At 63.7% G+C, this 56,676-nt stretch carries 55 protein-coding genes (1 of these 55 cut by a window edge); 28 read left to right on the plus strand and 27 right to left on the minus strand.

Annotated elements, in window-relative coordinates; genetic code table 11:
* Positions 1 to 288, minus strand: the start of a protein-coding gene (locus JQ611_RS15435; RefSeq protein ID WP_249133207.1) for a Crp/Fnr family transcriptional regulator. 435 nt of this gene lie to the left of the window's left edge; 288 of the gene's 723 nt are visible here — the first part of the coding sequence; it begins with the start codon at positions 286 to 288; its stop codon lies beyond the left edge, outside the window.
* 344 nt (positions 289 to 632) lie between these two features.
* Here JQ611_RS15435 and JQ611_RS15440 point away from each other — a divergent pair, with 344 nt between their 5' ends.
* Positions 633 to 1,457: a DUF72 domain-containing protein gene (locus JQ611_RS15440; protein WP_212265912.1), complete on the plus strand. Its 825-nt coding sequence runs from the start codon at positions 633 to 635 to the stop codon at positions 1,455 to 1,457.
* 70 nt (positions 1,458 to 1,527) lie between these two features.
* Here the strand turns inward: JQ611_RS15440 and JQ611_RS15445 are convergent, their stop codons facing one another.
* Positions 1,528 to 2,502: a tripartite tricarboxylate transporter substrate binding protein gene (locus tag JQ611_RS15445; RefSeq protein WP_212465903.1), complete on the minus strand. Its 975-nt coding sequence runs from the start codon at positions 2,500 to 2,502 to the stop codon at positions 1,528 to 1,530.
* Between the two features lie 179 nt (positions 2,503 to 2,681).
* Here JQ611_RS15445 and JQ611_RS15450 point away from each other — a divergent pair, with 179 nt between their 5' ends.
* A complete protein-coding gene (locus JQ611_RS15450) occupies positions 2,682 to 3,143 on the plus strand; it encodes a DUF488 family protein (protein WP_212386960.1) in 462 nt (153 codons plus the stop codon).
* A 119-nt stretch (positions 3,144 to 3,262) separates the two neighbouring features.
* On the opposite strand, the gene JQ611_RS15455 is transcribed toward JQ611_RS15450, so the two are convergent.
* The 6 genes from JQ611_RS15455 to JQ611_RS15480 form a co-directional block, all read right to left on the minus strand.
* Positions 3,263 to 4,177 carry a PhzF family phenazine biosynthesis protein gene (locus tag JQ611_RS15455; RefSeq protein WP_212465904.1) on the minus strand — a complete coding sequence of 305 codons (915 nt, stop codon included), beginning with the start codon at positions 4,175 to 4,177 and terminating at the stop codon, positions 3,263 to 3,265.
* A gap of 10 nt (positions 4,178 to 4,187) precedes the next feature.
* Positions 4,188 to 5,498, minus strand: a complete 1,311-nt coding sequence (locus JQ611_RS15460) for an adenylate/guanylate cyclase domain-containing protein (RefSeq protein WP_212465905.1) — start codon at positions 5,496 to 5,498, stop codon at positions 4,188 to 4,190.
* Between the two features lie 118 nt (positions 5,499 to 5,616).
* A complete protein-coding gene (locus JQ611_RS15465; protein WP_212036947.1) occupies positions 5,617 to 6,783 on the minus strand; it encodes an ABC transporter permease in 1,167 nt (388 codons plus the stop codon).
* On the minus strand, positions 6,780 to 7,724 hold the full coding sequence (locus JQ611_RS15470; RefSeq protein WP_212386972.1) for an ABC transporter ATP-binding protein: 945 nt from the start codon (positions 7,722 to 7,724) through the stop codon (positions 6,780 to 6,782). Before JQ611_RS15470 ends, JQ611_RS15465 begins: the two co-directional genes overlap by 4 nt.
* Entirely contained in the window at positions 7,721 to 8,521 is an 801-nt protein-coding gene (locus JQ611_RS15475; RefSeq protein ID WP_212465906.1) for an HlyD family secretion protein, read from the minus strand. Before JQ611_RS15475 ends, JQ611_RS15470 begins: the two co-directional genes overlap by 4 nt.
* Positions 8,518 to 9,252: a TetR/AcrR family transcriptional regulator gene (locus JQ611_RS15480; protein WP_212465907.1), complete on the minus strand. Its 735-nt coding sequence runs from the start codon at positions 9,250 to 9,252 to the stop codon at positions 8,518 to 8,520. The genes JQ611_RS15475 and JQ611_RS15480 overlap by 4 nt, the downstream gene beginning before the upstream one ends.
* 398 nt (positions 9,253 to 9,650) lie before the next feature.
* On the opposite strand from JQ611_RS15480, the gene JQ611_RS15485 reads away from it, so the two are divergent.
* Positions 9,651 to 10,640 carry a tripartite tricarboxylate transporter substrate binding protein gene (locus tag JQ611_RS15485; protein ID WP_212465908.1) on the plus strand — a complete coding sequence of 330 codons (990 nt, stop codon included), beginning with the start codon at positions 9,651 to 9,653 and terminating at the stop codon, positions 10,638 to 10,640.
* Between the two features lie 120 nt (positions 10,641 to 10,760).
* A complete protein-coding gene (locus JQ611_RS15490) occupies positions 10,761 to 10,961 on the plus strand; it encodes a hypothetical protein (protein WP_212265921.1) in 201 nt (66 codons plus the stop codon).
* 36 nt (positions 10,962 to 10,997) lie between these two features.
* Here JQ611_RS15490 and JQ611_RS15495 read toward each other — a convergent pair whose 3' ends face one another.
* The 10 genes from JQ611_RS15495 to JQ611_RS15540 form a co-directional block, all read right to left on the minus strand.
* A complete protein-coding gene (locus tag JQ611_RS15495) occupies positions 10,998 to 11,408 on the minus strand; it encodes a DUF2000 family protein (RefSeq protein ID WP_212265922.1) in 411 nt (136 codons plus the stop codon).
* Positions 11,409 to 11,510: 102 nt separating this feature from the next.
* Positions 11,511 to 11,900 (minus strand): DUF4189 domain-containing protein, encoded by a 390-nt coding sequence (locus JQ611_RS15500; RefSeq protein WP_409411277.1) that lies wholly within the window; start codon positions 11,898 to 11,900, stop codon positions 11,511 to 11,513.
* A 210-nt stretch (positions 11,901 to 12,110) separates the two neighbouring features.
* Positions 12,111 to 13,715 (minus strand): NTP transferase domain-containing protein, encoded by a 1,605-nt coding sequence (locus JQ611_RS15505; protein WP_212465909.1) that lies wholly within the window; start codon positions 13,713 to 13,715, stop codon positions 12,111 to 12,113.
* Positions 13,712 to 14,416, minus strand: a complete 705-nt coding sequence (locus tag JQ611_RS15510; RefSeq protein WP_212465910.1) for an XdhC family protein — start codon at positions 14,414 to 14,416, stop codon at positions 13,712 to 13,714. Before JQ611_RS15510 ends, JQ611_RS15505 begins: the two co-directional genes overlap by 4 nt.
* Positions 14,413 to 14,742, minus strand: a complete 330-nt coding sequence (locus JQ611_RS15515) for an XdhC family protein (RefSeq protein ID WP_192734111.1) — start codon at positions 14,740 to 14,742, stop codon at positions 14,413 to 14,415. The genes JQ611_RS15510 and JQ611_RS15515 overlap by 4 nt, the downstream gene beginning before the upstream one ends.
* Positions 14,743 to 14,755: 13 nt before the next feature.
* Entirely contained in the window at positions 14,756 to 15,958 is a 1,203-nt protein-coding gene (locus JQ611_RS15520) for a VWA domain-containing protein (RefSeq protein WP_212465911.1), read from the minus strand.
* Positions 15,959 to 16,163: 205 nt separating this feature from the next.
* Complete coding sequence (locus JQ611_RS15525; RefSeq protein WP_192734113.1) at positions 16,164 to 17,069, minus strand: MoxR family ATPase; 906 nt, start codon at positions 17,067 to 17,069, stop codon at positions 16,164 to 16,166.
* 37 nt (positions 17,070 to 17,106) lie between these two features.
* A complete protein-coding gene (locus JQ611_RS15530; RefSeq protein ID WP_211996304.1) occupies positions 17,107 to 17,910 on the minus strand; it encodes a xanthine dehydrogenase family protein subunit M in 804 nt (267 codons plus the stop codon).
* A gap of 65 nt (positions 17,911 to 17,975) precedes the next feature.
* The gene (locus tag JQ611_RS15535; protein ID WP_212036960.1) at positions 17,976 to 18,461 is read right to left on the minus strand and encodes a (2Fe-2S)-binding protein; all 486 of its coding nucleotides are present in this window, start codon (positions 18,459 to 18,461) and stop codon (positions 17,976 to 17,978) included.
* A gap of 221 nt (positions 18,462 to 18,682) precedes the next feature.
* Positions 18,683 to 19,129 (minus strand): carbon monoxide dehydrogenase subunit G, encoded by a 447-nt coding sequence (locus JQ611_RS15540; RefSeq protein WP_212265928.1) that lies wholly within the window; start codon positions 19,127 to 19,129, stop codon positions 18,683 to 18,685.
* Between the two features lie 256 nt (positions 19,130 to 19,385).
* Here JQ611_RS15540 and JQ611_RS15545 point away from each other — a divergent pair, with 256 nt between their 5' ends.
* The 3 genes from JQ611_RS15545 to JQ611_RS15555 all read left to right on the plus strand — a co-directional run bounded on the left by JQ611_RS15545 (position 19,386) and on the right by JQ611_RS15555 (position 22,068).
* Positions 19,386 to 20,738: a 3-carboxy-cis,cis-muconate cycloisomerase gene (locus JQ611_RS15545; RefSeq protein WP_212465912.1), complete on the plus strand. Its 1,353-nt coding sequence runs from the start codon at positions 19,386 to 19,388 to the stop codon at positions 20,736 to 20,738.
* A 17-nt stretch (positions 20,739 to 20,755) separates the two neighbouring features.
* Positions 20,756 to 21,538, plus strand: a complete 783-nt coding sequence (gene pcaD, locus JQ611_RS15550) for a 3-oxoadipate enol-lactonase (RefSeq protein ID WP_212265930.1) — start codon at positions 20,756 to 20,758, stop codon at positions 21,536 to 21,538.
* A gap of 137 nt (positions 21,539 to 21,675) precedes the next feature.
* A complete protein-coding gene (locus tag JQ611_RS15555; protein ID WP_212387002.1) occupies positions 21,676 to 22,068 on the plus strand; it encodes a carboxymuconolactone decarboxylase family protein in 393 nt (130 codons plus the stop codon).
* On the opposite strand, the gene JQ611_RS15560 is transcribed toward JQ611_RS15555, so the two are convergent.
* Together JQ611_RS15560 and JQ611_RS15565 are read right to left on the minus strand one after the other, a co-directional pair.
* On the minus strand, positions 22,048 to 22,557 hold the full coding sequence (locus JQ611_RS15560; RefSeq protein ID WP_212465913.1) for a hypothetical protein: 510 nt from the start codon (positions 22,555 to 22,557) through the stop codon (positions 22,048 to 22,050). The two genes, JQ611_RS15555 and JQ611_RS15560, sit on opposite strands and share 21 nt — an antisense overlap.
* 199 nt (positions 22,558 to 22,756) lie before the next feature.
* Positions 22,757 to 22,915, minus strand: coding sequence for a hypothetical protein (locus JQ611_RS15565; RefSeq protein ID WP_212465914.1), 159 nt, complete (start codon positions 22,913 to 22,915; stop codon positions 22,757 to 22,759).
* 285 nt (positions 22,916 to 23,200) lie between these two features.
* Here JQ611_RS15565 and JQ611_RS15570 point away from each other — a divergent pair, with 285 nt between their 5' ends.
* The 7 genes from JQ611_RS15570 to JQ611_RS15600 all read left to right on the plus strand — a co-directional run bounded on the left by JQ611_RS15570 (position 23,201) and on the right by JQ611_RS15600 (position 36,447).
* The gene (locus tag JQ611_RS15570) at positions 23,201 to 24,118 is read left to right on the plus strand and encodes an ABC transporter permease subunit (protein WP_212265933.1); all 918 of its coding nucleotides are present in this window, start codon (positions 23,201 to 23,203) and stop codon (positions 24,116 to 24,118) included.
* A 32-nt stretch (positions 24,119 to 24,150) separates the two neighbouring features.
* A complete protein-coding gene (gene livM, locus JQ611_RS15575; protein ID WP_212265966.1) occupies positions 24,151 to 25,452 on the plus strand; it encodes a high-affinity branched-chain amino acid ABC transporter permease LivM in 1,302 nt (433 codons plus the stop codon).
* Positions 25,449 to 26,294, plus strand: a complete 846-nt coding sequence (locus JQ611_RS15580; RefSeq protein ID WP_212465915.1) for an ABC transporter ATP-binding protein — start codon at positions 25,449 to 25,451, stop codon at positions 26,292 to 26,294. The genes livM and JQ611_RS15580 overlap by 4 nt, the downstream gene beginning before the upstream one ends.
* A complete protein-coding gene (locus tag JQ611_RS15585) occupies positions 26,291 to 27,040 on the plus strand; it encodes an ABC transporter ATP-binding protein (protein ID WP_212265935.1) in 750 nt (249 codons plus the stop codon). Before JQ611_RS15580 ends, JQ611_RS15585 begins: the two co-directional genes overlap by 4 nt.
* Positions 27,041 to 27,216: 176 nt before the next feature.
* Positions 27,217 to 28,335: a branched-chain amino acid ABC transporter substrate-binding protein gene (locus JQ611_RS15590; RefSeq protein ID WP_212265936.1), complete on the plus strand. Its 1,119-nt coding sequence runs from the start codon at positions 27,217 to 27,219 to the stop codon at positions 28,333 to 28,335.
* Positions 28,336 to 28,642: 307 nt separating this feature from the next.
* On the plus strand, positions 28,643 to 34,930 hold the full coding sequence (locus JQ611_RS15595) for a HAMP domain-containing protein (RefSeq protein ID WP_212465916.1): 6,288 nt from the start codon (positions 28,643 to 28,645) through the stop codon (positions 34,928 to 34,930).
* A 14-nt stretch (positions 34,931 to 34,944) separates the two neighbouring features.
* The gene (locus tag JQ611_RS15600; protein WP_212265938.1) at positions 34,945 to 36,447 is read left to right on the plus strand and encodes an HWE histidine kinase domain-containing protein; all 1,503 of its coding nucleotides are present in this window, start codon (positions 34,945 to 34,947) and stop codon (positions 36,445 to 36,447) included.
* 15 nt (positions 36,448 to 36,462) lie between these two features.
* Here the strand turns inward: JQ611_RS15600 and JQ611_RS15605 are convergent, their stop codons facing one another.
* Positions 36,463 to 36,864 carry a response regulator gene (locus tag JQ611_RS15605; RefSeq protein ID WP_212265939.1) on the minus strand — a complete coding sequence of 134 codons (402 nt, stop codon included), beginning with the start codon at positions 36,862 to 36,864 and terminating at the stop codon, positions 36,463 to 36,465.
* Positions 36,865 to 37,226: 362 nt separating this feature from the next.
* On the opposite strand from JQ611_RS15605, the gene JQ611_RS15610 reads away from it, so the two are divergent.
* Both JQ611_RS15610 and JQ611_RS15615 read left to right on the plus strand, forming a co-directional pair.
* Entirely contained in the window at positions 37,227 to 40,007 is a 2,781-nt protein-coding gene (locus JQ611_RS15610; RefSeq protein ID WP_212465917.1) for a PAS domain S-box protein, read from the plus strand.
* 83 nt (positions 40,008 to 40,090) lie between these two features.
* Complete coding sequence (locus JQ611_RS15615) at positions 40,091 to 41,086, plus strand: P1 family peptidase (RefSeq protein WP_212265941.1); 996 nt, start codon at positions 40,091 to 40,093, stop codon at positions 41,084 to 41,086.
* Positions 41,087 to 41,120: 34 nt separating this feature from the next.
* Here JQ611_RS15615 and JQ611_RS15620 read toward each other — a convergent pair whose 3' ends face one another.
* Positions 41,121 to 41,873 carry an EF-hand domain-containing protein gene (locus tag JQ611_RS15620; RefSeq protein ID WP_212387024.1) on the minus strand — a complete coding sequence of 251 codons (753 nt, stop codon included), beginning with the start codon at positions 41,871 to 41,873 and terminating at the stop codon, positions 41,121 to 41,123.
* Positions 41,874 to 42,136: 263 nt separating this feature from the next.
* Here JQ611_RS15620 and rpe point away from each other — a divergent pair, with 263 nt between their 5' ends.
* Entirely contained in the window at positions 42,137 to 42,838 is a 702-nt protein-coding gene (gene rpe, locus JQ611_RS15625) for a ribulose-phosphate 3-epimerase (protein ID WP_212415888.1), read from the plus strand.
* A gap of 234 nt (positions 42,839 to 43,072) precedes the next feature.
* Positions 43,073 to 44,839, plus strand: a complete 1,767-nt coding sequence (locus JQ611_RS15630) for a peptidase domain-containing ABC transporter (RefSeq protein ID WP_212465918.1) — start codon at positions 43,073 to 43,075, stop codon at positions 44,837 to 44,839.
* Between the two features lie 86 nt (positions 44,840 to 44,925).
* On the opposite strand, the gene JQ611_RS15635 is transcribed toward JQ611_RS15630, so the two are convergent.
* The gene (locus JQ611_RS15635) at positions 44,926 to 45,219 is read right to left on the minus strand and encodes an antibiotic biosynthesis monooxygenase (RefSeq protein ID WP_192734137.1); all 294 of its coding nucleotides are present in this window, start codon (positions 45,217 to 45,219) and stop codon (positions 44,926 to 44,928) included.
* 123 nt (positions 45,220 to 45,342) lie between these two features.
* On the opposite strand from JQ611_RS15635, the gene JQ611_RS15640 reads away from it, so the two are divergent.
* The 6 genes from JQ611_RS15640 (at position 45,343) to JQ611_RS15660 (ending at position 47,978) form a co-directional block, all read left to right on the plus strand.
* On the plus strand, positions 45,343 to 45,936 hold the full coding sequence (locus JQ611_RS15640; protein WP_212465919.1) for a hypothetical protein: 594 nt from the start codon (positions 45,343 to 45,345) through the stop codon (positions 45,934 to 45,936).
* An 81-nt stretch (positions 45,937 to 46,017) separates the two neighbouring features.
* On the plus strand, positions 46,018 to 46,608 hold the full coding sequence (locus JQ611_RS15645; RefSeq protein ID WP_249133197.1) for a hypothetical protein: 591 nt from the start codon (positions 46,018 to 46,020) through the stop codon (positions 46,606 to 46,608).
* A 116-nt stretch (positions 46,609 to 46,724) separates the two neighbouring features.
* The gene (locus JQ611_RS15650; protein WP_212465920.1) at positions 46,725 to 47,177 is read left to right on the plus strand and encodes a hypothetical protein; all 453 of its coding nucleotides are present in this window, start codon (positions 46,725 to 46,727) and stop codon (positions 47,175 to 47,177) included.
* A 197-nt stretch (positions 47,178 to 47,374) separates the two neighbouring features.
* Entirely contained in the window at positions 47,375 to 47,506 is a 132-nt protein-coding gene (locus JQ611_RS42465) for a hypothetical protein (protein ID WP_283813439.1), read from the plus strand.
* A gap of 3 nt (positions 47,507 to 47,509) precedes the next feature.
* A complete protein-coding gene (locus JQ611_RS15655) occupies positions 47,510 to 47,695 on the plus strand; it encodes a hypothetical protein (RefSeq protein WP_212465921.1) in 186 nt (61 codons plus the stop codon).
* A 106-nt stretch (positions 47,696 to 47,801) separates the two neighbouring features.
* Positions 47,802 to 47,978, plus strand: coding sequence for a hypothetical protein (locus JQ611_RS15660; protein WP_212465940.1), 177 nt, complete (start codon positions 47,802 to 47,804; stop codon positions 47,976 to 47,978).
* On the opposite strand, the gene JQ611_RS15665 is transcribed toward JQ611_RS15660, so the two are convergent.
* The 3 genes from JQ611_RS15665 to JQ611_RS15675 all read right to left on the minus strand — a co-directional run bounded on the left by JQ611_RS15665 (position 47,975) and on the right by JQ611_RS15675 (position 50,900).
* Positions 47,975 to 49,426, minus strand: coding sequence for a bifunctional serine/threonine-protein kinase/universal stress protein (locus tag JQ611_RS15665; protein WP_212465922.1), 1,452 nt, complete (start codon positions 49,424 to 49,426; stop codon positions 47,975 to 47,977). The genes JQ611_RS15660 and JQ611_RS15665 overlap by 4 nt on opposite strands.
* Before the next feature lie 3 nt (positions 49,427 to 49,429).
* Positions 49,430 to 50,182, minus strand: a complete 753-nt coding sequence (locus JQ611_RS15670) for a metallophosphoesterase (protein WP_212265969.1) — start codon at positions 50,180 to 50,182, stop codon at positions 49,430 to 49,432.
* Between the two features lie 121 nt (positions 50,183 to 50,303).
* The gene (locus tag JQ611_RS15675) at positions 50,304 to 50,900 is read right to left on the minus strand and encodes a TetR family transcriptional regulator (protein ID WP_212265949.1); all 597 of its coding nucleotides are present in this window, start codon (positions 50,898 to 50,900) and stop codon (positions 50,304 to 50,306) included.
* Positions 50,901 to 51,405: 505 nt separating this feature from the next.
* On the opposite strand from JQ611_RS15675, the gene purB reads away from it, so the two are divergent.
* From purB to murI, 4 genes are all read left to right on the plus strand, one after another.
* Positions 51,406 to 52,713 (plus strand): adenylosuccinate lyase, encoded by a 1,308-nt coding sequence (gene purB / locus JQ611_RS15680; protein ID WP_212465923.1) that lies wholly within the window; start codon positions 51,406 to 51,408, stop codon positions 52,711 to 52,713.
* A gap of 91 nt (positions 52,714 to 52,804) precedes the next feature.
* Positions 52,805 to 53,977, plus strand: coding sequence for a M20 aminoacylase family protein (locus JQ611_RS15685; RefSeq protein WP_212265951.1), 1,173 nt, complete (start codon positions 52,805 to 52,807; stop codon positions 53,975 to 53,977).
* A 126-nt stretch (positions 53,978 to 54,103) separates the two neighbouring features.
* On the plus strand, positions 54,104 to 54,643 hold the full coding sequence (locus JQ611_RS15690; protein ID WP_212265952.1) for an MOSC domain-containing protein: 540 nt from the start codon (positions 54,104 to 54,106) through the stop codon (positions 54,641 to 54,643).
* A 156-nt stretch (positions 54,644 to 54,799) separates the two neighbouring features.
* The gene (gene murI, locus JQ611_RS15695) at positions 54,800 to 55,588 is read left to right on the plus strand and encodes a glutamate racemase (protein WP_212465924.1); all 789 of its coding nucleotides are present in this window, start codon (positions 54,800 to 54,802) and stop codon (positions 55,586 to 55,588) included.
* Positions 55,589 to 55,714: 126 nt separating this feature from the next.
* Here murI and JQ611_RS15700 read toward each other — a convergent pair whose 3' ends face one another.
* Entirely contained in the window at positions 55,715 to 56,365 is a 651-nt protein-coding gene (locus JQ611_RS15700; protein WP_212465925.1) for a glutathione S-transferase family protein, read from the minus strand.
* Positions 56,366 to 56,676: the final 311 nt, after the last annotated feature.

Here is a 56,676-nt window from a genome sequence, read left to right on the forward strand (position 1 = left end):
CGACCAGATGTGCAGGCCTTGCTTGAAGACCTCGGGGCCGCCGACGAAATTGCCGGAGTGCCAATAGGCGAGCGTGATCTCGCGGCCCGATGGGGCGATGTAGAACACCTTGATGCGGCCGCTCTCGATCAGGAAGATGCCGTCTTGCGGACTACCCTGGCTGAACAGCTGGGCGCCGCGGTAGAGCACTTTGCGTTTTCCGGAGCCCAACACCTGCGCGATTTCAGACTCGGTGAGGCCATGGAACAGCGACGGCGGCCCGCTCCGTTGCGTTCCACCATCGGTCATCAGCAAGGCCCCGAACTGGGCTTGCCCGCCGCCCTTGGTCTCTCGTTGCGATGGTTGATGTTTGCTTGTCATGTATCCGCTCGTAGCCAACTCCGAACCTGCGTCGATATGAACGGAAAAGTTCCTGGGCCTACGGCCTGCTACGTTGCAAAGGTTTGCAATTGGCGCGCCAAGTTCTGCGTGTATTGTCGGTCGAACCGGCGTCTGTGTCCATATATCGCGCCGCAGCGCCCGGCTTCTATCCCGCACTTCCGACGCATCTTTGCCTGCGGCAATCTGGCCAATTAGGTCCGATCTGGATTAAGATCGGTCCGCAATCATCCCTCCTTCGTAACGAGCCCCCGGTGAGCAAACCTGCAAAATCGTCCGCAAAAACCAGCGGCAACATTTTCATCGGCATCGGCGGCTGGACCTTCGAGCCGTGGCGCGGTGTATTTTACCCAGAGAAGCTGACGCAGGCGAAGGAGTTGTCCTACGCCGCGTCGAAGCTGACCTCGATCGAGATCAACGGCACCTATTACGGCTCGCAGAAGCCGGAGAGTTTTCGCAAATGGGCGCGTGAAGTGCCCGACGGTTTCGTGTTCTCGTTGAAGGGACCGCGCTTCGCCACCAACAGGCGCGTACTGGCGGAAGCCGGCGACTCCGTGAAGCGGTTCTATGATTCAGGCGTGCTGGAACTCGGCGACCGGCTAGGCCCCGTGCTGTGGCAATTCGCGCCGACCAAGAAATTCGACGAAGCCGACTTCGGCAAGTTCCTCGAACTGCTGCCGCGCAAACTCGAGGGCCGCGCGCTGCGTCACGTGGTCGAGGTCCGCCACGACAGTTTTTGCGTGCCCGATTTCATCGCGCTGCTGCGAAAGTTCGAAACGCCCGTCGTGTTCGCCGAGCACGGCAAATATCCGGCGATTGCCGATATCGCGAGCGACTTCGTCTATGCGCGGCTGCAGAAGGGCAATGACGAGCTCAAGACCTGCTACCCGCCAAAACAGCTCGACGCCTGGGCGAAGCGGTTTCAGGCCTGGGCTTCGGGAAGCGAGCCCGACGACCTGCCGCGCGTCGATGCGGCCAAGCCGAAGAAGGCGCCGCGCGACGTCTTCGCTTACGTGATCCACGAGGGCAAGGTACGCGCGCCCGCGGGCGCAATGGAATTGATCGAGCGGGTGAAATAGGCATAGCGTTTTCGAGCGAAGTGGATTGCCGGTTCGCGTAAAGAAAACGCGTCAAGAGAATACCTCCTCGTCAGTCGAGCTTGATGCCGGCCTCGCGGATCAGCTTGGTCCAGGTCTCGTATTCAGACGCGACAAAGGCATTGAGCTTGTCGTCCGGCAGGTCCCAGACTTCGCCGCCGCTCTTCTCGAAGCGCTCCTTGAGGTCGGGCAACGAGCCGCGGATATCGCGGCGCAGTTTTGCGATCACTTCCGGCGGAGTCTTGGCGGGCGCAAAGATTCCAAGCCAGGAATCGACATCGAGCCCGGGAACGCCGGCTTCCGACATCGTCGGCACGTCGGGCGCCAGCGGGCTGCGTTTGGACGCCAGCACGGCGATGCCCTTTGCCTGCCCGGACTGCACGTGAGGTAGGCCCGCCGCCATCGAGTCAAAGAACAGATCGATGCGGCCCGCCAGCAGATCGGTGAACGCCGGCGGCGAGCCCTTGTAGGGCACTTCCAGCAGCTTCACGCCCGCAGCTTTCATGAAGGCCGCGGCTACCAGTTGCTGGCCGGTGCCGACGCCGGCGGTCGCCACCGAGATCGAGCCCGGGCTGGCTTTCGCCGCGGCGACGATATCCGCCAGCTTGGGCTGCGGCAGATCCTTGCGGCCGACCATCACATAGCCGAACTTGTAGACCAGCGCGACCGGCACAAAATCCTTCAGCGGGTCGTAGCCGAGCTTGGAATACAGCGCCGAATTGAAGGCCATGTTGGAGAGACCGCCGACCACCAGCGTATAGCCGTCCGGTTCGCTCTGGCTCGCGGCCTGCGTCCCCACGACGGTGCCGGCGCCGGGCTTGTTCTCGACCACGAAGCCCTGCCCCATACGCTTGGAAAGCACGTCGGCAAGCTGCCGCCCGACCAGATCGTAGCTGCCGCCGGGACCGATCGGGACGATGATTTTAACGGGCCGGTCGGGATAGGTGCCCTGCGCCCGCGCCGCGCCGCCGCAAACCAGCAGCGCTACTGCGACCATCCACGTCAGCGAGCGGCAAAATCCATGCATCGTATTTCCCCCGATATAACCGGCCATCGACAGGCGCTGTTTTCGCGACTATGCGACATGGCGCACCCGGCGGCAACGCATCTGGCGGCCGGGCAGCTGCGGCATAACCTCCGCGGTTATGGAAATCCGTTGCGGGGTGACCTAGCCTGACGTCGGGACAACGGCGCCGGGACACCGACATGGCACGCAGGAATCGCCTCTTCACCATCGGTTATGAGCAGACGCCGGCCAAGGCCGTGCTCGATGAACTGGAAAGCGCCGGCGTAAAGCTGCTGGTCGACGTGCGCGCGGTGGCCGCGTCACGGCGGCCGGGCTTTTCCAAGAACCAGCTCGCGGCCGGCCTTGACGAGCGCGGCATTTCCTATCTGCATCTGAAGGGGCTGGGTACGCCGAAGACCGGCCGCGAGGCGGCGCGCAGCGGCAAGTTCGATCTGCTGCACAAGATCTATTCGGCGCATCTGAAGACAACGCAGGCCAAGGAAGAACTGGACGAATTGTCGGCGCTGGTGAAGAAATCCGGTCCGGTCTGCATTCTCTGCTACGAGCGCGACCATCAGCAGTGCCACCGGCAATGGATCGCCGAAATCATCGAAGACCGCGATGGCGTGAAGGTGGAGAATCTGGCGGCGCGGCAGGTGTGACTCGTCATTCCGGGGCGCGCGGAGCGCGAGCCCGGAATCTCGAGATTCCCCGATGCGCAATTGCGCATCTGTGGTCTGGTGCTAACGCACCATCCCGGAATGACGAACGAAATGGTTTCTCACCCCTCGCCGGCCAGCCGGAACGCGCCCTCCATCATCTGCACGCTGGCGCCGCCGACATGGATGGAGGCGACCGCGCCGTCTTGCTTGCGGACGCGCGTCAGCAACAGGCTCGGCCGCCCCATGTCGACGCCCTGGCCGATCCGCAATTTCAGTTCGCCATCCTTCAACGGATCGAGATCGGCGAGCAACGCCGCGCAAGCGGCGGTGGCACTGCCGGTGGCGGGATCTTCGGAAAGCCCGCTGGCGCCGGGATGAAACATCCGCGCCTGCAACTCGCAGGGTTTTTCGCCTGCCGGCACGTCGCGCGTATAGAAATAGACCGCATCGCTGCCATCGCACGGGAAGGTTTTTGCGAATCCCTCCGCATTCGGCCTCGCCCGGCGCAGCGCCTCGCGTGAGGTGAGTTCGACGGCGAGGAACGCCAGCCCGACCGAGACGATCTGCGGCGGATGCCGATCAACCTTCACGTCGCTCGCCGACAGCGATAGGCAGGAAGCCGCCTGTTCGGCGCCAAGATGCGACATCCGCTTCAGCGGCTGCGGCGCCGTGAATTCGGTGCTGACGACCCTGCCCTGTTCGGTCGCAATTTCGACCGGGACGAGGCCCGCGCCCTCCTCGAACAGCAGTCGCGCCGGCGGTTTTGCGGCCTGCGTCGCCAGCACGTAGGCGGTGCCGACATTGGGATGGCCGGCAAACGGAAGCTCGCGGTTCACGGTGAAGATACGAACCTGCGCGTCATTGGCGCGGTCGGCCGGCGGCAGCACGAAGGTGGTCTCGGAATAATTGAACTCGGTGGCGATCGCCTGCATCTGCGCCGTCGAAAGCCCGCCGGCATCAAGCACCACGGCAAGCGGATTGCCGCCGAAGGCGCGATCGGTGAACACGTCGACGGTGATGTAACGCCGTTGCATTGCCATTCTCCTATCCCAACTGCCACACGGTCATTGGCCGCTCATAGCCCCTGACCGGAACCTCACCTAGCGCGACCGCATCGCGACATTCCTCTCCGAGCGCGTCGTGAACCGCTTCGGAGATCAGGAACTGCGAATTGAAATCCTTATTGAGCGCCTCGAGCCGGCTGGCGAAATTCACGGTGTCACCGATCACGGTGTATTCCTTGCGCCGCGGCGAGCCGATATTGCCGGCGACGACCTCGCCGACGTGAATGCCGATGCCGATGCGCAGCGGCCAGCTGGACGCCTGGTTGGCGCGCTCGTTCGCCTCGAGCATTTCGCGCGCAGCGGCCACCGCGCGGTGCGCGGCGTTACCTGCGTCGAACGGGGCGCCGAACAGCGCCAGGAAGCCGTCGCCCAGAAACTTGTTCACGATCCCGCCGTGGCGGTCGAGGATGTCGACCAGCACGGCGAATGCACCATCGAGGCGGTCCACCACTTCCTGCGGGGTGCGGGTGCTGGCGCCCGCGGTAAAACTGCGAAAATCGACGAACATGACGGCGACACGCCGGATTTCGCTGCCGGTCGCCGCCCCCTCGGCCATCAGACGCTCGACCACCTGCGGCGAGACGTGCTGGCCGAACAGGTTGGTGATGCGGTCACGCGCGGTCGCGGCGAGAATGCTGGCTTCGAACTGCCGGCGCAATTGAACGCCGACCGCGCCCGCCAGCATCCCGCAAATCAGGATTATGACGCTGCGCACCGAGTGATAATACAGGTCCGGCGGCGGATCGGCGCTGCCGGCGCGACGATAGAGCATTGCCATGGCGAGCAGCTGGGCCGCGGCAACGAATCCGGTGAAGGTCGAGAGCCAGAAATCCAGCCGCAGCGTCGATAAAATGACGAAGATGAAATAGGTCAGCGGCACCGCGAAGCCGAGGGCGTCCACCGGGCCCATGCTGTCGATATGCATCGCCAAAGCGAGCGTCGGCATCGAGGTTTCGACCAGCGCGCCGATATAGCGCCGGTACACCGGCAAATCATAGCCCTTGCCAAGGTGCCGGGTGATGACAAAGTGGACCCAGAGCTCAAACAGAACGAACGGGACCAGGACGATGTAGAGCTCGCTCGGATCGAAGCGGCCGTGCCAGAGCTTCTGGATCGCATTGGGATCGAGCACATGGACGATGAGGATCAGTGACCCGATCAGGACGGTGGTCCCGATCAGCGCCTTGATCCGGATCAGCTCGGTCCGCAGGATTTGCTGCGTCAGCGCGTGCTGAAAATCAGCGGATACCACCACAGGCTTCTCACTTCTATTGCCCCATAGCCCCAGCATCCGACCATTCCCCACCCTGTCATTCCGGGGCGATGCGCAGCATCGAACCCGGAATCCTTGGATTCCGGGTTCGCCTCTTCGAGGCGCCCCGGAATGACGTCGCGTATCATATTCTGCATCAATCGAGCGTGCGACGGAAGCGGGTCACGGCGATCGTCATCGCCAAAAGCATCAGTGCAATGAGAGCAATGGTGTCGTACTGCAAATTCTGGATGGTCGCGCCCTTCAGCATGATGGCGCGGACGATGCGAACGAAATGCGTCAGCGGCAGGCACTCGCCGATATATTGCGCCCATCGCGGCATGCCGGCGAACGGAAACATGAAGCCGGACAAGAGAATGCTGGGCAGGAAGAACATCATCGACAGCTGCATCGCCTGCAACTGGTTCTGCACGATGGTCGAGAAGGTGTAGCCGATCGCAAGATTGGTGGTGATGAACAGCGTCGTCAGCAGCGCCAGCGTGGCCAGGCTGCCGAGAATGGGCACGCCAAACAACAACACGCCGATGCCGATGATCAGCGTTGCCTGAACGAAGCCGACGATCACGTAAGGTATGATCTTGCCGAACATCACCTCGACCGGCTTGATCGGCATCGACAGCAGGCTTTCCATGGTGCCGCGCTCGATCTCACGCGTCACCGACAGCGCCGTGAAGATCAGCATGGTCATGGTCAGGATGGTGCCGACCAGGCCCGGCACGATGTTGAGCCGCGAGGACGCCGCCGGATTGTAGCGCGAATGGGCGCGGATCTCGAACGGCGTCGATGGCGGATCGCCCGCCTGCAGATCGTGCGCCAATGCGGTCTGCACGATGCCGTTGAGCGTGCCCAGCGCCGAGCCCGCCGCCACCGGATCGGTCGCATCGGCGGCGACCAGCAGCGCCGGATGATCGCCGCGCCGCACCGCGCGCTCAAAGCCGCGCGGGATTTCGACGCCGAACAGCACCTTGCCGGATTGCAGGAGATCGTCGAACTCGGCGACGCTGTGGACTTCATGAGTAAAGCGGAAATAGGCGGTGTTCTCCATCGCCTTGAGAATCGAGCGCGCCAGGTCGCTGTCTTCCTGCAGCAACACCGCGGTCGGCAAATGGCGCGGCGTGGTGTTGATCGCAAAGCCGAACAGCACGAGCTGCATCACCGGCAGCATCACGATCATCGCGAACGAGACCCGGTCGCGGCGGAGCTGGATGAATTCCTTCACCAGCATCGCATAGCTGCGCCACCAGAAGCCGAATGACGGCTCCCGGACATTGCGGCGCCCGCTGCTCGTGTCGGTCGTACTCATTGGAAATTGTCCTTTGAGCGGCTCATCAGATCGATGAACACGTCTTCCAGCGACGGATCTCCATGCTGCCAGTTCCACCCCCTGTTATCCCTGTAGGGCGCGACGCTGGATTCGAGTGCGGCCTTGTCGCGGCCGGAGACGTGCAGGCTGGTGCCGAACGGCGCCACCATGTCGACGCCGGGCTTGCCGGACAGTTCAGCGGCAAGACCATTGAGATCGTCGCCCGTGACCGTCCAGGTCGACAACGCCGATTGCGCGATCACCTCATCGACCGTGCCATGCGCCAGCAGATTGCCGTAGGCGATATAGGCGATCTCGTGACAGCGCTCCGCCTCGTCCATGTAATGGGTGGAAACCAGCACGGTCAGGCCGTCGGCTGCGAGCGCATGGATCTCGTTCCAGAAATCGCGTCGCGCCTTGGGGTCGACGCCGGCGGTCGGCTCGTCCAGCAGCAGCAATTGCGGGTTGGGCAGCGTGCAGGCGCCGAGCGCCAGCCGCTGCTTCCAGCCGCCGGAAAGCTCGCCCGCGAGTTGTTCCTCGCGGCCGTTGAGACCGATGCGCTGGATCATGTCGCGCGCCGCTTGCCGCGCGTTGGGCAGGCCGTAAAGCCGCGCCACGAACTCCAGGTTTTCGCGCACCGAGAGGTCCTGGTACAGGCTGAAGCGCTGCGTCATGTAGCCGACCTGGCGCTTGATCTTGTCTGCCTCGCGGCGGATGTCGTAGCCGAGGCAGGTGCCCTCGCCGGAATCCGGCGTCAGCAGGCCGCAGAGCATGCGGATGGTCGTGGTCTTGCCGGAGCCGTTGGGACCGAGGAAGCCGTAGATCGAGCCGCGCTTGACCTGCATCGAGAGGTTTTGCACGACCGCCCGGCCGCCAAACGATTTCGACAGACCCTCGACATTGATCGCAATATCAGGCGCGGTTGACGGTGCTGTGTTCATCGCTTGTCCGCCACCGGTATCGGCGCATTGACGAACACGCTGATCGGCTGGCCGACGCGCAGACTGGCCGGCTTGTTCGGTCGCGCCTGGATCAAATAGACGAGCTTGTTGCGCTCATCGAGGCTGTAGATGACCGGCGGGGTATATTCCGCCGTCGTCGCGATGAAGTAGATTTTTGCGGTAAGATCGCCCGCGCAATTGTCGCAGGTCACCTTGACCTCGTCGCCGATCGCGAGCTTCGGCAATTGCGTCTCCGGCACGAAGAAGCGCAGCTTCATGTTGCCGGGCGGCATGATCGACAACACCGGCCGCTGCGCCGGCACCATCTCGCCTTCGCGGAAATAGATCTGCTGGACGGTGCCGGCGACCGGCGCGAAACCGTTGCGCCGGGCCAGCCGCGTCTGCGAAGTGTTGACGCGCGCCTCCGCCACCCGCAGCGCCGAGACCGCGGAGTCGAGATTGGCCTGGGTGCCCGAACCGGTCTTGGACAAAGACGCCGCACGGTCATAGGTCTGCTGGGCATTGGCCAGCGTCGCATTGTGCTGGTTGAGATCGGCCTTCTGCAGTTCGTCATCGACCGAATAGATCTGCATGCCGGGCTTCACTTCGTCGCCCTCCCGCACGCTGAGCTTGGTCACGCGCCCGGATTCGTCGGGGCTGACGAAGATCATGTCGGCTTCGACCCAGCCCTGAAAGCCGGGATCCTTGCGCTCCTTGCAGCCGGCCAGCACGGCGGCCAGCGCGAGCGCGGCAAAAATGGCCGTCGCTTTCGAAAAGGTCTTCCGCGACGAAGTCATGTCGTCCTCCGCTCGCCAAAAATCAGATCGAGATGAACGCGAAACATCTCGTTCGCATCGAGTGGCGCGTGTTTGCTGAACAGGCTTTGCCAGATGATCGCGACGATGGCGGGCGCCACGAGAATCTGCGGAAAGCGCGCCAGATTCTTCTGCTGGATTTCGCCGCGGATGACGCCGAGTTCGATCAGCGCGCGCATGCCGGCGATCCCCTTCGAGACCACTTCGCGGTAGTAGAAATCGGCGATATCGGGAAATCGCGGCCCTTCGGCAACGATCAGGCGCACGATGTCGCCACGCCGCGTGGTCACCACGTCATGGATGAAGGCCCGGGCAAAGTTCTCCACCATGTCCCGGATCGAGGCGCCAGCCGGCGGCGGCCCTGCTGCGGCAAGACGGTTGACCAGCGGAACGATCGCGGTCCGAATCAATTCCTCGAACAGCGCTTCCTTGTCCTTGAAGTGCAGATAGATCGTGCCCTTGGCGACGCCTGCCCGCTTGGCGACGTCGTCGAGCCTTGTGGCCGCAAAGCCGCGCGCGATGAATTCATCCATCGCGGCCTCGATAATGGCCCCGCGCCGCTCCGCGGCGCGTTCGGCCCGGTTCGAAGCGGGCTTTGCGGGCTCAACCTTCGCCGAGACCACTTTCGGGCTCTTGGCGGCGGCAGCCCTGCTCACAACGCGGCTTTTGACCGGTTTGGACGGGCGTCGGGTGCTGGGGCGTGTTCTGCTCATAATCCTTATATGACTGACCGGTCAGTCATTGTCAATATCGGACTGAAGCTGCCGTTTTCACGTCGCCGTGACTGCCGGGATAGTCTCAACCCGTCATTGCGAGCGCAGCGAAGCAATCCATCTCGCCACGCGCTCGCGCGACCCAAACACGGGCTCGCCTTCCGCGGCCCGACACGCCCCGAGTCCTTGAACAGATTGCCCTCGATTAGAACGCAGAGATGCCGGATGCGCGCTGCATCCGTGGTCTAATGTGCAAATCGAACAAAGAAGCACACGCGAGCATGCATATTCACCGGGGACACTCCGGTATTCGCTGCGCTGCGCCAATCTGTCCCGCCTTTCACGCATGGCGGAAGCCGGACGATGCGATACCCTCCCCGCCAATTCAGGGAGGAATCATGTCAACGAAATTCAATCGCCGTCACTTCATCGCTGCCGGTACCGCCGCTGTTGCGTCGCCATTCCTGTTGCGCGGGGCATCGGCGCAGGGCGCGTGGCCGTCGCGGCAAATCCGGATGGTCTGCAGCTACCCGGCGGGCGGCCAGACCGACCTCCTGGCGCGCGGCTTCGGCGATTACATCTCCAGGCAGGTGGGGAAGACCGTCGTCATCGAAAACAAGGCGGGCGCCTCCGGTTCGATCGGCGCTCAGGAAGTCGCCCGCGCGGAGCCGGATGGCCACACCATCCTGTGCTCGATCTCGACGACCTTTGTGATGAACCGGGTCATGATGAAGAACCCCGGCTACGACATGGACAAGGACCTGGCGCTCGTCAGCATCATCCCGGGCTCCGGGCTGCTGATGGTCGCAAGCACGAAATCCGGCATCAAGTCATTCGACGACTTCGTCGCTTTCGCGCGCAAGAGCGGCAAGATGAACTTCGGCACCTACAGCGCCGGCTCCTCCCCGCACATCACCATCAATGAACTCAACAAGCAGTATGGTCTCAACATCGAGCCGATCCACTACCGCGGTGAAGCGCCGATGTGGACGGGCATCGCGGATGGCACCCTCGACGTCGCGATGGGCAGCTACACGGCCGCGCAATCCGTCCTGCAAAGCAACGCCGGCGTCGTGTTCGCGGTGCATTCCAAGAAGGTCGATGCGATCCCGCACATCAAGACCCTGCCTGAACTCGGCGCGACCTCGAAATTCTTCACCGTGAGCGGCTTTTCGGGCTGGGCGGTGCCGAAGGCGACGCCGCAGCCGATCGTCGACCGGTTGTCCGAACTCTGCGTGGCGGCGAACAACGATCCGAAAGTGAAGGAAATTCTCGCGACTTTCGTGCTCGAACCGGCGATCGGATTCAAGGAAAGCAATGCCTTGTATCAGCGCGAATTGCCGGTCTGGCTGGAGGCCGGACAGGCGCTCGGCTTGCCCCCCGCCTGAATTGGCCGGACCCATCTTGCCGGAACTAGCGTGACATCCGGCACAGATGGTCGGCCTTGATTGGCGTACCCTGGCGGCCTGCGGTGAGAATGAATCTCACCGAAGGTCGCAGGGTGAAACATGACCACATCGAACCGTGAAATTCGTGAACTGAGCATCGAAGATCTCGATCACGCCGCAGGCGGAATGCTGTCGCTGGGTCTGATCCGCGCGTACTTCTCGACCCGGGCCTCCAACGTTTTTCTTGGTCCAGTGATTGGCACTTCGATCGGCTCGTCGATCGGCGGCTGGCCGGCGAGCGGCGACGGCGATTCCGCCTGACGGCAAAGCGCCAACCTGCAGGCAGGAACACGTTTCCTAGCTGTGAAACTTCAACCCGTCGATGATCTTGTCGATCACTTTGCGCTCGGCGCGCATGGCGAGCCCCACGAGATTGAGTTCGGCGCGGATCACCGCCCTCACCACCTCTCGGTTGGCGGCGTCATGCGTGGTCTTGAACATGTCCTCGGTATAGACCGCAGGCGTCACGTCCCGCGCCAGCGCGCGTTCGAGCGCGCGCGACAGCGCGGCGCGATCGGCACCGTAGATCAGGATCGGCTGGCCGATCAGCGACAGATATTTGGTGCCGGAGCCGTCGCCATAGGGCTCGCCTATGCATTCAGGAAACGAAGCGGCAATGCCGCCGGCCAGGAACGAAGCCACGTTGAGCTTCTGCCACGGTTCAAGATCGGTCCGGATCACGACCGCGATTTTAGTGTCGAATTGCATGGGGTTTTTCCGCTGTCATTCCGGGGCGCCGCGCAGCGGCGAACCCGGAAGCTCGAGATTCCGGGTTCGCGTCTACGACGCGCCCCGGAATGACGCAAGAGGTCACCCCTTGGCGTCGCAGGCCCAGGCGCGGATCACGCATTCCTTGCCGCCGAATTCGTAGCACTTCTTGGTCGCGGCGTTGAGCGAGCTCGATATCTTCGGCTTCACCGCATAGCCATGGGCGCCACAGGGCTTGGCCATGTCGATCGCGAACGCGGCGCAGGCGCGCTTCATGGTCACGGCGGTGCAGTCGCCCTTGCATTGCTTCAGGGCGGCGGCGCGCGCGGTCGCTTCGGCGGGATAGTCATAGGCCTGGCCATAGGCGCCGCATTTGCCGACCGCCAACGCGCCGGCCGCCCAGCTTTCGGTGACGAAGCGCGACGCGCCGATCACCAAAGTGAGCGCGAGAATGAACAGCGCGCGGCGTTGCGCGGCAGCGGTCGAAACGATCAAGATCCCCATCCCCCAAGACAGCGGGCGGAATCTAGCCCTGGGGAGTTGAGACTTGGTGAATGGAAGGTTGAAAAAGGGTGTTATCGAACCAGTAACGCGCTTAGTTCGTAGGGTGGGCAAAGGCGCAATTGCGCCGTGCCCACCATCTCTCCGAAACCGTCGTCGTGAAGGTGGGCACGCTTCGCTTTGCCCACCCTACGAAGCCGCCTACCCCCGCCGTGCCGCTTCCAGCGCCTGTGGCGTGTCGATATCGAGAAACGCGCTTTCGCCCTCGACCGGGACTTCGGCCACGGCTTCGGCATGCTTGGCGATGAGGTGGCGGGCGCCGACGTCGCCATCCAGCGTCATCAATTCGCGGAAGAAGCGCCGCGACCACAGCACCGGATTGCCGCGCCGCCCGTCGCTGACTGGGACCGCGATCAGATGGCCACGATCGGGCTCGAACGCCTCGATCAGCCGGTCGATCAATTTGGCATCGATCAGCGGCATGTCGCCGAGGCACACCAGCGCACCATCGGCATTCGCGGGCACCGCCCCGATGCCGGCCTTGACGGAGCTTGCGAGCCCGCCGGCGAAATCCGGGTTGCGGACAAATTTCACTCTCAAGCCGGCCAATGCCTGCTCGACCAGGTCGGCCTGATGGCCGGTGACGACGATCACCTCCATCGCCTTCGAGGCCAGCGCGTGCTCGGTCACGGTCCGCACCAGCTTGTTGCCGTCGAGCTCGGCGAGCAGCTTGTTCGGACCGCCCATCCGGGTCGAACGGCCAGCCGCGAGCACGATGGCCGCGACGTTGCGGCTGGCTTCGATGTCGGCAACGGTGCGCGGCTGTGGCCTCGTCACTATTTCCATCAGCAGACCGCCGACGCCCATGCCGGTGAGTTCGGCGCGCGTCACCTTCAGGCCTGCGAGCAGGCGCATCAGCACCCAGTCAAAGCCGTTTTCGACCGGCGAACGCGCGCAGCCCGGCGCACCCAATACAGGTACGCCGCCGGCGCTGCCGATCAGCAGCAGATTGCCAGGATCAACCGGCATGCCGAAATGTTCGATCGCGCCGCCGATTTCAGTGATCGCGGCCGGGATCACGTCGCGGCGATCGGCGATCGCGGATGCGCCGAACACGATCACGAGCTCCGCGCCGAGGCCGAGCAATTCCTTGATCGAGGCGGCGAGCACGGTCTCGTCGTGCGGCACGCGGCGCTCGGCGATGATGGTCGCACCCGCCGGCGCCAGGCGCTCGGCGGTGACGCGCAGGGTTTTCTCGATGACCTTCGGCGCCAGGCCCGGCAGCAGGGTCGAGACCACGCCGACGCGCTTGATGGTATAGGGAGCAATCCGCAGCGCGCCCTTGCCCGCAACGGCAACGGCGGCGTCGCGCAGTTTCGCTTCGACGCCGAACGGAATGAGCTTGACGGTCGCGATCATCTCGCCTTCGACCACCGGCTTGAAGGCGGCCAGGGTCGCAAAGGTAATGGCTTCATCGACGCCGTTGATGCGATCAACCGCGGCGCGGTCGACCACCAGCACGCCGGCCTGCGCGGCGAACAGATTGGAACGGCCGGTAAAGGCGCGCTCGACATTGACGCCGTCGCCCGCCACCGCCTGCGCGATGCTGGCGGCCGCGACGTCTTCGGAGACATCGCCGTCTTCCAGGCGCACCACGACGATTTCCTTGACGCCGGCCTTGGTCAGCGCCTCGACCTCACCAGGACCAATGGACGTGCCCTTCTTGAGCACCAAGGCACCCTGGCGCAGCGTATGCACGGTGACGCCGCCAATCGCGTCGGCCGGACTGGCGGGGCCGAACTTCATGCCGCCTGCTCTTTCACGTTTTCCTTCGGCAGCCGCAGCTCGGCAGTGATCTCGGCCATGATCGAGACCGCGATCTCCGACGGCGACACCGCGCCGATGTTGAGGCCGATCGGCGCATGGATGCGCGCGATGTCGGCGTCCGATGCGCCCTGCGCCTTCAGCCGCTCGGCACGCTTGGCGTGGGTTTTTCGCGAACCGAGCGCGCCGATATAGAAGCAGTCGCGCGCAAAGGCGTGCAGCAGCGCCGGATCGTCGATCTTGGGATCATGCGTGACCGCGACGAACGCGGTGTAATGATCGACATTGAGCGGCGGCAGCGCGACGTCGGGCCATTCGGCGATCAGCGGCACATCCGGAAAACGCTCGGGGCTCGCGAACGCGGTGCGCGGATCGACCACCGTGACGTCGTAATCCAGCGAGCGCGCCAGCGGCGCGAGCGCCTGGCTGATATGGACAGCGCCGACGATCACGAGCCGCGCGGTCGGCGCGTAGACGTTGAGGAACAGTTTGTTGCCGCCGGCCTCGATCATGCCGCTCTTGCCCATGCGCAACTGCTTTGAAAGCTCAGCCCGCAGGGGATCGGTCGCGATGTCCTTTGCCTTGACGAGGCGCTGGTCGCCATTGGCGGTATCGGTGATCACGATCACCGGCCTCCGCGCGGCGCGCTCGATGTTCACTTCAGAGAGTGTTTGCAATTTCACGACTGGCCCACCTTCTCGACGAAGACGCGGATGGTGCCGCCGCAGCTTAGACCAACATTCCAGGCGGTCTCGTCCGCCACGCCGAATTCGAGCATTTTGGGCTGGCCGCTTGCGATCACGTCGAGCGCTTCGGTGACGACAGCGCCTTCGACGCAGCCGCCGGACACCGACCCTAAGAACGTGCCGTCGTCATTGATGACGAGGCTGGAGCCGGCCGGGCGCGGCGCCGAGCCCCAGGTTTCGACCACGGTCGCCAGCGCAACCCCATGGCCGGCCTTCTGCCAGGCCTCGGCGGCCTGCAGGATGTCTTCGTCGCGATTGAGCATAGCGGGCCTCTTTTCAAGCTGCCGATCGGATCACGCTGCGATGATGGGGCGGAGGCGGCGACGAAAGCGCCGCAATCAGCCCTTCCATTGAACTCAAATTATGCACCGGGCGGAATTCGTCAACGTGCGGCAGCATCATTTTGATGCCCTGCGCCTTGGCCTCGAAGCCGCCATAGCGCAATAGCGGGTTGAGCCAGATCAGGCGGCGGCAAGACCTATGCAGCCGGTCCATCTCGAACGCCAGTTTGTCGTCGGCCTCGCGCTCCAGCCCGTCTGAGATCAGCAGCACGATGGCGCCCTGCCCGAGCACGCGCCGGCCCCACAATTTGTTGAACGAGTGCAGCGAGGTAGCAATCCGGGTGCCGCCGGCCCAGTCCTCGACCGAGGACGAGCAGCGCGCCAGCGCTTCGTCGGGATCGCGCGCCCGTAAGGAACGCGTCACGTTGGTGAGGCGGGTGCCGAACAGGAACACCGAGACGCGCTTGCGGGCGTCGGTGATTTCATGGAGGAAATGCAGGAACAGGCGGGTGTATTCGCTCATCGACCCGGAGATATCGAGCAGCGCCACGATCGGCGCTGGCTTATCGATCCGCCCCAGCTTTCGGATGTCGATGATCTCGCCGCCGGTGCGCAAGGACCCGCGCAGCGTCCGGCGCATATCGAGCTTGAGCCCGCGCGCGTCCGGCTGGTAACGGCGGGTGCGCAGCTCGGCCTGCGGCAATCGCATGTCCGCAATCGCGCGCGTCACTTCGGCGATCTCGGCCGCGCTCATCTGCGCAAAATCTTTCTTCTGCAGGATCTCCTTGTCGGAGACGGAGAGCCGCAGTTCCTGCTCCTGGGCCTGCGGGGCTTCCTCGCGAATCGAGGGTTGCGCCAAAGCCTCCTGCACACGCCGCGAGGCCGGCGGCGGTTTTTTCTTGGCGTGGTCCGGCAGCGGCACCGAATCCAGCATCGACTTCCACTCTTCGGCGGCGCGGAAGAACAGGTCGAAAGCCTGCTTGAAAATCAGCGCATGTTCGTGACGCTTGACGAAGATCGCTTCCAGCGTGGCGTAGACGTCGGCGCGGTTGCCGATCTCGATCACCTGCAGCGCGTTGAGCGCATCGATGACCGCGCCCGGCCCGACCGGAATCCCGGCGGCACGCAACGCGCGGGCAAAGCCGACGACGTTGTCGGCCATCTGGCCCGTCGGGGGATTGAGGTGGTCAATCGACATCGTGCACTTACTCTCTCAAGCGGGCGGTGCGCCCCCTCTCCCGCTTGCGGGGGAGGGTTGGGGTGGGGGCTGCCTCAACAAGCACACTGTTCAACTTGCATTCGCTGTTTCCGCCAATGCCAAACTTCGTCGCCTGAGCATTCGGAGAGAGCCCCCACCCCAACCCTCCCCCGCAAGCGCGGGAGAGGGAGCGCACAGCCCTCGCCTAGTCGCTCGTCGCTTCCTTCAAAACCTTCTGCAGCGTGTCGCCCTGCATCCGCGCTATGTCGTCCTGGTATTTCAGGAGCGCGCCCAGCGTGTCGCCGACGACTTGCGGCGTCAGCGAGCGGGCGTCGAGTTCGGTCAGCGCGGTGGCCCAGTCGATGGTCTCGGCAACGCCCGGCGACTTGTAGAAATCCTGATCGCGCAACGCCTGCACGAAGCGCACCACCTGCTGCGACAGTTTTGCGGAGATATCCGGCACGCGCGACTTGACGATCGCAAGCTCGCGCTCCGCATTGGGATAATCCACCCAGTGATAGAGGCAGCGGCGCTTCAGCGCGTCGTGGATTTCGCGGGTGCGGTTCGAGGTGATGATGACGATCGGCGCTTGCGGCGCCTTCACTGTGCCGAATTCGGGAATCGTCACCTGGAAGTCCGAGAGGATTTCCAGAAGATACGCCTCGAACGCCTCGTCGGCGCGGTCGAGTTCGTCGATCAGCAGCACCGGCGCGCCGGCCACATCGGGCTCCAGCGCCTGCAGCAGCGGGCGCTTGATCAGGAAACGCTCGGCGAAAATATCGCTGGAAAGCTGGTCGCGGTCAGTGTCGCCGCCGGCTTCCGCCAGCCGGATCGCGATCATCTGCGCGGCGCTGTTCCACTCGTAGACAGCGGAGGCAACGTCGAGACCTTCGTAGCACTGCAGACGGATCAGTTTCCGGCCCAGGGCGGCCGACAGCACTTTGGCGATTTCGGTCTTGCCGACGCCGGCCTCGCCTTCGAGGAACAGCGGCCGGCCCATGCGCAGCGACAGATAGGTCACCGTCGCCAGCGATCGCTCGGCGAGATAGCCGCGCGAGGTCAGCAATTCCTGCATCGCATCGACGGATTTCGGTAGCGCCGATGCACTCATGACAAAGCCAATCTTGCTGAGCCGGGAAACGGCAAACTTACTTCGCCGTCGCGGCTTCGACGGCGCGGCGCGTCAGCACGCCGATCAGATGCGCGCGATATTCGGCGCTGCCGTGCAGGTCGCTGTTCAGCCCTTCGGCCGGAACGGAAACGCCGTCGAGCACCTTGTGCGAGAAGCGCTTCTTCAACGCCTCTTCGAACGGTTCGGCGCGGAACACGCCGTCCGAGCCGGCGCCGGTGACGGCGACGCGGACATCCGACGGACGCTTGGCGACGAACACGCCGACCAGCGCGTAGCGCGAGGCCTGGTTGCGGAATTTGATATAGGCCGCCTTCTTCGGCACCGGGAACATCACCTTGGTGATGATCTCGTCGCTCTCGAGCGCCGTCGTGAACAGGCCCTGGAAGAATTCTTCGGCCTTCAGCCGGCGCTTGTTGGTGACGATGGTGGCGCCGAGCGCCAGCACCGCGGCGGGATAATCCGCAGTCGGATCGTTGTTGGCGAGCGAGCCGCCGATGGTGCCTTTGTGGCGCACCGCAGGATCGCCGATCATGCCGGCGAGTTCGGCCAGCGCCGGAATGGCTTCGCCGACGACGGCAGAGGTCGCGACCGCGGCGTGCTTGGCGGTGGCGCCGATCACCAGAGAACGGCCCTTCATCTCGATGCCGTCGAGGCCTTCGATATGGGAGAGATCGACCAGATGCGGCGGGCTCGCGAGCCGCTGCTTCATGACCGGCACCAGCGTGTGGCCGCCGGCGATCACCTTGGCGTCCTCGTTCTTCACCAGGAGATTGGCGGCCTGACGCACGGTCGCGGGGCGATGATATTTGAATTCGTACATGAAAACTTCCTGATCGCGGTCGCGATGAATTCGATGATGCGAGGCGGACTTAAGCCAGGTCGGATTTAAGCAAGGTCGGATTTGGCCATCGCCTTGGCGCCGGCGGCGATCGAGGTCACGATGTTCTGATAGCCGGTGCAGCGGCACAGATTGCCTTCGAGCTCTTCGCGAATGACGTGGTCCGAGAGGTCGTTGCCCTTGCGGTGCACCAAGTCGACCGCGGTCATGATCATGCCGGGGGTGCAGAAGCCGCATTGCAGGCCGTGGTGCTCACGGAAGGCTTCCTGCATCGGATGCAGCGGCGCGCCGTCGGCGGCCAGGCCCTCGATCGTGCGGACTTCGTGGCCGTCGGCCATGACAGCCAGCGTGGTGCAGGATTTGACCGCCTTGCCGTCAAGATGGACGACGCAGGCGCCGCACTGCGAGGTGTCGCAGCCGACATGGGTGCCCGTCAGCCGCAGGTTTTCGCGGAGAAACTGGACCAGGAGGGTACGGGAGTCGACATTGGCGTTTACGGGATTGCCGTTCACGATCAGGGAAATCTTGGCCATCAGCACTCTCTTGAGCTGCACTGCCGCATATCGGCTGCGCAGGCGTTTAAAATCGTTCCAAGGCCATAATATGGGCCATCCCGGCAATGAGCAACCTTGGCAGTCACTCACTTCCGGCATGGCCAGATACCGCTTAGCGGGACTCTTGGCGGGATATTCGGGCTGGACTTGAGGCGGGAATCTTGGGCGGAGCCAAGAGGCAGCCAAGCTTCAACCCGGGATCAACCCTGCACCGCCTTGGCGAAATTGGCGAAGAACTCGTCGGCCAATTTCTTGGCAGAGCCGTTGATCAGGCGCTGTCCGAGCTGGGCCAGCTTGCCGCCGATCTGGGCCTCGACATTATAGCTGAGCAAGGTGCCGCCATCCTTTTCGGCCAGCGCCACCGTGGCGCCGCCCTTGGCGAAACCGGCAACGCCGCCCTCACCTTCGCCCGAGATCCTGTAGCCGTTGGGCGGGTCGAGATCGCTCAGCGTGACCTTGCCCTTGAAGCGGGCGGAGACCGGGCCGACCTTCATTTTGGCGGTGGCGCGGAAGCCATTGTCCTCGGTCTTCTCGAGCTCCTCGCAGCCGGGGATGCAGACCTTCAGCACCTCCGGATCGTTCAATTTGGCCCACACGGCCTCGCGCGGCGCCGCAAGCTGGACTTCGCCGGTCATCGTCATGGCCATGGGTGGTGCCTCCGGTAACGCGCAAAACTGTTCTCCCAAGTAATGCACACGCGCGCATAAGGAAAGGCCGCCCTGGGATGACGAGCGATGCATATTCGCAAAGCCCAACAGGGATCGCCGCAATGCCGCAAATTTTGGCTCCCGGTGTTGTGACCGGGATACCGCCAGAAAATCAGCAGCACCCGGCATTACCAACGGGGTTGGTATTACCAACCGGGTTGGCAGAGCCAACGGGGGATGGTTAGGTCCGGCTCAGATGAGTACGTCCCTGTCCCCGTTGCTTGCCCCGATGCTGTCGAGCGCCGCGATGCGCGCGGTGTGCGACGATGCCGCATGCCTCCAGAATATGCTGGATTTCGAGGCCGCGCTGGCCCGCGCCGAAGCCGCGACAGGCGTTATCCCCGGCAGCGCGGCGGGCCCGATCACCAGCGCCTGCACAGCCGAATCATTCGACCTCGCCGCACTGGCCGAGGCCGCGACACGCTCCGGCAATCTCGCGATCCCGCTGGTCAAGGCGCTGACGGCGAACGTGGCGACGCTGGACGCCGACGCCGCGCGCTACGTGCATTGGGGCGCGACCAGCCAGGACGTGATCGATACCGGCGCCATGCTCGGCCTGCGCGCCGGCATCGATGCGCTGCTCGCTGACACCGCCCGCGCCATCGCGGGCTTTGCCAAACTGGCGCGCCAGCACCGCAACACCGCCGTGGTCGGCCGGACCTGGCTGCAGCATGCGCTGCCGATGCCGTTCGGCCTCAAGCTTGCCGAATATGCCGCGGCCCTGCACCGCTCGCAGGCTCGGCTGCGGCGATTGCGCAGCGAGACGCTGGCGCTGCAGTTCGGCGGCGCCGCCGGCACCCTCGCCGCGCTCGGCGACCAGGGATTGCTGGTCGCAGAACAACTGGCGCAGGAGCTGAAACTGCCGCTGCCCGAGGCGCCCTGGCACACCCACCGCGACCGCATCGCGGAGGCCGCATCCGTGCTCGCCATTCTCGCCGGCAGCTGCGGCAAGATCGCCCGCGATGTTTCCTTGATGATGCAGACCGACGTCGGCGAAGCCTTTGAGCCATCGGGCGAAGGCCGCGGCGGCTCCTCCACCATGCCGCACAAGCGCAACCCGGTGGCGGCCGCGACCGCGCTCGCCGCCGCCACCATGGCGCCCAATCTGGCGGCGACGATTTTTGCCGCCCAGGTGCAGGACCACGAACGCAGCGCCGGCCCCTGGCACGCGGAGTGGCCGACCCTGCCGACCTTGCTGCTGGTCACTTCGGGAGCGCTTGCGGCCATCGTCGACATCGCCGAAGGACTGGAAGTCGATGCCATCAGGATGCGCGCCAATCTCGACGCCACCGACGGGCTGATCATGGCGGAAGCGGTGACATTCGCGCTGGCTGAGAAGATCGGCAAGAGCGACGCACATCATCTGATCGAGGCGGCCAGCAAGCAAGCGGTCGCCGGCAAGAAACATCTGCGCGACGTGCTGACGTCGGATGCAAAAGTCACCGCGCAGCTCAGCGCCGAGACAATCGCAAAACTGTTCGAGCCGATGGCCTATCAGGGCGCCTCGCAAGCCCTGATCGACCGCCTGCTCGCTTCACTGGAAACCTAAGAGACCGGAGACATTCCATGCCGATGATCGACGCCGACGGGTGCCTGCTCAACGTTTCCGTCGAAGGCCGCGACGGCGGGCCGACGCTGATGCTCTCGAATTCGCTGGGCTCGACCATGCAGATGTGGGAGCCGCAGATGAAGGCGCTCACGGAGGTGTTTCGCGTCATCCGCTACGACCGGCGCGGCCACGGCAAGTCCAGCGTGCCGCCGGGCCCCTATTCGATGGAACGGTTCGGCCGCGACGTGCTCGCGATCCTCGACGATCTCAATATCGCCAAGACGCACTGGTGCGGGCTGTCGATGGGCGGCATGGTCGGGCAATGGCTGGGCGCCAATGCGCCTGATAGATTCGGCAAACTCATCCTCGCCAATACCGCTTGCCACTATCCCGACCCGACCAACTGGCACAACCGCATCAAGGCGGTGAAGGAAGGCGGCATCGCCGCCGTCGCGGACACCGTGATCGGCGGCTGGCTGACGGCGGATTTTCGCGAGCGCGAGCCGCAGATCACCGCCAACATGAAGGCGATGATGCTGTCGACCCCGGTCGAGGGCTACCTCGCCTGCTGCGAGGCGCTGTCGACGCTGGATAACCGCGAGATGCTGCCGAAGATAAAAAGCCCGACCCTGGTGATTGCCGGACGCCACGACATGTCGACGCCCGTTGCAGCCGGTGAATTCATCCGCAGCCAGATTCCCGGCGCCAGCATGACGATTTTGGACGCCGCGCATATTTCCAATGTCGAGCAACCGCACGCCTTCACCGACGCGGTGGTCGGCTTCCTGACGCAACGCTAACTCTAACAGCCGTCATTGCGAGCCAACGGGTCGCGCGAATGCGCGCCCGATGATAAACTCCGCGAAGCAATCCATACTTCCCTTCGTTGTACGATGGATTGCTTCGCTTGGCTCGCAATGACGAAAGGAGAGAACCCATGGACGACGACAAGCGCCGCGACAACGGCATGACCCAACGCCGAAAAGTGCTCGGCAATGAATGGGTCGACAAATCGATCGCGGGCCGCAACGCGTTCAACACCGATTTCCAGGACCTGATCACCCGCTATGCCTGGGGCGATATCTGGACCCGGCCGCATTTCGATCATCGCACCCGCCGCGTGCTCGTGATCGGCACCATGGTCGCGCTCGGCCAATGGGATGAATTCCGCCTGCACGTGCGCGCGGCCCTCGCCGAGGGCGGCTTCACGCCCGATGATATCAAGGAAATCATCCTGCAGCAGGCGATCTATTGCGGCGTGCCTGCGGCCAACCACGCCGTCAAGGAAGCCGCAGGGATCGTCGCCGAACTAGGTCTGCTGAAGGGATAGCTCGCCCGAGCCGGCGCTCGCATCCGCCGGCCTCTGCGCCGGCGCCTCGACCAGCATCACGATCACGGTGCCGAGCATCATCAACAGTTCGGCCGCATGCATCCGAAGGGCGGCGGTCTCACCGGCCTGCGACGCCATCAGCACGCCCGCAAAGCTGATGACGCTGCCTATCGCCAGCGCCATGCCGAGAGCTTCGTTGCAGCCGCCACTCTTGCGGATCGCGGCGCGGGTCACGAACACCAGAAAGACCGCAAAGAACGCCACGACCGTCATCCGCCCGAGCGCCAATAGCCAGGCGAAACGGACGGTCGCCGTGCCCGCCAGTTGCAGATGATCGCTGACGAACAAAGCGAACGAAATGTTGGGCCGGTCGTAGAGGCCATGGATCGGCGAAACCATGATCTTGAACGCGATCAGGGTCCAGGCCGGAATGAAATACGCCGCCAGCAGCGCGCCGCTGAGTGAACTGATCCGCCAGTGTTTGGCCATGCCGCTTCCCGTTGGTTCCGCCGCTCTTCGAGGCGGCGGGCTGACGGCGACGTAACTCCTCTAAACGGCGAGCGGCAATTTAAACCCTTTGTTTACCTTAATTGGCCGGCGGCCGGCCTCCCCGCATACAGGAAAAGCCCCGCCTTTCGGCGGGGCCTTCCTCAACTCTCGCTTACGTTCGAACCAGCGGTCCTGCGAACTAGCGGTCCTGATCAGGCATCTCGCCGGGTCGCTCGCCCTGACGGCGGCTCGGATCCTGCTGCTGCTGACCGGGCTTTTGACCGCCGCCCTGCTGCTGGCCGGGCTTCTGACCCGGGTTCTGGTTCTGCTGGCCCGGCTTTTGGGTCGGGTTGCTCATGTGGGGATCTCCCTTGTTGAACACAGTCGGAGGCAACGGAAAGTCCGGGCTTTGGTTGCGAGGGAACACCGGTTCCGACGCGATGATTGCGCGGCAAAGCCGTGTTGGCATTGTGACCCAAGGAACTCCCTGGGAACCGGCAGCTCAAAACTAGCTCTGTACAAGCCCTCCGGGCCGTAGCCAGCGCTGTTGCCGCCCCCGGTTCCAAACTGTAAGAAAACGACACGATGCGTCGATCAAGGCTGCCGGGGGCCTCGGCGCGTTGACCTCTAGATACGGCAGCGCATGGATTATTTCGCCCAGCAACTGATCAACGGCCTCGTGCTCGGCTCGATCTACGGCCTGATCGCCATCGGCTACACTATGGTCTATGGTATTGTCGGCATGATCAATTTCGCCCATGGCGATATTTTCATGATCGGCGGCTTCATTGCCCTGATCACGTTCCTGATCCTGGTTTCGTTCGGCCTGACCGCGATCCCCCTGATCCTGCTGGTCGTGCTGTTGGTATCGATGGCGATCACCGCGCTGTATGGCTGGACCGTGGAGCGCATCGCCTACCGGCCGCTGCGGCATTCGTTCCGCCTCGCCCCGATGCTGTCGGCCATCGGTATGTCATTCGTGCTGACCAATTATTCCCAGGTCGCCCAGGGTGCGCGCGTCAAGCCGGTGCCGCCGATCATCACCGGCGGCTACACGCTGCATGAGGGCTCCGGCGGCTTCGTGGTGCAATTGTCCAACATCCAGATCATCGTGGTGATCACGACCGTCGTGTTGCTCGCGCTGTTCACCTGGCTGGTATCGAGCACGCGGCTCGGCCGCGACATGCGCGCCTGCGAGCAGGACCAGACCATGGCCTCGCTGCTCGGCGTCGACGTCGACCGCACCATCTCGATGACCTTCGTGATCGGCGCGGCGCTCGCTGCTGTCGCCGGCATGATGTACCTGCTCTATTACGGCCTCGTCGATTTCTTCATGGGCTTCGTCGCCGGCATCAAGGCGTTCACCGCCGCCGTGCTCGGCGGCATCGGCTCGCTGCCCGGCGCGATGCTGGGCGGACTTCTGATCGGGCTGATCGAGACGCTGTGGTCGGCCTACTTCTCGGTCGAGTACAAGGACGTCGCGGCGTTTTCGATCCTGATCGTCGTGCTGATCTTCCTTCCGACCGGCCTGCTCGGCCGGCCTGAAGTCGAAAAAGTCTGACGGGCGCCCGCGTGAACGCGCCCCCCGCCGCCATGCAAACCTCGCGCGCTCCCGGCGTCGCCTTCATCTTCAAGAAAGCCCTGATCAGCGCGCTGGTCGCGCTGGTGCTGTTCTCGCTGATGATCGGCGTGCGTACCGAAGCAGGATCCGACGGGCAACTGACCTACTGGACCCGCTTCGGCGACCTCGCCATGATGGTCGCAACCGTGTTCGGCGGCAGCATCGTTGTCGAGTTGCTGCGGCAATGGTGGGGACCGGTCGGCACCGTGCGCGTCGTGCCGCCGCAGGTAACATCGGCGCTTTCGTTCGCGGGTCGTCTCGTCGCGCCGGTGCTCTTGATCTTCACCTTCCTGGTGCCGGTGATCTTCTACAACGAACGCTACATTCTCGACCTCGGTATCCTCGTGCTGACTTACGTCATGCTCGGATGGGGATTGAACGTGGTGGTCGGCCTCGCCGGCCTGCTCGACCTCGGCTATGTCGCGTTCTATGCGGTGGGCGCCTATTCCTACGCGCTGCTGGCGACCAATTTCGGACTGTCGTTCTGGATCTGCCTGCCGCTGGCCGGCATCCTCGCCGCGTTCTGGGGCGTGCTGCTCGGTTTTCCCGTGCTGCGACTGCGCGGCGACTATCTCGCCATCGTCACCCTCGCCTTCGGCGAGATCATCCGCCTCGTCCTGCTCAACTGGCAAAGCCTGACCGGCGGTCCGAACGGCGTCACCGGCATTCCCCGGCCGACCATGTTCGGCATTCCGCTCTCGCCAGGCGACGACGGGCTTGCCGCCAAACTCGGCATCGAATTCTCGCCGACCCACCGCATCGTGTTTCTGTTCTACTTGATCCTGGCGCTCGCGCTGCTCACCAACTGGGTCACGATCCGGCTGCGCCGGCTACCGATCGGCCGCGCCTGGGAAGCCTTGCGCGAGGACGAAGTCGCCTGCCGCGCGCTCGGCATCAACACGACAACGACAAAACTGACGGCGTTTGCGACCGGTGCGATGTTCGGCGGTCTCGCCGGCGCGTTCTTCGCGACCAGACAAGGCTTCATCAGCCCGGAATCCTTCACCTTCCATGAATCGGCGCTGGTGCTGGCGATCGTGGTGCTGGGCGGCATGGGCTCGCAGCTTGGCGTGGCGCTGGCGGCGCTTGCCATGATCGGCGGCTTCGAACTGTTCCGCGGGCTCGACCAATACCGCATGCTGGTGTTCGGCATGGCGATGGTGCTGTTGATGATCTGGCGCCCGCGCGGCCTGATCGGTCACCGTGCGCCGACCGTGTTCCTGGAACGCAACCAGGCGATCTCGTCCGACCTCGTCAAGGAGGGGCACGGATGAGCGCCGATCAGATTCTTGACCACATCCTTTCCGTCGATCACCTGTCGATGCGCTTCGGCGGCATCGTCGCCGTCAACGACCTCTCCTTCGGCGCCGAACGGCGCAAGATCACCGCCCTGATCGGACCGAACGGCGCCGGCAAGACCACCGTCTTCAACTGCATCACCGGATTCTACAAGCCGACCAGCGGCAGCATGCGGCTGGCGCATGATGACGGCCACAACATCCAGCTCGAACGGCTGAACGATTTCCGGATTTCCAAGCAGGCGAAAGTCGCGCGCACCTTCCAGAACATCCGTCTCTTCCCCGGCATGACGGCGCTGGAGAATTTGATGGTGGCGCAGCACAATGCGCTGATGCGCGCCTCCGGCCTTACCCTGCTCGGACTGATCGGCGCGCCGTCCTGGCGCGTCGCGGAGAAAGCGGCGATCGATCTGGCGCGAACGTGGCTGGAGCGCATTGATCTTTTGGACCGCGCCGACGATGCCGCCGGCAACCTGCCCTATGGCGATCAGCGCCGCCTCGAAATCGCGCGCGCCATGTGCACTGAACCGGCGCTACTCTGCCTCGACGAGCCGGCCGCCGGCCTCAACGCGCGGGAGAGTGCAAGCCTGAGCGAGCTGCTGCTCTCGATCCGCGCGAATCAGGGCACCTCGATCCTCCTGATCGAGCACGACATGTCGGTGGTGATGGAAATCTCCGACCACGTCGTCGTGATGGACTACGGCGTCAAGATCGCCGAGGGCACGCCGCAACATGTCCGCGACGACCCCAAGGTGATCGCCGCCTATCTCGGCGCCGACGAGGAGGAAGCCATCGCGGTGATGGAGAGCGGAACGTGACCGCATCATCCCCAACAACGCCGCTGCTGGCGATCCGCGGCTTGCGCGCGGCCTATGGCAAGATCGAGGCGCTGAAAGGCGTCGATCTCGAGGTCGGCGCGGGCGAGATCGTCGCCCTGATCGGCGCCAACGGCGCCGGCAAATCGACTTTGATGATGACGGTGTTCGGCAGGCCCCGCGCCCGCGCCGGCCGGATCGAATATGACGGCCAGGATATCACCGGCGTGCCGACGCACGAGATCGCGCGGCTGCGCATCGCCCAATCCCCGGAAGGCCGCCGGATTTTCCCGCGCATGAGCGTGGCGGAAAACCTGCAGATGGGCGCCGACGCGACCGACTCCAGCGACGCCGACCGCGCCAGCGGCCTGGAGCGTATTTTTACGCTGTTCCCGCGGCTCAAGGAACGCATGACCCAGCGCGGCGGAACCTTGTCGGGCGGCGAGCAGCAGATGCTGGCGATCGGCCGCGCCCTGATGAGCCGGCCACGCCTGCTGATGCTCGATGAGCCGTCGCTCGGCCTTGCCCCCCTGATCGCGCGGCAGATTTTCGACGCCATCCGGACCCTGAACCGGCAGGACGGCCTGACCGTGCTGATCGTCGAACAAAACGCCAATCACGCGTTGAAACTCGCCCATCGCGGCTATGTCATGGTCAACGGCCTGATCACGCTCTCCGGCACCGGCAGTGAATTGTTACAGCGCCCGGAAATCCGCGCCGCCTATCTGGAAGGCGGCCGGCGGGGCTAGCGTTGCCCAAGCCGGCGGCGAAAACCGCCCGCTGCGGCAAGATGCTGCGAACGGACGGTGGATTTGCCCGAAATTTGCCGATGACTTCGCGGTAAAATCAGCCGACAATGGTCGCGGTTTTCGCGCCCGGCCCGCCGGGTGCATCCCGAAAATCGAACAACCCGCGAGGATAACTCATGAAATCATTGAAACTCATCGGCCTGGCATTGGGCGCAACATTGGCGCTTTCGACCACCGCGCTGGCGCAGGACATCAATATCGCAGTGGCGGGCCCGATGACGGGCGGCGAATCCGCGTTCGGCCGGCAGATGAAAAACGGTGCCGAACAGGCGGTGGCCGACATCAACGCCGCCGGCGGTGTGCTCGGCAAGAAGCTGGCGCTGCAGGTCGGCGACGATGCCTGCGATCCCAAGCAGGCGCGCTCGGTGGCGGAAAAGTTCGCCAGCGCGAAGATCCCGTTCGTCGCCGGTCACTTCTGCTCGTCCTCGTCGATCCCGGCGTCGGAAGCCTATGCCGACGGCAACGTGCTGCAGATTACGCCGGCCTCGACCAACCCGCTGTTCACCGAGCGCAAGCTCTGGAACGTGGCGCGCGTCTGCGGCCGCGACGATCAGCAGGGCCTGATTGCCGCCGATTACATCGTCAAGAACTACAAGGGCAAGAACGTCGCCATCCTCAACGACAAGACCACCTACGGCAAAGGCCTCGCCGACGAAACCAAGAAGGCGCTCAACAAGGCCGGCGTCACCGAGAAGATGTTCGAATCCTACAACAAGGGCGACAAGGATTTTAACGCGATCGTGTCGCGGCTGAAGCGCGACAATATCGATCTGGTCTTTGTCGGCGGTTACCATCAGGAATCCGGCCTGATCCTGCGCCAGATGCGCGACCAGGGCCTGAAGACGGTGTTGATGGCGGGCGACGCCTTGAACGACAAGGAGTTCGCCTCGATCGCAGGTCCCGCCGCCGAAGGCACGCTGTTCACCTTCGGCCCCGACCCGCGCAACAAGCCGACCGCCAAGGAGATCGTCGCCAAGTTCAAGGCCAAGAACATCGATCCCGAAGGCTACACCCTCTACACCTACGCCGCGATGCAGGTCTGGACGAAGGCGGTGGCGAAGGTCGGCTCGACCGATCCCAAGAAGGTGATGGAAGCCATCAAGGCCGGCGAGTGGGATACCGTGCTCGGCAAGATGGGCTTCGATGCCAAGGGCGACATCAAGGCGATCGACTATGTCGTCTACAAGTGGGATGCCAAGGGTAACTACACCGAGATCAATCCGAAGGGTTCTTAAGACCCCTCACCGCTTTTGTTAGCAACGAACGCCCCGGCTTGCCGGGGCGTTTTTTGTTTGCGGCGCGTTCATCAAGGAAAGCCGAGCCTGCAAAGGTTAACGGCCTTTCACGCTATGGAACTTTTTTGCCGGGGTGGTGGAACCAAAGGCATCCGAGCGGTTTTAAACAGTTCGGGCTGGGTTCCATGTCATTGATTTTGCTGCATCACCTGCTGTTCCACCTTGATCTCCGATCGGGCGGCACGTCTTATGGCGCAAATCGCATACCAGCGGCCAGATTCGCGCGACATCGCCTCGAGGAGACACCATGAGTGATCTTTCCCCTGGAGCATCATCTCCGGTCGGCCGCGTCTCCAAAGCCAAAGCGCAAGCCAACGGCACGCCCGACCCGATGCAGGACCTGTTGCACGCGCTGCAGGCGATGCGCTCCGGCGATTTCTCGGTGCGGATGACCGGCGATCATCTCGGCATCGAGGGCAAGATCGCCGACACCTTCAATGAGATCGTCGCCGCCAATCAACGAATGGCGCAGCAACTGGAGCGCGTCGGACAGGTCGTCGGCCGCGAGGGCAAAACCCGGCAGCGTGTCAAATTCGATCTTTCGAGCGGCTCGTGGGCGGACATGGAAGGGTCGGTCAACACCCTGATCGACGATCTGCTATGGCCGACCCGCGAGGTGACCCGCGCGGTCGCCGCCGTGGCGCAGGGAGACCTGCTGCAGACCGTGCAACTCGATGTCGATGGCCGCCCGCTGGGCGGCGAATTTTTGCAGTCCGCCAACATCGTCAACACGATGATCAAACAGCTCAGCGTGTTCACCTCGGAAGTGACGCGCGTGGCGCGCGAGGTCGGCACCGAGGGCAAGCTCGGCGGCCAGGCGCAGGTGCCGGAAGTCACCGGCGTCTGGAAGGATTTGACCGAGAGCGTCAACTCCATGGCCAACAACCTCACCGGCCAGGTCCGCAACATCGCGGAAGTCACGATCGCGGTCGCCAATGGCGACTTGTCGAAAAAGATCACGGTCGACGTCCGCGGCGAGATCCTGCAGCTGAAGGAAGCCATCAATACGATGGTGGATCAGCTGCGTTCGTTCGCTTCCGAAGTGACACGTGTGGCCCGCGAAGTCGGCACCGACGGCAAGCTCGGCGGTCAGGCGATCGTGCCCGGCGTCGCCGGCACCTGGAAGGATCTCACCGACTCCGTCAACGCGATGTGCGGCAACCTCACCGCGCAGGTCCGCAACATCGCCAACGTCACCACCGCCGTCGCCCGCGGCGACCTCTCGCGCAAGATCACGGTGGACGTCCGCGGCGAAATTCTGGAATTGAAAGACACCATCAACACGATGGTGGACCAGCTCAACTCCTTCGCCTCGGAAGTGACGCGCGTCGCGCGCGAGGTCGGCACCGAAGGCAAATTGGGCGGTCAGGCCCAGGTGCCCGGCGTCGCCGGTACCTGGAAGGACCTCACCGACAACGTCAACTTCATGGCCTCCAACCTGACCGCGCAGGTCCGCAACATTGCCGACGTCGCGACCGCGATCGCGGGCGGCGACCTTTCCAAGAAGATCACCGTCAACGTATCCGGTGAAATCCTTCAGCTGAAGGAAACCCTCAATACGATGGTCGACCAGCTCAACGCCTTTGCCGGCGAAGTGACGCGCGTCGCGCGCGAAGTCGGCACCGACGGGCGGCTCGGCGGTCAGGCCAACGTGCTCGGCGTCGCCGGCACCTGGAAGGATCTCACCGAGAGCGTCAACTCGATGGCGAGCAACCTGACGGCTCAGGTCCGCAACATCGCCGAAGTGACGACGGCGGTCGCCAATGGCGACTTGTCGAAGAAGATCACGGTGGACGTGCGTGGCGAAATTCTGGAGCTGAAGGACACCGTCAACACGATGGTCGACCAGCTCAACGCGTTTGCCGGCGAAGTGACGCGCGTCGCGCGCGAGGTCGGCACCGAAGGCAAGCTCGGCGGCCAGGCGCTGGTGCGCGGCGTCGCCGGCACCTGGAAGGATCTCACCGACAGCGTCAACTCGATGGCCAGCAACCTCACCGGCCAGGTGCGAAACATCGCCGAAGTCGCCACCGCCGTCGCCAAGGGCGACTTGTCGAAGAAGATCACGGTGAACGTGTCGGGCGAAATCCTTCAGCTCAAGGAAACGCTGAACACGATGGTCGACCAGCTCAACGCCTTTGCCGGCGAAGTGACGCGCGTGGCGCGCGAGGTCGGCACCGACGGCAAGCTCGGCGGCCAGGCCGAAGTGCCCGGCGTCGCCGGCACCTGGAAGGACTTGACGGACAGCGTCAACTCGATGGCCGGCAATCTGACGGCGCAGGTCCGCAACATCGCCGAGGTGGCGACCGCCATCGCCGGCGGCGACCTGTCGCGCAAGATCACCGTGGACGTGCGCGGCGAGATCCTGCAGCTGAAGGAAACGCTCAACACGATGGTAGACCAGCTCAACCGTTTCGCGGGTGAAGTGACCCGCGTGGCGCGCGAGGTCGGCACCGAAGGCCGGCTCGGCGGCCAGGCCAACGTGCCCGGTGTGGCCGGCACCTGGAAGGATCTTACCGACAACGTCAACTCGATGGCCGGCAACCTCACCGGCCAGGTCCGCAACATCGCCGAAGTGACCACGGCGGTGGCGAAGGGCGACCTGTCCAAGAAGATCACGGTGGACGTCAAGGGCGAGATTCTCGAACTGAAAAACACCGTCAACACGATGGTGGACCAGCTCAACGCCTTCGCCTCCGAGGTGACGCGCGTGGCGCGCGAAGTCGGCACCGAAGGCAAGCTCGGCGGCCAGGCGCAAGTGCCCGAAGTCGCCGGCACCTGGAAGGACCTCACCGACAACGTCAACTTCATGGCTTCCAACCTGACGGCGCAGGTCCGCAACATCGCCGAGGTCGCGACCGCGATCGCCGGCGGCGACCTGTCCAAGAAGATCACGGTGGACGTGCGCGGCGAAATCCTGCTGCTCAAGGACACCTTGAACACGATGGTCGAACAGCTGCGCTCGTTCGCGGCCGAAGTGACCCGCGTCGCGCGCGAAGTCGGTACCGAGGGACGCCTCGGCGGCCAGGCGGTGGTGCCCGGCGTCGGCGGAACGTTCAAGGACCTGACCGACAACGTCAACCTGCTGGCGGCCAATCTCACCACACAAGTCCGCAACATCGCCGAGGTCACCACGGCGGTGGCGCGCGGCGACTTGTCGCGCAAGATCACGGTCGACGTGAAGGGCGAAATCCTCGAACTCAAGAACACCATCAATACGATGGTCGATCAGCTGAACGCGTTCGCCGGCGAAGTCACCCGCGTCGCCCGCGAGGTCGGCACCGAGGGTAAGCTCGGCGGACAGGCGCAGGTGCCCGGCGTCGCCGGCACCTGGAAGGACCTCACCGACACCGTCAACTTCATGGCCGCCAACCTCACCGAACAGGTCCGCGGCATCGTCAAGGTGGTGACCGCGGTCGCCAACGGCGATTTGAAGCAGGACCTGACGGTGAAATCGAAGGGCGAAGTCGCCGCTCTCGCCGATACCATCAACAACATGACCGAAACGCTGGCGACGTTCGCCGATCAGGTCACCTCGGTGGCCCGCGAAGTGGGTGTCGAAGGAAGGCTCGGCGGCCAGGCCAACGTTCCCGGCGCCGCCGGCACCTGGAAGGATCTCACCGGCAACGTCAATTTGCTCGCCGCCAATCTGACCTCTCAGGTGCGCGCCATTGCCGAGGTCGCGACCGCGGTGACAAAGGGCGACCTTACCCGCTCGATCCAGGTCGATGCCCGCGGCGAACTCGCCGAACTCAAAGACAACATCAACACCATGATCGGCACTCTCCGCCTGACCACGGACGTGAACTCGGAACAGGACTGGCTGAAGACCAACCTCGCCAAATTCACCAACATGCTCCAGGGTCAGCGCGATCTCACAACCGTCGGCCGGCTGCTGCTGACCGAGCTGACTCCGCTGGTGAACGCCCATATGGGCGTGATCTACCAGGTCGAGAACGAGGAAAATCCGCAGCTTCGCCTGCTCTCGGCCTATGCCGGCGACGGCGCCAGCCCGCACAAGGAGGTCGTCCAGTTCGGCGAAGGGCTGGTCGGGCAAGCTGCGATGGACAAGCGCCAGCGCATCCTTTCCGACATTCCGGCGGATGCGACCCCAATCAACTCCGCCCTTCTTCGCGTCGTCCCGCGAAATCTCGTCGTGCTACCGGTGCTGTTCGAAAGCCAGGTGAAGGCCGTCATCGAGCTCGGCTCGATCAGCTCGTTCACCACGTCGCAGATGACCTTCCTCGAACAACTCACCGACTCCATCGGCATCGTGCTCAACTCGATCGAGGCCACGATGCAGACCGAAGGCCTGCTGAAACAGTCGCAGCAGCTCGCCGGCGAATTGCAGACCCAGCAGAAGGAACTGCAGCAGACCAACGAACAGCTCGAACAGAAGGCCCAGCAGCTCGCCGAACGCAACGTCGAGGTGGAAAGAAAGAACCAGGAAATCGAACAGGCGCGGCGCGCGCTCGAGGAGAAGGCGACCGAGCTTTCGCTGACGTCGAAGTACAAGTCCGAATTCCTCGCCAACATGTCGCACGAGCTGCGCACGCCGCTCAACAGCATCCTGATCCTCGGCCAGCAGCTCACCGAAAACCCCGACGGCAATCTGTCGGCCAAGCAGGTCGAATTCGCCCGCACCATCCACGGCGCCGGCACCGACCTGCTCAATCTGATCAGCGACATTCTCGACCTGTCGAAGATCGAATCCGGAACGGTGACGGTCGATGCCGAGGAAATCCTCACCTCGAACCTTTTGGAAACCGTCGGCCGGCCGTTCAGGCACGAAGCCGACAACCGCCAGCTCTCGTTCAACATCAGCGTCGACGAGAACCTCGCCCGCAGCATGGTGACCGACTCCAAACGCCTGCAGCAGGTGCTGAAGAACCTGCTGTCGAACGCGTTCAAGTTCACCGCCGAAGGCGGCGTGCGGCTGACCGTGTCCGCCGCGCTTGGCGGATGGAGCGCGGAGCACCCGATCCTGAACCATGCTCCCGCGGTCGTCGCCTTCGAGGTCACCGACACCGGCATCGGCATTCCGCCGGAAAAACAGAAGCTGATCTTCGAAGCGTTCCAGCAGGCGGATGCCGGCACCAGCCGAAAATATGGCGGCACCGGCCTCGGCCTTGCCATCAGCCGCGAACTTGCGAGCCTGCTCGGCGGCGAGATTCATCTGCGCAGCGCCCCGGGCAAGGGCAGCACCTTCATCCTGTATCTGCCCTTGAAATATTCCGGGCCCACCGTCGCGCCGCGCACCCCTGCCCCGTCGCCCTATCTGACCGCGCCGGCGCTGCAGGTTGCCGCGACCCAGGAGCGGGTGATCGAGCAACTGCCGGATGACCGGCTCAACCTCGAGGCCGGCGACACCATCCTCCTGATCGTCGAGGACGATCCGCACTACGCGCGGGTGCTGATCGATCTCGCCCGCGACAAGGGCTTCAAGGTCCTGGTCGCCAATCGCGGCGCCGAAGCGCTCGAACTCGCCAAGCAGTTCCAGCCCACGGCGGTGTCGCTCGATGTGTTCCTGCCGGACATGCTGGGCTGGACCGTGCTCAGCCAGCTCAAGCACAATCCGCTGACCCGGCACATTCCGGTGCAGATCATCACGCTCGACGAGGACCGCCAGCACGCGCTGGCACGCGGCGCATTCTCGTTCGTCAACAAGCCGACCACGACCGAAGGCGTCAGCGCCGCACTGTCCCAGATCAAGGAATACGCCAAGCCGCGGCGCAAGCGTCTTCTGATCGTGGAAGACAACGCCGCCGAGCAGATGAGCATCAAGGCCCTGCTCGATCACGTGGATATCGAGATCCTCACCACCGATACCGGCGCCGGCGCACTCTCGACCCTGCGCGACAACCCCTGCGACTGCGTCGTGCTGGACCTGCGGTTGCCGGACATGAGCGGTTTCGAGGTGCTCGACCAGATCCGCAACGACGAGGCGCTTTCGAACGTGCCGGTGGTCGTGTTCACCGGGCGGGAACTTTCCGCCGAGGAAGACGCGGAACTCCACACCATGGCCCGCAGCATCGTGGTCAAGGGCGTGGAATCGCCGGAGCGCCTGCTCGACGAAACGTCGCTGTTTTTGCACCGTGTGATCACGGAATTGCCGGTCGAGAAGCAGAGGATGCTGGAGAAGCTCAATAGTTCCGATGAGGATCTCGTTGGCAAGACCGCGCTTCTGGTGGACGACGACGCCCGTAACATCTTCGCGCTGTCGAGCGTGCTGGAACGGCGCGGCATGAAGGTGCTGACGGCGACCACCGGCCATGAGGCCATTGCGCTGGTCGAATCCAATCCCAAGATAGCGATCGTGCTGATGGATATCATGATGCCGCAGATGGACGGCTACCAGACCATCGGGGTCATCAGGCAGAACCCGTCGTTTGGCCGCCTGCCCATCATCGCGCTGACCGCCAAGGCGATGAAGGGCGACCGCGAGAAGTGCCTCGAGGCCGGAGCGTCGGACTATCTGGCAAAACCCGTCAACACCGAGCAGTTGCTCCTTGCCATCCGTATGTGGCTCCACCGCTGATCGGCGCACAGATGATGGACCAAGAGAAAGTAAACATACTTCTGGTGGACGATCAGCCGGCAAAGCTGCTCGCCTATGAGGTCATCCTGAAGGAGCTTGGAGAGAACCTGGTCTCGGCCGCCTCGGGGCGCGAGGCGCTCGAGTTCCTGCTGAAGAACGACGTCGCCATCATCCTGGTCGACGTTTGCATGCCGGAACTGGACGGTTTCGAGCTCGCCGCGATGATCCGTGAACATCCCCGTTTCCAGAAGACGGCGATGATCTTCATCTCGGCAATCCAGGTCAGCGATCTGGACCGGCTGCGCGGCTACGAAATGGGCGCGGTCGACTACGTTCCGGTGCCGGTGGTGCCTGAAGTGTTGCGCGCCAAGATCAAGGTGTTCGCCGAACTCTATCGCAAGACCCGTCAGCTGGAGCGGCTCAATGTCGAGCTCGAGGACCGGGTTCGCGCCCGCACCGCCGAACTGGAAGAATCCCATGCGCGGCTTTTGGAAAGCGAGCAGCGCCGGAGTCTCGCGATCGCCGCGGGAAAGATGGGGTCGTGGGACTGGGACTGGGTCAATGGCGACTGGATGTGGGACGAGGGCCAGTATCAAATTCTCGGCGTCGATCCCGGCAGCATCGAGCTGACACCGGCCAATATTCAGGCCCTGATCCATCCGGACGACGTTCCTGAACTGCACGATGCATGGGCGAGTTTCGCCCGAGGCGCGAAATCGTACGAGGCGGAATTTCGCGTCATCCGCCCGGATGGCGAAGTGCGCTGGTGCGCGGGAACGGCTGCGGCGAGCACCGACAAGGACGGCCGCGTCATCCGCGTCAGCGGCGTGACGGTCGACATCACCGAACGCAAACAGGCCGAAGAACGCCAAAACCTGCTCGCCCGGGAAGTCGACCACCGCGCCAAGAACGCGCTGGCGCTGGCGCAGTCGATCGTTCGGCTGACGCGCGGCGAAAACGTCAAGAGCTACATCCGCTCGGTGGAAGGACGCATCACCGCGCTCGCGCGGGTGCACACCGTGCTTTCGCTGTCGAGCTGGCAAGGCGCTGAAATTGGCAAGCTGATCGACGAAGAGCTGGCGCCATATTCGATGGGCGATCAGATCGCATTGCGCGGCGCCGAGGTGCAGCTGCAACCGGCGACCGCACAGACGGTGGCTTTGGCGCTGCACGAGCTCGTCACCAATTCGGCCAAGTATGGCGCCCTGTCGGCGTTGACGGGCCGGCTATCGGTGAAGTGGGAGCTCGAGTCGGGCCTTCTCGAACTCGTCTGGATGGAGACCGGCGGGCCTGTGGTCGAAAAACCGGTATCAAGGGGATTTGGCACACGGAGCGTTATCGCCAGCATCGAGTCGCAACTCGGCGGAAAGGCCGAATTCGATTGGCGCCCCGAAGGTCTCGTTTGCCGGCTCTTGGTCCCGCTGGCGCGCCAGACCGCGCCCGATCCGACTCCGCCTCGGAAAACCGTGGCGGATGAAGCCGGCAGCAGACGCGTTGGAAAGTCGGCCCGGCCGTAACGGCTGAAGGGCGGATTACCGCGCCGCCGCCCCGGCAACGGCGCCCGCCGATGGCCGCATCGCCTGCCGGGCCGCGTCGATCGCGCGGATCAGGTCGGTCGGACGAAACGGCTTTTGCAGGCAGACCACGTCAGCCAGTTCAGGTGATTTGGACAGGAAGTCGAGCGCCGTCATGCCGGATATCGCGACAACAGGCAGGTCGGGCACCCGTTCGCGCATCGTCGCGATAACATCGGAGCCGTTCGAACCCTGCAGGAAGATATCGACGATCGCGAGGTCGAAATCCTCAGCTTCGAATGCCTTCAATCCCGCTTCGGCGGTGGCGGCTTCGACGATTTCGAATTGGTTGATCCGCAGCACGATCGAGATCATCGTGCGCACGTCGGGTTGGTCGTCAATCACAAGAACGCGGGGCATTAAAAAAAATTCCGGATCGGCCGTGCAACAGCTTATGATGAAAGTCCGACGGACGGCGCAACGCCGCCGGCATTATTCGACCGTTCGGTAAAGGGACGGTTACCCCGGACACGTCTTTCCGGCACACCGCTTACGGGTAATATGTAACCTTGGGTTGATTCCATTCCACGTCAACGCGCTATAGTCTTTTGCCACCCGGCGCCTGAGTGAGTCCCCCGCTTCCCTGGTCCGCTTGTGTCCGCTACTCCTGCGGGTCGATATCCGCATATCGGCCTGATCTGTCGCCTCTGTGGATAGGTCAATGTGCGCGCGTTTGAAGCTGGTCCGATGGCGCGTTCGATGCCAGTTTGCCGGAGACGACGATGCAGACGGGTGACGAGCGCAACATCTTTCTATCGACCCTGCCGGCCACGAAAAGTGACCGCATGCGGGCGCTCGCTGTCGTCGGCGTCTCGACGGTTCTGTTTGTCATCGCGGCAGTTTATGCCAGAGTGCCGCTTGTCCCCGTTCCGGCCTTCATTCCAAGTTATCAATCCGCGCTCGCGATCAACGATCTCATCACCGCGATCCTGCTGTTCTCGCAGTTCGCGATTTTGCGCTCGCGGGCGCTGCTGGTGCTCGCGAGCGGATATTTGTTCACCGCGGCCGCTGCGATCGTTCACGCCCTGAGCTTTCCGGGTGTCTTTGCTCCGACCGGGCTGCTCAATGCCGGCCCGCAGACAACCGCCTGGCTCTACCAGATCTGGCACATTGTATTTCCGGTTCTCGTGCTCGGCTATGCGTTCCTGAAAGACAAGGATGGCGGCCCGAAAATACCGGGATCCGAGGTACGGGCGATCCTCGGCAGCATCATTGCGGTTGCGGCTGCCATATCCTTTGCCGCCTGGTTCGTCACCGCCAGACATGACCTGCTGCCTGTCATGATCAGCGGCGGACATTTCACCTACACGCTGATCGGTACCCTGTCGGCGGAAGTGCTTCTCAGCTTCGCAGCGCTGCTGATCCTGTGGCACCGGCGACCGCATTCCGTGCTCGACGTCTGGCTGATGGTCGTGATGTGCGCCTGGATGTACGACATCGCGCTGTCCGGAATTCTCAACGCGGCCCGATTCGATCTGGGCTTTTACGCCGGCCGCATCTACGGACTTTGTGCCGCCAGTTTCGTCCTCGCAGTGCTCCTGATCGACAATGTCGCCCTGCAAGGCCAGTTGGCGCGGTTGCTCGACAAGCTGCGCCGCCAGGCCGCTTCCGAGCGGACCCTGCACACCGAACGCGAACGTCTTTTCAGCGCGGTCGTGGAATCGTCCAACGACGCCATCATCACCAAATCGCTCGACGGCACCATCACCGCCTGGAATCGCGCCGCGGAACGCCTGTTCGGATTCATTTCGATCGAAGCTGTGGGCCGGCACGTCGACCTCATTGTCCCGACCGACCGGCGCGCCGAGGTACGCAACATCCTCGAACAGGTCGGCCGTGGCGAGGGGATCGAAGACCTCGAAACGGTGCGTATCCACAAGGACGGGCGAACGGTGGATGTCCTGCTGACCATCTCGCCGATCCGCTCTGCCGCCGGCGAAATTATCGGCGCATCGAAGATCGCGCGCGACATTACCGAAAGCAAGCGAACGCAAAAGGCGCTCAATCAGGAAATCGAGGAACGGCAGCGCATCTTCGAGACCTCGCACGACCTCATCTTGGTCACCGACAGCAGCGGGAATTTTATCCAGGTCAGCCCGAGCGCCAAGGTCATCCTCGGTTACGATCCGGCCGAAATGATCGGCAACAGCGCCATCCACTTCATCCACCCCGACGATCTCGAAAGCACCCGCAATGAGATGCGCGCGGCGCGGCGCGGAAACCAGCTGCGAAATTTCGAGACCCGCTACGTCCACAAGGACGGGCAGTCCGTCACGCTGAACTGGACCGGCACGTGGTCAGAGCCGGTGAAACGGCATTTCTTCATCGGCCGCGACCTCACCGAGAAGCAGGCGGCGGAAGCCCAGTTGCGGCACATCCAGAAGATGGACGCGATCGGCCAGCTGACCGGCGGCGTCGCGCACGACTTCAACAACATCCTGACCGTCATCACCGGGACCATCGGAATCCTGGAGGACTCCGTTGCCGACAAGCCCGAACTCGTCGCCATCACCAGGCTGATCGACGAAGCCGCCGAACGCGGCGCCAACCTGACCAAGCATCTGCTGGCCTTTGCCCGCAAGCAGCCGCTGCAGCCCGTTGAAGTCGACGTCAATGGGCTGGTGCTGGAGGCCGCCAAACTGCTGCACCCGACGCTCGGCGAAAACGTCGAGATCACGCCGCTGCTGGCCGAGGATGCATGGACGGCCCTGGTCGATCCGAACCAGCTATCGACGGCGGTGCTCAACCTTGCCCTCAACGCGCGCGACGCCATGCCCAATGGCGGCAAGCTCGCGCTCGAGACCGGCAACATCTATCTCGACGAGAACTACGCCGGCATGCACAGCGAGGTTGTGCCCGGCCATTATGTGATGGTCGCGGTGAGCGATACCGGCACCGGAATCCCCGCAGCGCTGATCGAGCGGGTGTTCGATCCCTTCTTCACCACCAAGGAGGTCGGCAAGGGCACCGGCCTCGGGCTCAGCATGGTGTTCGGTTTCGTCAAGCAGTCAGGCGGCCATATCAAGATCTACAGCGAGGAAGGCCACGGCACGTCGGTCAAGATGTACCTGCCGCGCGCCACGGGATTGAACCAGACCGCCGCCGAAGCCGCGATATCAGCCAATGTCGAGGGCGGCACCGAGACCGTTCTCGTCGTCGAGGACGATTCGCTGGTGCGCCGTTACGTGATGACGCAGATCGAAAGCCTCGGCTACACCACGCTCGAGGCGGCCAATGCCAGCGAGGCCTTGCAGATCATCGATACCGCCCCGACGCTGCATTTGCTCTTCACCGACGTCATCATGCCCGGCATGATGAATGGCCGCCAGCTGGTCGACGAAGCGCTGAAACGGCGCCCGTCGCTGAAGACCCTGTACACATCGGGGTATACCGAAAACGCCATCGTTCACCACGGCCGCCTCGATTCCGGCGTGCTGCTGCTCGCCAAGCCGTATCGCAAGTCCGAACTCGCCAGGATGTTCAGATTGGCGCTAGGCAGTTGAAGCCTTGTTGACGGTCGATATATCGGCGAGGATGACCAGATATCGATGGCCGCAATCGGTGCGGACTTGAACGGACCGGCATCTTGAAAAACCTTCTCACCGACATCTCCGGCGTTCGCGTCGGCCACGCCGACGATGCTTCCGTCGCATCCGGGGTGACTGCGATCATTTTCGATAGCCCCGCTACCGCGTCGATCGATGTGCGCGGCGGCGGCCCCGGCACCCGCGATGAAGCCCTGCTCAAGCCCGAAGCCACGGTCGAGGCCGTCGACGCGATTACGCTCTCCGGCGGTTCCGCGCTTGGGCTCGATGCCGCGGGCGGCGTGCAGGCCTGGCTCGCCGAACAGGGGCGCGGCCTGCGGATCCGTGAAGCGATTATTCCGATCGTGCCCGGCGCGATCTGCTTCGATCTCCTCAACGGCGGCAACAAGGCCTGGGGACGTTTCCCGCCCTATCGCGATCTCGGCTATGCCGCCGCCTGCGCGGCGGGCACCGATTTCGCGCTCGGCAGCGTCGGCGCCGGCCTTGGCGCCACCACCGCCAATTTCAAGGGCGGCCTCGGCTCGGCCTCCGCGCAAACCGAAGGCGGTGTCATGGTGGCGGCGCTTGCGGTGGTCAATGCCGTCGGCAGCGTGACGGTCGGCGACGGGCCGTGGTTCTGGGCGGCGCCGTTCGAAATCGGCGACGAGTATGGCGGACGCGGACTGCCGCCGTCATTCACAAAGGACATGCTGAAGGCGCGGCTCAAGGGTGGCCCGGAACCGATCTCCGGCGAAAACACCACGCTGGTCGTTGTCGTTACCGACGCCGTGCTGACGAAAGCACAGGCCAAGCGCCTCGCGATGATCGCCCAAACCGGCATGGCGCGTGCGATCTACCCGGTGCATGCGCCGACCGATGGCGACGTCGTGTTTGCGGCTGCGACCGGCAGGAAGCCGGTCGATCCGCGGCACGGCCTCACCGAACTTGGGATGGTGGCGGCCAACGTGGTCGCCCGCGCGATTGCGCGCGGCGTCCACCAGGCGACCGCGCTGCCCTTTCTGGGCGCGCTACCGGCGTGGGGGGATCGCTTCGGCTAGGTCGCGATTACCGAAGCGTCGCCGGGTCTCTTGTTCAGGCGGTGACCGACAGCGACGCCGATGCTGTGGCCGAAGCCGAAATCGCCTGCGCCTGACGCTGGATCATCTTCTCGATGATATTATACGACGATGTTGCGGCGCTCGAAGCGCTCGCCGATGCGGCCGACGTCATCGTGACCTTGGAACCATCGGCATAGGTCAGCGATGTCGTCACCGAACCGTCGCTGTTGGTGACGGACGTACTGGATGCGCCCTGCAGCGCCTGCATCAGGGGATCGGAGTTCGATGCGTTCTCGCCCGAACCGCCGGCGCGATGGTGGCGGCCCTTGCCGCCCTTCAGTGCCGACGCCAGTTCGCCAAGACTGACCGAGCCGTCGCCGTCCTTGTCGAGCTTGCCGAAGACGCTGTCGGCATTATCGGAATTGGTGCCGCCGGCGCCCAGCGCATCGTTGAATTCCGATTTGGTGATCTTGCCGTCGCCATTGCCATCGATCTGCGAGAACAGGCTTTTGAGCGCGTCCGAGCGGCTCGTGGGCTCCTGAGACGTCGATCCCGTGGTGGACTGGCTTTGCGCAGCCAGCAGCGCGCTCATGGTTGCCGGCGAGATCTGCGAACCGCCGTTGCCTCCAGCGCTGCTGCTCGAACCGGTCGAGGCCGAGGCACTCGCGAACGAGTCGAACAGGCTTGTCTTGGCAGTTCCGGTGGCTTTTGCGGACGACGACTTCGAGGAAGTCAGCGCCTGCAGGGCATCGATCGCTGATGACGCGGCACCGAGAGCAAGCAACATGACAGAACCCCAACAACGCCGCTCAGAGCGGCCCCTCGTTCATGCCGGTTCCTCAGCAAGCGCCGTGCCACGGCGAGAAACCCAACAAAACCGTGGTTTTCCTGATCCCGCCCGGCCGCCAGGGCGGGAACAGGATCGGCAATAGCTGCCCGCCGCGGCACATTTTTCCGCCCGACCGGAGTCATTTGCGGCCGCATTGCCCCCGGCCGCCCTGCATGTTACGCGGGGCCAATCTGTCCCTTGGAAGTGCACCGGGAGCGCACATGTCCCAGCAATTTGCGTCGCGTCCGCTCGTCATCGCCCCGTCGATCCTGGCTTCGGATTTCGCCAAACTGGGCGAGGAAGTTCGCGCGGTGGACACCGCCGGCGCCGACTGGATCCATCTCGACGTGATGGACGGGCACTTCGTGCCTAACATTTCCTACGGCCCCGACGTCATCAAGGCGATGCGCCCGCATACCAAGAAAATCTTCGACGCGCATTTGATGATCGCGCCGTGCGATCCCTATCTCGAAGCCTTCGCCAAGGCCGGCTGCGACCAGATCACCGTCCACGCCGAGGCCGGTCCGCATCTGCATCGCTCGCTGCAGGCGATCCGCGCGCTCGGCAAGAAGGCCGGCGTCTCCCTCAATCCGGGCACGCCGGTAAGCGCGATCGAATATGTCATCGACCTGATCGACCTCGTGCTTGTGATGTCGGTCAATCCCGGCTTCGGCGGCCAGGCCTTCATCCGCTCGGCGCTCGGCAAGATCAGCGACATCAGGGCGATGACCGCGGGCCGTCCGATCGATATCGAGGTTGACGGCGGCGTCGGTCCTGACGTCGCGGGCGAACTTGCCGCCGCCGGCGCCAACGCGCTGGTGGCGGGCTCCGCGGTGTTCAAGGGCGGCACCCTGGAAGCCTACAAGACCAACATTTCCGCAATCCGCAATGCGGCGGCGATGGCGCGCGGCGAAGCGATCTAGAGCGCCGCCGGCCGCCGCGCGCTGCCAATCGCCACGCCAGCGTGTAGGATGGGTGGAGCGAAGCGATACCCATCCCGGATGAAAGATGGGTTTCGCGAAGAGCTCAACCCATCCTACACGTTGAACCGTTGAGACCCGTGGTTCCAGCATGGATTCGGGCCCTCCAATGCCGCGTCGGCCATAATATTGCCGAGCGAAGCTGTTCTACTCGGCATTCCCCCGGGGACTTCATCCATGCACGATCGGCTTCAACCAGCGGGCCAGCCGTTGCCTTTTGGCTGGCGCTGGATCAGGCACATGCTGCTGCTGCGCCGCGGCCAGGTCGCATCGATCCTTACGATGACGGGCGTGGTGTACGCCACGGGTCTGGTTTTTCCGATCAGTACGCAAAAGGCGGTTGACGCGATCGTGGCGGGGCGGGCGGACTGGGCGCTCGCGGGCCTCGCGCTGACCGCGATTGCCGCTGTCGGACTTGAGGCGTCGATAGCGTCCTGGCGTCAGAAGCTGGTGATCCGGCTTGTCGTCTTCATCGACCGGCGCGTGTCGCGCAAGGTTTTCGCGCACCTCATGCGAGCGCGCATCGACGGGGCGGACTTTCGCTCCGGCGACGTGCTCAATCATTTTCAGCAGGCGACGAAGGTCCGCGATTTCGTCCTTTATCAACTGCCGCACGTCGTCTTCGATGCCGGCGGCGCCATCGTCGCGCTGGGCCTGATATTCTATTACGACCTCGTCGTCGGGCTAACCTTGCTGGTTGTCACCCCGCTGCTGGCCGTCCTCACACGCGAACATCTGGGCGCGTTCCGTCTCGCCGCGGACGACTATTACGCCAGCATCGGCGTGCGACAGAATGTTCTGTCCGAGAGTGTCAACGGCATTTCGACCATCAAGGCGCTTGCGCTCGAAGGCGGCCGTATGCGGCGATGGGACCGCATCACCGGCACGATGCTCGACAAGCTGCGTCTTCTGATGGACTTGAACCGCGCTTTCATCGTCAGGTCGCAGATCGTCTCGCGCGGCCTGACATTGCTTGTGGTCGGCCTCGGCTGCTGGCGCATGTTTCAGGGGCATCTCTCCGTCGGCGAATTGCTGGCGTTGCAGTTGCTCGCCGGCCGGATCACCGGACCGATCCTCGCCGCCGGAGACATCTACAGAACCTATCAGGAGGCCGACGTGGCTGTCCGTCGGATCGCCCATTTCGTCTCCGAGCCGCGGGAGGAGGCAACGGTCGCTCCTCCCGTCCGCGCATTTGCAGCCGGAGGCATCGTGCTGTCGAACGTGTCTTTGACTTATTCCGGAGCGAGCCGGCCGGCGCTGCATGATGTCAGCGTCGCGCTGCCGTCGCACGGTGTCGTCGCTCTTGTCGGCCGCAACGGCTCGGGCAAGTCGACGCTGATCCGGATCCTGCTCGGATTGCTCGGCGATTATACCGGCCGGGTTGAGGTGTTTGGTCACGATCTCAGGCATTACGACCCGCGCTGGCTGCGCGGCCGGTTCGGCGTGGTCGATCAGGATACGGCGCTGTTCTCGGGGACGGTGCGGGACAATCTCGCGGCCGGCCGAGATGCCGACGATGGCGCGTTGCGTAAGGCCCTGGTCTTCTCGGATGCGCTGGTTTTTGTCGAGGCCTTGCCGGACGGCCTTAACGCCGAGCTGAGCGAGGGTGGCCGCTCGCTGTCCGGCGGGCAGCGTCAGCGGCTGTGCATCGCCAGGGCTGTCGTGCGCGATCCGAAGCTTGCGCTGTTCGATGAGCCGACCGCCTTCCTTGATGCCGAAGCCGCAGTGGCGCTGGAGAAACGGCTGGCCGTCTGGGGGCGAGACCGGCTGCTGATCCTCGTCTCGCACCATCTCGCCGCGACGCGCAGCGCCGATCGCATCCTGGTGCTCGAGGCGGGCCGTCTCGTCGGCGACGGCCCGCACGAGCAACTCGTTAAGACCGTGCCGGAGTACGCCTCCCTGTGGTTCGACTATGCACGTTCCATGGAAGGTGCCTCGTCGTGATCGAAGCCGAAGTACGGCGTGCTCGCTTTCATTGCTCTGCGAGCTACGCCTTACCAGTCGGGCCAATCCACACTGCAACCTGACAATTATGCCAGCGTATGAACGATCACCGGTCCGGCAACGGCGGTGGCTGGTCCGGTGAGCAGCGGCGTCAGGTTCTGCTCGATCCACGCGATCCCGCGCCGGTTCGACTCCTCGGCGCCTGCGTAATTGTTGAAGATGCTGATCGCCGTCACGGTGTCGTCGGGCGCATAGACCACGTAGTAGGCCATGAAACCTTCGACATCACTGATGATCGGGATGGCGCCTTCCTTGATCCTGCGTGCCAGTTCTTCGGCCATGCCGGTCTTTGCCTTGCCCTGACGAATGGCGGCATACATGGAAATCCTCCTTCACCGGTAGCAGAAGCCCCACGCCGCATATTACGCCATCCCCAGCAACCGCGCCATCCAACGTTGCGATCCGAACTATTCTTGCACCGCAAGCGACCAACGGGCATGAGCATGGATGAAATTCGATCGACGCTGTTTTCCGCGAAGCTGCAGCGGCTGCTTGCCCGGGCACTGCAGCGCGGCGAACGCGTGCTCTGGCAGGGCCAGCCCGACGCCGTCGCCGACATGATGATGTGGCGGTTTCTGTGGTGGATCGGATTCCCGTGGCTGACGCTCGCCGTCGTCGCTACCGCCAAAGGCTGGATCGATCAATCGGCGATGTTCTTTCTGCTGTCCGGCGCCATGATGATCGCGGCACCCCTGGTGATGCTGCTGTACGATTGGCAGACGCTATGCGTGATCACCAATCGCCGCGCGCTCATTTTGCGCACGGCCTGGGGCAAGTCGACCGTCAAGGGCACCTCGTTCGAGGACATGGACGCGACATTCGAAATCCTCGACATTGGCCGCGGCGCGGGCCACCTGAATTTCGCGTCCGGTGTTTCGACCCGGTCGCCCGATACCGACTACACCGGCCGCTACGGGTTTCGTTGCATTCGAAATCCCTCCGCTGTGCGGGATATTCTCGAGCGCGCACGTAGCGGAAACACACAGCGCCTATGTTTGGCGACGGACGCGCGAGGCAGAAACAGGTCCCGCGACTAGGGTTTCCGCCACGCAACCGCGCCATCCAACGTTGTGGCGACGCGGACCGAACCATTCCTGCACTGCAAGCGACCAACGGGCATGAGCATGGATGAAATCCGATCGACGCTGTTTACCGCGAAGCTGCGATGGCTGCTGGCCCAGTCACTTCAGCGCGGCGAGCGCGTGCTGTGGCAGGGGCAGCCCGATGGCGTTGCCCGCATGATGTTTTGGCGATTTCTGTGGTGGATCGGAATTCCCTGGCTGGCTCTCGTCGCGATTGCGCTCACCAGGGGCTGGATCGCCGAATCGGCCATGGTCCTCCTGGTGCTCGGGGTGGCGATGGTGGGCACACCTTTGCTGGTGCTGCTGCGCGACCTGCAGACGCTGTACGTGATCACCAATCGCCGCGCGCTGATCGTACGCACCTTCGGCAGCAAGCCAACCGTGACCGACACTTTGTTCAGCGATATGGACGCGACCTTCGAGATTCTCGACATTGGCCGCGGACGCCCCTGCACCCTGTTTTTCGCGTCCGGCATTTCGTCCCGTGCTTCCGATACCGCTTACACCGGCCATTACGGGTTTCACTGCATTCGAGACGCCGTAGCGGTGCGCGATATCCTCGAGCGTGCACGTCGCGAAGACGCGGCCCGGTCGGCTGGCACTCGCCAGGGTTCCGCTCGCGGCTGATGGAACCCGAAGTGTCATCGTCTTGACCATGAAGCTTCATCGTCTGGCCACGAAGGTTCATGGTCTGGCCATAAAGCCGTAACACCGTCGCGGCTCATTCTCGACGGAACCAGCCCATGACCAAAGCCCTCACCGCAGCCGCCATGATCCTGCTGCTTGCGCCCTCCGTAGCCTTTGCGCAGCACCGGGCTGGCGACGCCGCATTGGGTGCGGTGTCGGGCGCTGTGGTGCTGGGGCCGATCGGCGCGGTCGCAGGCGCCTTCATCGGCTATTCGGCGGGACCCGCGATCGCGCGGTCTTGGGGCATTGATCGATCCGGATCGCAGCGTCCGCGCCGGCAGGCCTCGAAAGAGCGCGTGCGTGGCGCGCGAGCGGAAGTTGTTCGCGAAACCAGACCCGCCGCCGCTCGCGTCGAAAAAGATGCGCGTGTCGCGACGACCAGGAACGAAGCCAGCAATGTAGCGCCGAGCGCGAGGCCACCGGCGCCTTCGGCAACGACATCGCCGCCTGCGGCAACGACAGCAGCGCCAGCGGCAACGTCAACACCGCCTGTACAGACGCTCGAGTGAGTCCGGCGCGTAGCTGACATCGACAACCCGCAGGCTCGCGAATAATGCCGTGACGCATGTTACGCACCGCACCTGCAGCAATTCATATTGCGCCGCCGCATGCACAAACTTCGTGCGGCCTACCGTAGAAGTCCGGTCTTCACGGATTCAGGCAAATCGCGCACAACGCGCTTCCGAATTTCGCGGAGGGCGGCATCATGACGATGACATTTGTCTGGACCGGCGTGGCGTTGTGGCTGGCCCTGAATGCAGCCGTCACCGTTTGCCTGGTAGCGGCAGAGCCCGGCAACAAGAGGCGCACAAACAATCGCGCTCCCCGCTGGATGTGAACCATGGGCGTGATCGCCAAGCGATCGGTGAGGCGCAAGCGCCTGATCGCGCGGCGCCCGCGTCCCGATCTCGAATTCTTCTTCAGCCGGTATGAGCGGCGCCGGCCGGCGATGGACCGGCTCGATAGTGGTTCCCGGTCCGATCTTTACGAATTGGAAAGCCGGACACGGTTACAGGATCGCCGCTAAACACCGTTCCCCCAAATAGAAGCCGGCCTGTTCGCATTTTTGCGCCGAGCGTGGGAACTGTTCGCTCAACCTGAGAATTTTACAGCCATAGAATTTCGAGAGAGCCATGAATCCGCTTTGCCCAAACTGTCTGAACGAGATGTCGAAGACGGCGGCGTCGCGTAACATGTTCCGTTGCGAACCCTGCCGCGAGATCATCCAGTTCTTCGATGTCTGGCCGGATCGCGACACCAAGCCGCCACGCGACGTGAAGCGCCCGATCGATCGGGTTCGCGCCGCCTAGCTCGCCTCGATCGCCTTCGGCTTGCGGCCATCTTGCCGCACCAGTGCCATGGCCGAGCGCGGCGGCCGCACCACGGTCACCGTGCAGGCAGCCTCAGTCGCCACCTTGGCCGAGACGCTGCCCAGAAACATGCGCATCATCGAATTCTGCCGCGCGCCGATGACGATATGGTCGACCTGATTGACCCCGGTGAATTCCAGGATCGCGGATGCCGGATCGATCGCTTCCAGCACATGCACCGTGAGCCGGCTCTCATCGAGTTTTAACGGCGAGGCCCAGTGGCGGAGCGCGACCAGCCGGTCGATGTGCTTGTTGTTGCCCTCCTCGTCGAGCGTCCGGTCGATGGTGATGCGGCCGAGTTTCAGGACATTGATGCAGGCGAGCCGCGCCGACGGCAGCGTCGCCAGCAATTGCTCGGCGGTGACGCGCAGGCATTCATTGAGCGGTCCCGAACCTTCTTCGGTATCGATGGCAACGGCCACGATCGGCCCCGACGCCAGTTGCGCTGCCACATCCGATTTGGGTTTCGGCAGCGTCAGCCCGCGATTGAAGCGGCGGCGCCATACCGTGGTGATCGGATCGCGCTGGAGGCGCTCCGACCGCGCGGTGAGTTTGACTTGATCCGGATGCGCCAGCGCGAACGCCAGTTGCGACGCCGTCGGGTGACGCCACACCGGTTCGATTTCCAGGCACCGCAGCACGATTTCCTGCAGCCAGGGCGGATAATCCGGCCGCAATTGGCGCGGCGGATAGGGATCGCGCCACAGCCGCCGCTTCATGCCGCGCAGGGTCTCGCTTTCGCCGAACGGCCGCACGCCCGTCGTGAAGAAGTACAAGAGCACGCCGAGTGAAAACAAATCGCTGCGCGGGTCGTCGCGCACGCCGAGCAGACGCTCCGGCGCCATGTAGGGCGCGGTGCCGTAGGGCAAGCGGAATTCTTCCTGCAGCAGATCGGGCAATTGATTGTGATGCGACAGCCCGAAATCGATCAGCACGGCTTCGCCGCTGTCGCGAAACATGATGCTGCTCGGCTTGATGTCGTGATGGATGACGTTCTGCCGGTGCAGATCTGCCAGAGCGGTGGCAATCTTGCCGGCGATCACCCTCGCCTCTTCATACGGGATCGGCAGGTCGCCGAGCCGGTCATAGAGTGTTTTGCCGGGGATGCGCTCGATCACCACATAAGGCTGCCGGTCGAAATCGCCGGAGCCGAAGCAAAGCGGCACGTGCGGGCCGGCGAGCCGCGGCACGATCATCTGCTCCATCTCGAAAGAGACGATCGCCGCCGGATCCTCGCCCTCGGAAATCCGCGGGATCTTCATCAGCAGGGGAACATTGATGCCGGGATGGGTCACGCTCCACAGCGTCGCCATGCCGCCCTGATGTACGCGCTCGCCGATCGCAAAACCGTCGAGCTCTGCGCCCGGCTCAATCGAAGGCTTCGCCATCGCTCAGCGCCCCTCGAGCAGGCGATCGGCCAGCCAGCGCGGCAGGCCGTTGGCGCGGATCCGGTCCGCCGCGGTCTCGACGTCATACGGCACGCGGCAATAGGTGATCTCGCGCGTCGCGGTATCGAGCATGGCAAACGCCGCCGCCGGATTGCCGTCACGCGGCTGCCCGACCGAGCCGATAACGGCCAGCCAGCGCCGGCCACCGAGCAACTGCACCGGGACATCCGAGGTCGGCACGAAGCTCGTCATCTTCGCCGCCGATGACATCGAATAAAGCGCGGGCTGATGGATGTGCCCGCAGAAGGTAACGTGGACATGGGGCTGTGCGTCCGTCGCTTCGATGCTACGGGCGGCTTCCGTCGTGCCCTCGACGTAGCGCCACCGCGCAGGATTACTTGCTTCGGAATGCACGTAGAGGCGATCGTCCTCCTGCTGCGTCAGCGGCAATTCGGCGAGGAACCGCCGCTGCGGTGCGCTCAGCCGCCCGCGCGTCCATTCGATCGCCGCCTGGGCCGCGCCATTCATGGTCTCGGAGGGCGTGCCGATGGCGTTGTCGTGGTTGCCGCGCACGGCGATGGCGCCGTCATGGACAAGGTCCATCACGGTCTCGACCGCCCATTCGGGGTCGGCGCCATAGCCGACGACGTCGCCGAGGCAGATGATCCGCTCGGCGCCGCGCGCGCGTGCCGCCGCAAGGCAGGCGCTGAACGCCTGCCGGTTGGCATGGATATCCGCAAACACCGCAAGACGCACATCTTCCTCCGCGTCCATGATCGCACCGCTGCCGGCGCGCGTCTTGATGGATATCAAACTACCGGACGCATGCGGCCCGCAATGATGCGGAAGGCTGGGATAGGCAGGGGCCCGCGCGCGATCAGCGCTTCTTTGGCGCTTCCAGGCCCTTGATCACCAGCGCCAGCAGCGCGTCGATCCGAGCAGCCGTTTCCGGACTGCTCCATTCGTCCGAATGCGCGGGATGGTGGTAACGGATGGTGGCGTCGAACACCGCGCGCGCTGAAACCTTGACGTCGGTGACCTGGAATACCCCCTGTTTCACGCCGTCGGACAGAATATCCGCGACCTGACCGATCAGGCGCTCCTTGTGCGCGTGCACGACCTCGCAGGCCTCCTGCGCCAGCGTCAGGTAGGTCTGGAACATCTCGGGATCTTCGGAAACCTTCTTGTACTTGATCTCGAACATCGTGCGCAGCCACTTCTCGAGCCTGGCAGGCGCGGGTCCCGAGGATTCCGCGATCTTCTGCAGCGGCGCGTTGGCGCGGTCGAGCCAGCGTTTTGCAACCGCCTGGCGCAGCGACGCCTTGCTGGGGAAATGGCGGTAGACGCTGCCGTGGCTGACATCCAGCGCACGGGCAACGTCCACAACCGTGGCCTTGGCCAGCCCGTAGCGGCGCAATACGTCCTCGGTAACCTCGAGAATCCGCTCAGGGGTCAAAACCACGACTTCGTTCATGCGCACACCTGCGAAATGATGGAACGGGTGGTCATTTAATCCCCTTTAGAGCGATTTCGAAGAAACGCGTCAAAACAGGAAGCTAGAGCATCAATGCTCTAGCACTTGGAAGGTTCAGCTTTTCAGCGGTCCCAAACGGGTGGCCTGGGCTTCCAGATGGCGGGCCACCTTGGCGTTCAGCCAGCGGGTGATTTGTGTGGTCAGATTAATGATTTCGATTGTCATGGCTTAAATCCTCTTCAAGTACCCGGGCTCAGTGCCAGCGACCCCGGATGACGCCCCTATCCGCGGCGTCGAAGAAGGATATAGCATGTCTCGCTGACAGATTTCAATATCTGTCAGTCAGTTTTTCGTGATTGAAACCCCTTCCGGCCGTCCCCTTCCGCCGGGCACTCGGCCCAGGAATTATCCCAGCCGTTTTCCCGGCCGCTTGTCTCGCTTTGTTTGTCTCATTTGGGCGGCCCTGCTAAAGCACGGCGTAAAAAACAATTCGCCGGAGTCGTCGATGATCCCCCGCTACACCCGCCCGGAAATGGCCTCCATCTGGGAGCCGCAGACCCGCTTCAAGATCTGGTTCGAGATCGAGGCGCATGCGGCCGATGCGCAGGCGGAACTCGGCGTCATCCCGAAGGAAGCCGCCAAAACCGTCTGGGCCAAGGCGCGTAACGTCACCTTCGACATCGCCCGCATCGACGAGATCGAACGCGAGACCAAGCACGACGTCCTCGCCTTCACGACCCATCTGGCCGAGATCGTCGGCCCCGAGGCGCGCTTCATTCATCAGGGCATGACCTCCTCCGACGTGCTCGACACCTGCTTCAACGTCCAGCTCACCCGCGCCGCCGACCTGCTGCTTGCCGATATCGACAAGGTTCTGGCCGCGCTGAAGAAGCGCGCCTTCGAACACAAGATGACGCCGACCATCGGCCGCTCCCACGGCATCCATGCCGAGCCCGTGACGTTCGGCCTCAAGCTCGCTTACGCCTATGCGGAATTTTCCCGCGCCCGCGAGCGCCTGGTCGCCGCCCGCAAGGAAGTCTCGACCTGCGCGATCTCGGGCGCCGTCGGCACCTTTGCGCAGATCGATCCGCGCGTCGAAGAACATGTCGCCAAGGCGATGGGACTGACGCCGGAGCCGATCTCGACGCAAGTGATCCCGCGCGACCGCCACGCGATGTATTTTGCAACGCTCGGGGTGATCGCCTCCTCGGTCGAACGTCTCGCCACCGAAATCCGCCACCTGCAGCGCACCGAAGTACTGGAAGCCGAAGAGTTCTTCTCCGAGGGCCAGAAGGGTTCCTCGGCGATGCCGCACAAGCGCAACCCGGTGCTGTCGGAAAATCTCACCGGCCTGTCGCGCATGGTGCGCGCCTATGCGATGCCGGCGATGGAGAACATCGTGCTCTGGCACGAGCGCGACATCTCGCACTCATCCGCCGAACGCATGATCGGCCCCGATGCCACCGTGACGCTCGATTTCGCGCTGATGCGCCTCGCCGGCCTGGTCGAGAAGCTCTTGGTTTACCCCGAGAACATGCAGAAGAACCTCGACCGCCTCGGCGGCCTCGTGCATTCGCAGCGGATTTTGATGGCGCTGACGCAAAAGGGCGCCAGCCGCGAGGACGCCTACAAATACGTGCAGCGCAACGCAATGCCGGTATGGCGCGGCGAAGGCGATTTCCTGACGCTGCTGAAAAAAGACCCCGACGTGAAGAAGCATCTGAGCGACGCCGAGATCGAAGAACGCTTCGACCTCGGCTATCACTTCAAGCACGTCGACACGATTTTCAAGCGCGTGTTCGGGGCAGCGTAGAATTACAAGGGGGCGCGCCTTTTTGTCGGTGACATCGCGGCAGAATACCTTACGCTGGCCGCAAACGAACAACACAAGAAACGGATCTCCCATGCCCATCGTCAACCGCATCGCCGCTTTGTCAGATGAAATGGCCGCCTGGCGCCATGACTTCCACGAGAATCCGGAATTGCTCTACGAAGTCCACCGTACCGCCGGCATCGTAGCCGACCGCTTGCGCGAATTCGGCTGCGACGAGGTGGTGACGGGCATCGGCCGCACGGGCGTCGTCGGCGTGATCCGCGGCCGCAAGAGCACGTCCGGCAAGACCATCGGCCTGCGCGCCGACATGGATGCGCTGCCGATCGAGGAGACTTCGGGTGTATCCTACGCCTCCAAGATTCCCGGCAAGATGCACGCCTGCGGCCATGACGGGCACACCGCGATGCTGCTTGGCGCGGCCAAATATCTCGCCGAGACGCGCAATTTCGACGGTACGGCTGTCGTCATCTTCCAGCCCGCCGAAGAAGGCGGCGCCGGCGGCAAGGCGATGGTCGACGATGGATTGATGACCCGCTGGGGCATTCAGGAGGTCTATGGCCTGCACAACATGCCGGGCTTGCCCGAAGGCCACTTCCACACCACGCCGGGCGCAATGCTCGCTTCAGCGGATAAGATCGAGATCACGGTGCACGGCAAGGGCGGCCATGCGGGCTCCGGTCCGCACCGCGCGGTCGACAGCGTGTTGGTCGGCTCGCAGATCGTCAACGCGTTGCAGTCGATCGTATCGCGCAACGTCGATCCGCTCAAATCGGCCGTGATCTCGATCACCATGTTCCAGGCCGGCACCGCCTTCAACATCATCCCGGAGACCGCCAAGCTCGGTGGAACGGTGCGCACGCTCGATCCTGCAATCCGCGATCTCGTCGAGCGCCGCATCAGCGAGGTTGCCGACAGCGTGGCGCGGGCTTACGGCGGGTCGGCCGAGATCAAATACACACGTTCGTATCCGGTGACGGTGAATCACGCGCGAGAGGCCGGCATCGCCGCAGAAGTGGCCCGCGATGTCGTCGGCGCCGACCGCGTCAACGAGCGCGCGTTGCCGCTGATGGGTTCGGAAGATTTCGCATTCATGCTGGAAGCGCGCCCCGGCGCTTTCATCTTTCTCGGCATGGGCGACGGCAATGAATGCCACCACCCCGGCTACAAGTTCAACGACAACATCCTCGGCCACGGCGCATCGTACTGGGTGCGGCTGATCGAGAAGTCGATGCCGGCGGGTTGACGACGCGCCACGGCGTTCGGCGTCTCGCCGGCAAGTCGACAAGCTCTTGATCTGTCCCGATAACATGTCACTTCAAGCACATCGACACGATCTTCAAGCGGGTTTTTGGGGAGAGCTGAAGCGCAAATGAGCAGCGTGATTGCGGTCAGCGCGCGTGCCGGCCACCATTTCAGCAAGACGCCCGGTCTCAGCATCCGCTTGCTGAAAGGCCTCGGCGTTGCCGGCGACGCGCACATGGGCGAGACGGTCAAGCACCGCTCGCGCGTCCGCCGCGATCCGACGCAGCCCAATCTGCGTCAGGTGCATTTGATCCATGCCGAACTTTTCGACGAGCTGCGCGCAAAAGGCTTTATCGTCCAGCCCGCCGACCTCGGCGAAAACATCACCACATCCGGCATCGACCTGCTGGCGCTGCCGACCGGTTCACGGCTTCATCTTGGTGCCAGCGCCGTCGTCGAAATCACCGGCCTGCGCAATCCCTGCATCCAGATCGACGATTTCCAGAAGGGCTTGATGGCGGCAACGCTGGATCGCGATACCGACGGCAATCTCATCCGCAAGGCCGGAGTCATGAGCATCGTGATATCAGAAGGCGACGTGCGGCCCGGTGACCCGGTTCGCATCGAGATGCCGGCGGAACCGCACCGGCCGCTGTTGCCGGTCTGACCCCGCGCGCTGCCGGCTTCCGCCCTTGCCAAGATGATTTGAATCACCCCAGATTGGCTTGTTCTGAAGATCTTGCGCCGGCGACCGCCTGATGGACGGGCCGCCGGGGCGGTCAAATCAACCCAACGGTAACCGCGGATCGGTTAAAATCGCAGCGTGGCAGCTCCTCCAACCATTCTCGTCTTCGATTCCGGCCTTGGCGGCCTCACGGTCTTGCGCGAGATCGTGGGCGCGCGGCCCGACGCCCATTATGTCTACGTCGCCGACGACGCGTTCTTCCCCTATGGCCACCATACCGAAGAGCAGATCATCGCACGCGTGGTGCCGCTGGTCGGCGAGCTGATCGCGGCCCACTCCCCCGATCTGGTGGTGATCGCCTGCAATACCGCCTCCACGCTGGTCATGTCGCATCTGCGCAGCGCCTATTCCGTGCCGTTCGTCGGCACCGTTCCCGCGATCAAGCCGGCCTGCGCCAGCTCAAGAACAAAACGCGTGTCGGTGCTCGGCACCAAGGGCACCGTCAAGCGGGAGTACACAAGGAAGCTGATCGACGATTTCGCGCAGGGCTGCGAGGTGACGCTGGTGGGCTCGGCCGAGCTCGCCGCGCTGGCCGAACGCGCGCTCAACGGCTTTTACGTCAGCGACAAGGACATCTCGGCCGAGCTCGCGCCCTGCTTCGTCGGTCACGGCAACGCCCGCACCGACACCGTCGTGCTGGCCTGCACCCACTATCCGCTGTTGCTGGACCGCCTCGTAAAACTCGCGCCATGGCCGGTCGACTGGATCGACCCCGCACCCGCCATCGCGCGGCGCGTCTCCGATCTGCTCGGCGGACCGGGGCGCGAATCCGACACCGCCGGCGCCGAGATGGTTTTTACCTCGAAGCGGGCGCACACGCTGAGCCAGGCGTTGATGCCGTTTTTCGGCGGACGCGTGCCGGCGTAGCGGATACGCCGTAGGATGGGTAGAGCGAAGCGAAACCCATCACCGTCCATCAACGTCGAAGATTGATGGGTATCGCGGAGCCTGTCATCGGGCGCGCATTCGCGCGACCCGTTGGGTCCACCCATCCTACGGATTCGATGCGGCGGTAAATACCGCCAATTGAGCATCGAAAGCACGCTTGAACGCCGGCCGCGCTTCGCCGCGGGCTACATAGGCGGACAGGTTCGGATACTCGTTCAATATATCCGATGCATTCAACCGGCGCAGCACGGTTACCATCAGAAGGTCACCGGCGCTGAACGCACCATCGAGCCAGTCGGCATGGCCGAGGCGACGGCAAAGTTCGCCCAGCCGGTCGCGGGTGCGATCCTTGACGATAGGCAGGCGCTGCTCGTACCAGCTCTTGTCGCGCTCCAGGAGAACGGCGTTTTGCAGATCAACGATCGGCGGCTCCACCGTGCCAAGTGCGGCGAACATCCATGTGATCGCGCGCGCCCGGGCATTCGCATCATCAGGCAGCAGTCCAGCATGGCGCTGCGCGATATGGAACACGATCGCCCCCGACTCGAACAAAGCCAGACCGCCTTCTTCATAGGTCGGAATCTGCCCGAAAGGGTGAAGCGCACGATGCGCGCCTTCCTTCATCTCGCTGAACGAAACAAGACGAACGTCGTAAGGCTGGCCCACTTCTTCGAGCGCCCAACGAACACGCATGTCACGTGCCTGTCCCTTGCCGCGGTCGGGTGAACTTTCAAAGGCCGTGATGGTGGGGATCATTGGAGGGCTCCGGATAATTGCGTGACGCCGTCGGGATTTGTGTCCGGAGGACGAACGACCAGCGCGGCTCCCGACAACTTACCTCGTTTTCTTTTGGCTAGGGCCAGTTGCTCTCGGCGTTCCCCGGATGCTCCGCAGTGCCAAAGCAGCGTTACACGCTGCACCGCGTCCGGGACGCGACGATTATCGCTCGCGCGATCGGATTGAGTCACCGCCCTGCCGAATTTGCTGCTTCGCTCCCCACGCAAGCGCAATCTTGCGCTCCGCATGCGACAAATCAACCCGACGGGCAAATCACTTACGATTGCCAG

It is taken from the genome of Bradyrhizobium sp. AUGA SZCCT0182 (assembly GCF_018130185.1).
GTDB lineage: Bacteria > Pseudomonadota > Alphaproteobacteria > Rhizobiales > Xanthobacteraceae > Bradyrhizobium.

Coding starts and splice junctions, on each gene's coding strand:
- JQ611_RS15685 (WP_212265951.1), top strand. CDS start 52,805: ATGCCCATCGTCAACCGCATCGCCGCTTTGTCAGATGAAATGGCCGCC.
- JQ611_RS15565 (WP_212465914.1), bottom strand. CDS start 22,915: ATGAGCAACCCGACCCAAAAGCCGGGCCAGCAGAACCAGAACCCGGGT.
- JQ611_RS15560 (WP_212465913.1), bottom strand. CDS start 22,557: ATGGCCAAACACTGGCGGATCAGTTCACTCAGCGGCGCGCTGCTGGCG.
- JQ611_RS15465 (WP_212036947.1), bottom strand. CDS start 6,783: ATGAGTACGACCGACACGAGCAGCGGGCGCCGCAATGTCCGGGAGCCG.
- JQ611_RS15545 (WP_212465912.1), top strand. CDS start 19,386: ATGAGTACGTCCCTGTCCCCGTTGCTTGCCCCGATGCTGTCGAGCGCC.
- JQ611_RS15540 (WP_212265928.1), bottom strand. CDS start 19,129: ATGGCCATGACGATGACCGGCGAAGTCCAGCTTGCGGCGCCGCGCGAG.
- JQ611_RS15595 (WP_212465916.1), top strand. CDS start 28,643: ATGAGTGATCTTTCCCCTGGAGCATCATCTCCGGTCGGCCGCGTCTCC.
- JQ611_RS15470 (WP_212386972.1), bottom strand. CDS start 7,724: ATGAACACAGCACCGTCAACCGCGCCTGATATTGCGATCAATGTCGAG.
- JQ611_RS15665 (WP_212465922.1), bottom strand. CDS start 49,426: ATGGCGAAGCCTTCGATTGAGCCGGGCGCAGAGCTCGACGGTTTTGCG.
- JQ611_RS15570 (WP_212265933.1), top strand. CDS start 23,201: ATGGATTATTTCGCCCAGCAACTGATCAACGGCCTCGTGCTCGGCTCG.
- JQ611_RS15455 (WP_212465904.1), bottom strand. CDS start 4,177: ATGCAACGGCGTTACATCACCGTCGACGTGTTCACCGATCGCGCCTTC.
- JQ611_RS15490 (WP_212265921.1), top strand. CDS start 10,761: ATGACCACATCGAACCGTGAAATTCGTGAACTGAGCATCGAAGATCTC.
- JQ611_RS15460 (WP_212465905.1), bottom strand. CDS start 5,498: ATGCTGGGGCTATGGGGCAATAGAAGTGAGAAGCCTGTGGTGGTATCC.
- JQ611_RS15635 (WP_192734137.1), bottom strand. CDS start 45,219: ATGTATGCCGCCATTCGTCAGGGCAAGGCAAAGACCGGCATGGCCGAA.
- JQ611_RS15675 (WP_212265949.1), bottom strand. CDS start 50,900: ATGAACGAAGTCGTGGTTTTGACCCCTGAGCGGATTCTCGAGGTTACC.
- JQ611_RS15555 (WP_212387002.1), top strand. CDS start 21,676: ATGGACGACGACAAGCGCCGCGACAACGGCATGACCCAACGCCGAAAA.
- JQ611_RS15485 (WP_212465908.1), top strand. CDS start 9,651: ATGTCAACGAAATTCAATCGCCGTCACTTCATCGCTGCCGGTACCGCC.
- JQ611_RS15650 (WP_212465920.1), top strand. CDS start 46,725: ATGACCAAAGCCCTCACCGCAGCCGCCATGATCCTGCTGCTTGCGCCC.
- JQ611_RS15605 (WP_212265939.1), bottom strand. CDS start 36,864: ATGCCCCGCGTTCTTGTGATTGACGACCAACCCGACGTGCGCACGATG.
- JQ611_RS15450 (WP_212386960.1), top strand. CDS start 2,682: ATGGCACGCAGGAATCGCCTCTTCACCATCGGTTATGAGCAGACGCCG.
- purB (WP_212465923.1), top strand. CDS start 51,406: ATGATCCCCCGCTACACCCGCCCGGAAATGGCCTCCATCTGGGAGCCG.
- JQ611_RS15590 (WP_212265936.1), top strand. CDS start 27,217: ATGAAATCATTGAAACTCATCGGCCTGGCATTGGGCGCAACATTGGCG.
- rpe (WP_212415888.1), top strand. CDS start 42,137: ATGTCCCAGCAATTTGCGTCGCGTCCGCTCGTCATCGCCCCGTCGATC.
- JQ611_RS15640 (WP_212465919.1), top strand. CDS start 45,343: ATGGATGAAATTCGATCGACGCTGTTTTCCGCGAAGCTGCAGCGGCTG.
- JQ611_RS15525 (WP_192734113.1), bottom strand. CDS start 17,069: ATGAGTGCATCGGCGCTACCGAAATCCGTCGATGCGATGCAGGAATTG.
- JQ611_RS15600 (WP_212265938.1), top strand. CDS start 34,945: ATGGACCAAGAGAAAGTAAACATACTTCTGGTGGACGATCAGCCGGCA.
- JQ611_RS15580 (WP_212465915.1), top strand. CDS start 25,449: ATGAGCGCCGATCAGATTCTTGACCACATCCTTTCCGTCGATCACCTG.
- JQ611_RS42465 (WP_283813439.1), top strand. CDS start 47,375: ATGACGATGACATTTGTCTGGACCGGCGTGGCGTTGTGGCTGGCCCTG.
- JQ611_RS15620 (WP_212387024.1), bottom strand. CDS start 41,873: ATGTTGCTTGCTCTCGGTGCCGCGTCATCAGCGATCGATGCCCTGCAG.
- JQ611_RS15530 (WP_211996304.1), bottom strand. CDS start 17,910: ATGTACGAATTCAAATATCATCGCCCCGCGACCGTGCGTCAGGCCGCC.
- JQ611_RS15515 (WP_192734111.1), bottom strand. CDS start 14,742: ATGCTCAATCGCGACGAAGACATCCTGCAGGCCGCCGAGGCCTGGCAG.
- JQ611_RS15660 (WP_212465940.1), top strand. CDS start 47,802: ATGAATCCGCTTTGCCCAAACTGTCTGAACGAGATGTCGAAGACGGCG.
- JQ611_RS15630 (WP_212465918.1), top strand. CDS start 43,073: ATGCACGATCGGCTTCAACCAGCGGGCCAGCCGTTGCCTTTTGGCTGG.
- JQ611_RS15520 (WP_212465911.1), bottom strand. CDS start 15,958: ATGTCGATTGACCACCTCAATCCCCCGACGGGCCAGATGGCCGACAAC.
- JQ611_RS15610 (WP_212465917.1), top strand. CDS start 37,227: ATGCAGACGGGTGACGAGCGCAACATCTTTCTATCGACCCTGCCGGCC.
- JQ611_RS15535 (WP_212036960.1), bottom strand. CDS start 18,461: ATGGCCAAGATTTCCCTGATCGTGAACGGCAATCCCGTAAACGCCAAT.
- JQ611_RS15495 (WP_212265922.1), bottom strand. CDS start 11,408: ATGCAATTCGACACTAAAATCGCGGTCGTGATCCGGACCGATCTTGAA.
- JQ611_RS15475 (WP_212465906.1), bottom strand. CDS start 8,521: ATGACTTCGTCGCGGAAGACCTTTTCGAAAGCGACGGCCATTTTTGCC.
- JQ611_RS15655 (WP_212465921.1), top strand. CDS start 47,510: ATGGGCGTGATCGCCAAGCGATCGGTGAGGCGCAAGCGCCTGATCGCG.
- livM (WP_212265966.1), top strand. CDS start 24,151: ATGCAAACCTCGCGCGCTCCCGGCGTCGCCTTCATCTTCAAGAAAGCC.
- JQ611_RS15645 (WP_249133197.1), top strand. CDS start 46,018: ATGAGCATGGATGAAATCCGATCGACGCTGTTTACCGCGAAGCTGCGA.
- JQ611_RS15480 (WP_212465907.1), bottom strand. CDS start 9,252: ATGAGCAGAACACGCCCCAGCACCCGACGCCCGTCCAAACCGGTCAAA.
- pcaD (WP_212265930.1), top strand. CDS start 20,756: ATGCCGATGATCGACGCCGACGGGTGCCTGCTCAACGTTTCCGTCGAA.
- JQ611_RS15445 (WP_212465903.1), bottom strand. CDS start 2,502: ATGCATGGATTTTGCCGCTCGCTGACGTGGATGGTCGCAGTAGCGCTG.
- JQ611_RS15690 (WP_212265952.1), top strand. CDS start 54,104: ATGAGCAGCGTGATTGCGGTCAGCGCGCGTGCCGGCCACCATTTCAGC.
- JQ611_RS15505 (WP_212465909.1), bottom strand. CDS start 13,715: ATGAAGTTCGGCCCCGCCAGTCCGGCCGACGCGATTGGCGGCGTCACC.
- JQ611_RS15700 (WP_212465925.1), bottom strand. CDS start 56,365: ATGATCCCCACCATCACGGCCTTTGAAAGTTCACCCGACCGCGGCAAG.